Genomic DNA, 53,796 nt, shown 5'->3' with positions numbered 1-53,796 from the left:
AGATATCTGCAACCAGATCCCAGGCTGCGTCGGGGAGTTCATACCGCTTTGCCATCTTGGCCTCCTGGCTTTAATGGCGGTGTATTTTACAGAAAATCGTATTTCTTGGGTTTACGTACAGAGCCTAGGCAGGGAAGCCCCTCCGAAGCGGAATCACATCCCAGGCACCGGCGGCACCGGGCAAAGGTTTGAACAACGCATCCAGCAACATGTGTCCTTAAACTTTACACATGGAGGTTGCAATGGAAGGCGCCAACTCGAAAGTCGAGTGAAAATTTGAGGATATGTCGCCTTCAACGACAGGTCTTTATTGTAGAGTGATGTGATTCAAGTAACCGCACACAAGGAGGGGAAGTGAAACGCAAGCAAACCATCGAGCAGGTACGCTGGGACCTGGCACTTCGCTACAGGTTGATCGAGACTGTTGCATGGTGGGAAGGCCGTCTGACCACGGGGCATTTGATTCAGAGCTTTGGCATCAGCCGCCAGCAGGCGTCCAAGGACATCAATACCTACATCACTGAGCATGCGCCGAAAAACCTGGCCTATGACAAGCAGCTCAAAGGCTATGTCCCCAGCAAGCATTTCAAGCCAAAGTTCATCGACGACAGCGCCAGCGCTTACCTGCACCTGCTCTACCAAAACAACGAACGCGCCCCACACATCGACGGGCTCGCCTTGGCCTATGCCCACACCAAGGTACTGGAAGTACCGGACAGGCCGATTCACCCAGAGATTTTGCGCCCACTGCTCAAGGCCTGCCGCGACGGCCTGCGCCTGGAAACCGAGTACGTGTCACTCAATACGCCGAACGTGGAAATTCGCCTCATAGCGCCTCACACACTGGTCTATACCGGCATGCGCTGGCATGTGCGGGCATACTGCGAGAAGAACGGCCAATACCGGGACTTTGTGCTCAGCCGCCTGCGCGGCGAGCCGGACTTGCTCGACGCTTCGGAAAATACCCGTGAGCTAGATGAAGACTGGAGCAACGAAATTCCGATCGTCATCGCGCCCGATGGGCGATTGAACCCTGCGCAGAAAGCGATCATTGAAACCGACTTCGGCATGGTTGACGGCCAACTAGTGGTGCCCAGCCGCAAGGCCTTGGTCAAGTATGTATTGCAGCGTTATCAGATCGACCACAGAAACCTGGACCCTAATCCTGAGGCGCAGCAAATCGTGGTGACTAACCTCAGGGAATTGAGACCGTGGCTGTATGAGTGATTAGTTGGCAAGTCGGTTGATTACCTGACCGCATGTAATCAACCTATCCTCCCTGCCAATAGCGCTACAACGACTTAACGATCTTTGCGTCTGGGTAACATTTCCTTCAATCCGGCGCTCATTTTGTGCCTGATTCGCACCGCGGTTATGTAATTGTCGATCTCCCAGATCAAAAGCTGCTGCGCTATGTCTTGGTGATCCGCGAGGATGGCAAGGTTGCGCGGAGTGTTCCCTTCGTTGTTCTTCGCATCAATATCAACGTTGAACATGAAGTGTTTTTCAGAGAAGTGCTTAGCTGCCTTGAAGTGGCCGTTTGCGGCCAACCAGTGGATAGGTGTGTTTCCTCCCACATCACGGTCGTTGAGACTTCCGCCTTCCCGGTATCGCTTTTCCAGCGTCTTTAGCTTCCCCTGCTTACCGGGCAGATGGACGTACTTTTCATTTTCTATGAAAATGCCAACGCCTCTCGATTCGAGGATGGACTTGTCCCCCACCGCACCGATCACCTCAAGTCGCTCGATCAGGAAAGTTCGGTTCAATCGATAGGCGATGTCCAGTGGGGTGTGCCCTGCAAAATCCCTGTCATTTAACGCTAGCGGCTCGAGCGACGACAGATGGTCCGTGTTATCAAGAAGCACTGAGGCGTGCCAGTCGCCCATACCGTGATCAAGCATGTCACCAACGCAATAGCCTGTCGGGGCCAGAGTTTTCTCAAGCAGCGTGAGTAGTGCGGGTGTGTAAGACATGGCATCCTTCCCTGATTGGATATATGTCAAAAAAATGGACAGCTTAAGAGAGCCACTCGAACTCGTGACGCAATGCGTCACGAGCCGAGAACGGCCCGGAGAGTGCAAGCCATTACTCCAGACGAACGAACTCTGCTTCGATGGTTTCACCGGTCTTGCGCCAGGCATGAAAGCGCTGGCGTTGCTCTTGACGTTGAGCGATGTTGTCCTGCATCTCTTGCACTGTGCCAAGCAATTCCTGATACGCAGGGAAGAAGCGCAGGATGAAATGCTCACTGTCGAGAAGCTCAATCATCTCTTTACGTTGTTTGTCGAAGTTCTCCACCATTTGCTGCTGGGACTTGCGGAAGGCTTCTTCGCGCTGAACTTGTTGATAGGTGTCCCAAGCCTCCAGGGCGAAACCTAAGACCGCTAAAGCGCCATTGATATTTTTGGCCAGATTGACCGCGCCCCAAGGCTTGAATTTGAGCATCTTACCCAAGTCCATTCCCAAGGTTTTGGCGACGGCGACGATGCCGTCACGTGTTGCAAGAACCGAGGTATTGTTGATCAGGTTGCTCTTGACGACGTAGTTGACACCCTGTTTGCCAAGTTTGGTCACCGAGCTGTTGAAGTGCTCGATTTCCGAGGCAAAACTCAAGCGCATACTGCTGATCTCTTGGCTCACACCGTTGAGCTGTCGGTCGAACTCGTTCTGCAGCGTTGTCGCCATAACGAAGCCTTCATTGCCGATTTCACGCTCGAAGAATTCACCGCACGTTTCGAGCGTGAGGCCCTTGGCCTGAAGGATGAGATCCGTGAAGTAGTCGAGGACAAAGCTGCGCAGGCTGATGCGTACGTCACTGATGCGGCTATTGGCAGCTTGTAACTGCTCTTGCAGGGTCTTGCCCATGCGCTCCAGGCGACTGACCTCATCACCGATCTTTTCGTCGTTCTCCACGGCCACCGGTACTTCCTTGTGCAGCACGTCGAGGATAACGCTGTTACGCGCCTGGTCGACGATGGCCACCGCACCACCGCTGGTTCTGATTTTTTCTACGGTAGCGCCTTGCAGGTTGGCGATGTGGGACAGTGTCTTGAACTTGTCCAGATTTGCCAGCCAGTATTCGGTGCCCATATCGAAGGGGTTGGCGGCTACCGCCACGATCGACAGCGCAGCCAATTGCGCTTCGGTGGCGTCGATGGAGTCGCGTAGACGGCTTTTGACATTGTCACGCTTGATCTTCAGGTTTTCCTGGTAATCCTGCTCATCCTCAACGTCGGCAACTTCGTCGAAACGGCTGAGGACGAATACCGTACGCGGCAGCAAGTCGAGCGTACGGAACAACCAGTTCAGCTCGTCCGCGTGGCTTTCCTTGATCGGGTTGGTGGAGTTCATCACATACAGGATCAGATGTGCCTCGCTGACGTACTTGCGAGTGATGTCCTTATACTTTTCGATAGTCTGGGTATCGGCGTTGTACTGCTCTTTGAAGCCAAAAAGCCCGGGGGTGTCGATCAACACAAAATCGTCACCCACCTCATACACTTTTACTTCGTTGGAAGACTCCTGCTGGCTGATGTTCATGCTGGATTTATCCAGCCGCTCCATCCAGGCCGCCGCTATGGAAGTCTTGCCTTCGGAAAATCCGCCCACCAAGGCGATTTTCAGTTTATCCCCCGCGACTTGATTACGGGATGTGGCGAGCTTGGCCAGCAGCGTTGGATCAATCGTTACACCCAGGTGTTCTCCCTGGCGAAGAAAAGTCTCCAGCCGATCGAGAATATCCAGCGCGCTGGTCTGCTGAGACTGAAATACATCAAGTGTTGTTTCCATCAACGATTACCTTCTGCCTGAATTTCATTGGAAAGCTGAGTCAGCTGAGAAAGGGAGCTTCCCAGGATCTGATTGATGGCCGCGATTTGCGCCACCGGCTCGTTCAAGTCAGCCTGGACTTCAGCAACTTTTTTCTTCAGTTCTGGCAAAGCACTGGCCAAGCTCTTGTGAAATGCCTCTTGCAACTGCTCGGCGATTTTTTCGAGGTTTTCATCGACCGACTTGCGCTGTTGCCCTTGCTTGTACTTGGTGTTGAAAGCGCCGTAGAGGGCCTTCCCAAGACTCACCAACAGCGTGATGCCACCCAGCGCCATGATCGCCCAGCCTGCAGGGTTCCAGAACATCAGTGCACCACCAGCCAAGGTGCCAAGCAGGCTAGTCAGATTGATGCCGTTGTCGATCTTGATATCGACCTTGAAAGGCACACTCAGGCCGCCGATACGCAGCTTGCTGTACGTGGAGAGCAAATCCTTTGCATGCGCTTCGAACCGAGCCACCACAGCGGCAATCTGCTTGGCGAAGCTGTCGACTTCAGCCTGCATGATTGAGGGCAATTCGCGCTCAAGCACCTCTTGCTGCCCAGTGATACTGCGCTCCAAAGCGCTGCGGAAGTCGTCATTGCCAATATCATTCTCGATGCGTGCGTAGACTTCTTTCCTGACCGCCGTCTTGAACTTGCGGATGGCCTCTTCGCCCTTGGCGGTCAAACGCGTTTCCAAGGCCTGCAGTGCAATGCCAAGTTGTGCTTGGGAGCTGTTGGTTTCCAGACGCAGTTCCTCTTCCAGCGGTCGGAACTCGAGGCGGCGTAGCGTTGATAGCTGGTGGATGATCTTGCTGACCTCACGCCTGACCTTATGCAGATTGGAGCGTTTGATCTTCGCCCGATGATCCTTGACCAGATTGCCACTCAAGTGCTCGCAGAACGACGTCAGACCTGATTTATCAAGCATCTGCCCGGCCGGCAGTTTGCTCAGGAACTTGGCCTGATTGTTGGCCGCTGACGATCTTGGTACCAGGCAATCGGCCACCGCCAGGAACGCAGGCCAGGCACTCAGTGATATCGCGTGCTGATAATGCTCCCCCAACTGCTCGCGCATCTTGATGTCCAGGTCCTGAAGGCTGACCTGTTCGTCCTCGCTGACAAGTTGCGGCTTTTCCAGGAGCATTGGGTTGGTGACGCGTTTGTTGAACAGTGACCAGACTTCCGTCTGGGCCCCCAGGTGGGCCTTGATCTTTTCCAGTGTCCCTTGACGCGCCTCGTCGCCTTTTTGCGGAGCCGTGGGCTTGCTGGTCACATAGAACACCGCGTGAGCCTTTTTGACCGCGCTGTCGATCTCATCTTTGACCTGCTTCTCATCGCCTTCGATTCCGGGCACGTCCAGCAACGCGAAACGTTGACCTTCGGCGCAAAAGTCATAACGGTGAGTCTGGCGAGTGAAGTCCGGGCGACCATCACCGATGATGGAGCCATCGGCATCACGGTTCAGTTCGGCCAGCCCTTCCAATGCAGCGTGCTGGCGAGTTTGTTGCTCCGTTTTTTGCGCCTGAAGTTGTACTTTCTGCTGTTCTACGACTGCCATTGCTGCTCGCCGTTGTGCCGTCAATGGCTCGATGCAAGCCTGACGCTCAACGAGCAGCTTTTCTTCCGGCAGTTTGCGCAGCGCATTGAGCAGACGCTGGAACAGACTGGCGTTGTTTTTCTTGTCGGCGATGGTTCGAGTCAATACGTCCAGCTCCGCCGCCATGGCCGCATCCTGCTGATCGAAATCCCGCGCCACCGCCTCTAGGTTGCTCTGCAAAGCTGTCAATTGTTCATCCAGAGCCACGATGCTCTCTTCGAGCTGCTGCAGTGCCTCCTCGCTCAACCCCAGACTCGCTTGCAACTGCCGGAAACGCTGGCGTTGTTCGACCTTGGAGGTTTCATCCAGCAAGATCCGCAGTGTCTCGATCAGTGTCGATTTACCGGCACCGGTCTCACCATAAAAGGCCAGGGTGAACGTGTCCCACTCTGCGTGACTTTGCAGATCGGCCATTGCGTTGTTCAACTCTTGCTGCACGCCCTGGAGAATGCCGCGGGCGCTGTCCTGCTGCTTGGCCAGTTTCTGGTCCTGGGACCTGGTTTCCAACGCCTGCAGGATGACCGCGACCTCTCGGCCAACTTTCAGATAGATTTCCTTGGGGGATTGCGACTCGATAATCATGGGGCGGACTCTTTCATCCAGGTTGAAATAAGTGACCGAGGGGGTCTGCCAGACAGAGGGCTGCGTGTTACATCAGCCCTTCATCGTCGAGTTCCACCCGTGCATAAAACACAATCGCAACCGCAGGTATCAGGGCCGAGTATCCCGGCTTGAGCGCAGTCTTGAAGTTGGTCAACAATCGACTCACGGGCTTCTTTGCAAGCGTACCCAGCAAGCCGGCGACGGCATTGGCATAACCAGCCAAAGCTATTGTCGTGGTTGAGGCCATCGCCGTGCCTGCGGATGGGTCGGTCATGTCAACGTCAACCGTCGAGGGCTTGAAGTACGAGGCTACGGTGAGGCGCTCGGCCAGAGCGTCAATGTGCTTGAAATAGACTTCACGGGACATGACCTTCGCAGCGGTCAGTGGAGCGTTGGCCAACGGATGCCCGTCAGGAAAAGCGTGCTGGAAGAATGTCTTGATCAACAGCTTTTCGGTCTCCAAAACGCTGGCGCAGCGATGAACTTTTGAACCCAACTCATAATGCTCGGCAAGCATTTGCAGTGCGTCCACATAGGTCAGGCCGCGGCGCCTGGCTGCGTTGACCAGACAATGTCCGCCGACCAGCTGAAACTCTCGTGTGAATGAGAAGGCACGATCCTCTTCAGCATCTTTGATGTCTGTCCAACTGCTGGTCTTCAGATGTTTGATGGCTTCTTCGGTCAACTCGACCGGGGATCGTTCGAGGACTCGATAGACAATGGAATCATTGCGCACGAAGTCATCAACAGCCGTGACCGTTCCAAGTCCTTCTGCGAGTTGCTGCCCCTGGTAACCCTTGAATTTTGTCTGGACCATGACCGCAGGCAGTTTCTTCCAGTAATCGCCGTGCCCAAATTCCGGCATCGAGATATTGTCGAAGTTTTCCACCTCGTTACGGCCCAGACTCGCCTCTCCAAAATTCATGAAAAGCGTCCAATCGTCCCTGGAATAGGCATTGATCAGGCGTCCATTAATACGCGACTCCATCTGGGCGGCATCGGATGGAGTTACTTCGACGGCGGCAGCCATTAGCAGAACATCATCGATGGCCAGTCCGTGGCCAAGCGGATCAGTGCGGCTCTTGAGCGCACTGACAACCAACCTGCCGCCTAACGAGTGACCAATCAAATTGACGGTCGTGACATGGGGGTGCTTTTTGAACAGATACTCCTGCAACTGTTCCATCAGCACCTTGCCCATCTCTTCGGCTCTTGAGCGAATCCGAGCGAAATGAACAGCGCGATCACCCACAAACACCGCCGCTCCCACGGCGACATGCACGCGCGCGCCAGCAGCGAACAGGCTGCGTGAGCTGCTGCCGACACGGGCAAAGTGACCCGAGGGCCAGAAAGCAAAGATATTCACGCAGTTCTGCAGCGATGCCGGGATGCTGCTTACCAATAACCGGCGATCTTGAAGATCATGCCCCGCCGAATATCCATGAATAAAGATATTCGCCACGGCCCCGCAAGCCTTCGGCAAAGTCCTGAACTTGAAATGTGGGTTCATGGGTCAACGTCCGACACTGGAGCGCAACATCTGGGTGCTTGCCCCTTTCGCCCCTTTTTCAGCGGGACTGATGGCGCCACCGAGGACAATCAAAAACGCAACATCACCGACCATTAACCCCATACTTCACCTGGCAGCAATTCGGAAAAAGGCCATTGCATAGGCACAGTTCATCCGAGTCATCTCATGAAATGCGCAGACCGCGCATGTAAGGCCGATTGCAAGAGTTCGTCAGTTATCAAGTGGCCAATTCAAAATCATACGAACTTGAATCTGGTGTGCGAGGGGGCGCCGCAAGCGCTTCCCTGTGCCTGGATCACGTCAAATCTGCTACTGCGACGGCGCATCGATTATGCCCAGCACGATGCCGAATTGCCATCACCCATCCAGAACCGAAGGTCTAATACCCAAGCCAACGCCCGGGCTTCGTTACACGACGCATTCTGACCACCGATCGCCCCATCCTGTCCTCTCCCAAGCGTCAGGACATCTCGCATGCCAACCAGCCCCACTCCATTCGCCCACGATAGCCTGCGTGCTGCCGACACCTGTGCGCTCTCGCTGAAGTGGAGTTTCCAACTGATGCTGGAGCTTGGCGGCCACCGCACTTTCATGGGGCGCCACAGTTTCAATGATGACGAATTAGCCCGCGAGTTAGGGCTGGCAGAGTGGGTCGATGACCAGGAATACAACGCGGCGCAGGCACTCAAGGCATTGCGCCAGAATGCGCGTGCATTCAAGGTTGATTATCCGCACCCGTCTTACCCCGACCGATTGGCAAGCAACATTCAATCGCTGGCAGCCTTGCTGCAGTTGAGCGACGCAGAGCTGCGCGTGCTGGGCTTTTGCGTGCTGATGCATAACGATCCGGTGCTCAGCGATGCCACCGACCAGTTGGGTGTACTGGGCTACAACCGGGCGCTCAAGTCGTTGTCAGTATTGTTGGGGCTACCGCTGACGGAGGTCCGAACGTGCCTGAGTCGTGACAGCCAACTGGTACGCACGGGGTTGCTGGACCTGGGCACCAGCCACAGCGCATCCTCGATGACCCTGAGTTCACTGCTGTATGTAAGCAACCAGGACCTGCCCGGCCTGTTGCGCTTCAGCCAAGGCTCGCCGCTTGAGTTGTTTGTCTATGCATTCCGCTTGAGCCCACCGGGAAAGCTGAGTCGTGAGCATTTCGTTCATGTGAAGCAACCGCTGGATATTGCCGAACGCTACCTGGCCAAGGCATTGGAACAGGGCCGGGCCGGGGTGAACATTTTGCTCTACGGGCCACCGGGCACCGGCAAGACTCAGTTAAGCCGCTTACTCGCCAAGCGTCTGAACAGTGCGCTGTACGAGGTGGCATGCACCGATCGCCATGGCGACCCGCTTTACGCTCACCAGCGATTATGTTCACTGCGTGCGGCTAACAGCGTGTTGCATGTACAGCGAGCCTTGCTGGTAATGGACGAGATCGAAGATATCTTTCAAACGTCCATCTTCGATGTCGGTAGCCGCTCCCAGAAAGCCTGGATCAATCGCATGCTCGAGGAAAACGCGCTGCCTTGCTTCTGGCTGAGTAACAGCATCGAGGCGATCGACGCTGCACATATACGCCGCTTCGATCTGGTGATCGAGATGCCCAATCCGCCGTTGGCGCAGCGCGAAAAACTATTGCGCGATTGTGGCGCGGGCAAGCTGGGCAATGAGTTGGTCGAGCATCTTTGCGCTCACGGGCAAGTCACTCCTGCAGTGCTCGAGCGTGCTGTGCGAGTAGGCCGTAATGTCTCTGCGCGCGCGGGCAAGACCTTGGACAGCACCATCCGTTGCATCGTCGACAACACACTCAAGGCCCAAGGCTTCGCCAAACTGCCACTCAACGACGCCAACGGTTTGCCAGGGTTTTATTCACCGGACTGGATCAACGCCGATCTGCCACTCGCCGGTCTGGTCGAGGGTCTGCGCGCCCATCCCCAGGCTCGGCTTTGTTTCTATGGCCCACCCGGCACCGGAAAAACCGCGTTCGGGCGCTGGCTTGCCCAAGAGCTGAACAAGCCTCTGATGGTCAAACGAGTATCGGACCTGGTCTCACCTTATGTAGGCATGACCGAACAGAACCTGGCCAGCGTCTTTGAGCAGGCCCGGCAGGAAGACGCGGTGTTGCTGTTCGATGAAGTAGACAGTTTTCTGCAGGACCGCCGCAAGGCGCGGCAGAGTTGGGAGGTGACCACCGTGAACGAAATGCTCACGCAGATGGAGAGCCACAACGGGCTATTCATTGCCTCCACCAACTTGATCGGCGACCTGGATGAAGCTTCGCTGCGGCGCTTCGATTTGAAAGTGCATTTTGGCTATCTGACGCAGCCCCAGAAGCTCGCGTTGTTTGCTGCGCACTTGAACGCCTTGGGCCTCGATGATTCGAAACACGTCGCCGGGCAGCGGCTGCGCGGTGAAGAGCGTCTGACTCCGGGAGATTTTGCGGCAGTGGCGCGACGCGCTCGTTTCAAGCCGTTCGCGAGTGCCGACGAGTTGGCCACGGCGTTGCTGGCGGAATGTCGGTTGAAATCTGCGGGGCTGCAAAAGCCGATCGGGTTCATCCATTGAACGTACCGAGAACCCATTGCCCCCCATCGATGAGCGCACCATGAAAAACCAAGAGTTGATCATCACCCATCTGAATGAATCGATCCGGGCGCTGCAACGCATCGTGATCTGCCTGGAGACAGGCCACACGTTCGGTACTCGTAAGCCGATGCGATATCGCCATGCGCATTTTCGCAGCCACCTGGAGCAAGTCCAGCATCACATCAACTACGCATGGACCCTGCGCAATATGCCCGATACGCAAGCGATCAGCGCTACCGATGAGGAATTTCAACACGCGTCCACACTTCGGATCTCGAGTAGCGACTAGCTGATAAAAACTCATTACCCAAAAGCTTGTTCTACCAGCCTGGGCAGAACCTCTGCTGCCCTGCCGACGAGACTGAACTCCCGGTTTTCCACCACCAGCTCTGGCTGCACATTGATGTGAACCACCTGCGCGCCGTGCTTCAGTGCGATACGTGGTAACTCGGCTGCTGGCTGCACCAGCCCCGAAGTGCCCACCGACAGCAGCACATCACATTTTTTTACTGCCGCCAGCGCTTTGCGCCAAACGTCATCGGGCAGCGATTCACCAAACCAGACGACGCCCGGCCGCACCTTGCCATTGCAATGCAGGCAGCGTGGCGGCTCGATGCTGCGCCCCTGCTCCGACTCATCAGGTTGATCGTCTTTGATCGCATAGGCTCGTGCGCAGGCAAAGCAGCGCGGCGAGCCCAGGCTGCCGTGCAAATGCAATACCTCAGGGCATCCGGCGCGTTCGAGCAAGTCGTCAACGTTCTGGGTGACTACCGTAAGCGTAGGGACTCGCGTAGCCAGTTTAGCTATCGCCAGGTGGGCGGCATTCGGTTGTGCCGCCAATGCCTTGGCACGCCGCCATTCATACCATCCCCACACCAGGGCGGGGTCATTGCGAAAAGCTTGCGCAGTCGCCAAGGCAGCAGGATCAAAGCGCTCCCATAGCCCGGACAAGGCATCGCGGAACGTGGGGATACCACTCTCTGCGGATAAACCGGCCCCAGAGAAAACAACGACACGAGATGCATCGCGCAACTGTTGAGCCTGGAACTCCATACTGACCTCCCGCGCTCTGCGCCGACCGGATACCCGCGCATGCGTGAAGGTAACTCGGGCCGCTATGCCATCAGCCAACGTGGCTACAGTATTTGCATGCTGGACAAGACAGTCATGCGCAGTTACTACCGCGACCCCTATCTCTCGGCGGTGGCGACCACGAGCGGCTTGAAGGTTCCAGACAACAACCTCTGGTTTTATGGATACGAAACCCTGCGTCGCGGGCTGGAACGAACGGGTGGTACTGTCACCATCGAAAGTGTCGACGAAGGCTGGAGACTCGAAAACTTACCTGACGACCCTGAACTCGTACGGAATATGGAGGACTTACGTGCAAGCTTCGACATCGGCAGTGACCAGATATATCGAGTGCCACAGGAAAACGGCATAGATGCCACTGACCGGATCATGCTGGGTGCCAAGTTGCTCCATGCACTGGATGAGCTCGGTCTCTAGCGGCAGGATCGGCTCAGGGGTTCGCCGGTTTCTGATTAGCAAGATTGTTGGATGTTATCCAGATGTCCGCTTGCCAAAAGCAGACAGACCAAGCGGACTTTCCGCACCAGAGATTCATTGGTCAAGTCGGTGCTATAACGCAGCAATGTTGCCAGGGGTTCCAGACCTATTACTAATGAGGATAGATTGATGACTTGGCCCACGAAGCAACGTACCCTCCGCTGTAGAGCAGCCCTGACTCAATCAAGGGTTGAAATGTAGGTAACGTCATTGCAGAGCTCGCCGTTGCAGCCCTCAGCCAATGGCATTCCAAACAGTATTCCAGTATAAAAATTAATGCTATATTTTCCTTTTAAATCAATAATATAAAATACCAATTCAGATTACCCCGGCCCACCTAATAGCTGTCCAGACCTGTCCCAGACAGTCTGAGCAACACCTCAAGAAGCCCGCCCCGTGCGGGCGTTCTTGTTTCTGGCTATCCGCCACTGCCTGCCCATTCTTGTACCACGCCCGAAACCACCAGAAACACTCCGCACGGTTGCGCTTTTCAAAGGGTGGCGTTACCTTTTTACTGTCGCTGCAAATTCAGCGACCGGGTTTAGCGGCCCGGTGAACAATAGGCGCACAGGCGCCACCATAACGATTGCAGGCGCTTTTTTTGTGTCCGCATATCTGTATTATGGCGGCTGTGCGTGGGAGGCCTTCGGGCCTGCCGGGTTCCTATTGTCCCGGTCCGCTAACCTGCGCACAGCTGCCACCCTCTTTCGTTTAGCGGCGATTCGTGGCAGCTCCTCAACAATAGGAGTTACGCCAAATGAATCACACCCGCAATCCGTCCAAAATTCGCGCCGCGGCTTATCGAGCCATGGCCCTCGTCGCATTACACGCCGACTCCAGCCTTGTCACCCGCCACAACTCCCTCGTGACCAAAAGAGGCGACCTATGACCTCTCCAGCCATGATCCAGACCGTCGGCGGCGCCACCTTCGCCAAATGCAACGTAGGCGACCAGCGTCTATTTACCGTCAATGCCGGTATTTCAGGCGAAGAAGCACTGCAGCACGCCTCTCTCATTATGAACTGCATCAACACGCTCACGTTTCTCGGTGCAATGGATGATGGCAACGAAGCAATGAGGTGGGCTTCACACTATCTCAGCGAAATGGCCAAAGCACTTGTCGATGATGTCACCCTGGGGCTTCAACAGGTTCAGGACGGTGGTCTATGACCTCAAAAAGCCTCTGTTCACGGTGATCAAACGGCCAATACACCTTTCGAACTTCGAGTTAAGGGCTATCGCGTGCACTTAAAAATAGGCGGACACCATCGACCTTAATTTGTGAGTTCGGAAGGTGTGCTGGTCGTTCCCTTCGATGCGCTCTGGGACACGCCAGCTTTAACCCTGGCCTCGGCCGCAGCCAATAGCTTCACTTCGGTAGTGGGTACCACCTTGCCAGCTTTCATTTGACGTACCGAAGCCAACAAGTCTTTTTGAAAATTCTCCATTTCATGATCCATTACTGACCTTCTCTTTCAATTGATTCAGGAAAACGGTCGGCAGGTTGTCGAATTAGCCCCGTCCACCCTGCCTGAACGTTCAGTGCTCTTTGTAGTGCTCTGATAAACCCACCCCACCTACCCCACCCCCCACACAAATAGTCCAACTGAACGATGAGCCCCTCCCCCAGTCAGGCCGAGCATCAGCTCAGCGCCAAACCAACCGGCAGACTGAAAAGGGGACAAGATGGACATCAAACAATTGCTGCTTGAGCGCGAGCTCAATGCAGTCCTTTCTCGCTATGCACGGGCTTGTGATCAGCGCGACTGGGCTGCCATGGATGATGTGTTCCTCCAGGAAGCGACTGCCGACTATGGCGGTTTGCATCAGCTTCAAGGTCGCGGGCCGATTGTGGCCATGATTCGTGTGCACCTTGAGGGCTGCGGGCCTTCCCAGCACTTGCTCGGCAATCTGTTGGTCGAGTCCAGCGATTCAACGATCGTGAGCCGCATCTATGTCCGCGCAGCCCATCGCGGCGCCGGCAATATGCAAGGCTTGACCTATGAATCGCTGGCCGAATATCAGGATCGCTGGGTTTCAACACCAGACGGCTGGCGTATTGCCCATCGGCGCATGGATATCAGTCATGAGCTGGGGTGCCGCGATATCCTGCGCCCGGCCACCGAAAGCGCGCAGGGTTAAGCACCCTGATATTTCAGGCAATCGGAATCAATGGGTCCGCTGCCGCCCAGGCCACATCGCGGTCGGCAGCCGGCGGGTAGATCCACACCGTATTGATCTGTGTCTTCAGCGCTTTGCCTTCCTGGCGGGTCAACTTGACCTGACGATCCCAGCCTTCGGTGTAGACCGCTCCCCAGCCACCCAGGTCCAGGCAGGTAACGTACTTGGGCTGGCTGTAGGCAACCGGGGCTACGCCCAGTATCTGCGCAGCTACGTTATTGCCCGCGTGGCGCCCCAGGACGATGGCGTGCTGGCAGGTCATCAGGGCATGGTTGCCCAGGTCATCCGTGGCGGCATAAGCCACGTCGCCGGTGGCGAAGATGTCTTGCTGGCCTATGACTTGAAGGTGCGCGTCCACATGCAGACGCCCAAGCCCATCACGCTCCCCCGGGATTTGCGCCGTCAGCGAGCTGGCCCGTACACCGGTGGTCCAGATCACTGTTTTCGATTCGATTCGTTGACCATCACCCAGGGTTACGCCTTGCTCGTCGACGGCTACCACAGACGATTTCAAGCGCCAGGTCACCCCCAGCTCATCGCTGGCTTCGGCGATCGACTGGCTGATTTCGGCGCCCAGTGAAGCCCCGACTTTTTCACCCCGATCAACGATGATCACTTCCATATCTGCATGCTCGCCCAGTATGGCGCGCAGACGGGCCGGCATTTCGGTTGCCGTTTCAATGCCGGTGAAGCCTCCGCCCGCCACAACCACCGTGTTGCGACCACGGCTTGGTGGTAGTTCTGCCAGGGATTTGAGGTGGTTTTCCAGGCGTATGGCTTGCTCGATCTGGTCCACGTCGAAGGCATATTGCGCCACACCTTGGGTGTCAGGCAGCGCAAGGCCGCTGCCAGTAGCCAGGACCAGTTTGTCGTAGGGACGAATTTGTCTGGCGCCTGCAGCATCGGTGTAAACCACATGTTTTTGCTGCACGTCGATGGTCTCTGCAGCGCCCTTGATAAAGGTGACACCTACCGCGTCGAGCAGTTCGCCAATCGGCGCGACCAGCCGGTGCGCTTCAGGCTCGTAAAAACGCGGGCGTATGCGCAGCTCGGCCTGAGGGGCCAGCACGGTCACTTCGACTTGGTTGTGGCCGTGAATATCCAACAGCCGCGTTGCACTCAAAGCGGTCCACATGCCACCGAAGCCTGCGCCAATAATCAGAATCTGCTGTTTCATTTTTTATCCCCTGATGAGAAGCCCGAGCAAAGCAACCCCGAATGACGATCACCACCGAACCTCAATAACGGCGACTATATTAGTCGTAGTTACAGAGAGCAATCTTTATTTGTGGTCCATGCCACTGCTGTCACGCCCAAGGAGCGTTGCTCGCCTGACTGATCACTGCTAAAATATGCGACTAATTCAGTCGGAGATTTTGATGTCTCTTTACAGCGCGGGCGTTGAGTACGGCATTCACTGCCTGCTCTTTTTGGTAGGCGATGGCGGCGAAAGCCGTGAGGCGAGCGTGCGTGATCTTGCAGAGTTGCAAGGCGTGCCTCAGGACTATCTGGCGAAGATCTTCACCAAGCTGGCCAAGGCCAAACTGGTCGTGGCCACCGAAGGCGTGCGCGGCGGATTCAAACTGGCCAGGCCTGCTGACGAAATCAGCATTCTCGATATCGTCAACGCTATCGACGGCCAAAAGCTTATTTTCGATTGCCGGGAAATTCGTGGCCGCTGCGCACTCTTCGAAGGCTCGCCGCCTGCCTGGGCGCTGGACGGCCACTGTTCGGTTCACGCGGCGATGATGACGGCACAAAAGCGCATGGAAGAGGCCCTGGCCCAACAAACCATTCTTGATCTTGCCCGAAAGGTCGGCCGTAAATCCCCCGCCGAGTTCCCGGCACAGGTCGGCAAATGGATCAACGATCGTCGAGAGAAGAAAAGCGCCGCGCAGACTTCTGACGACCAGGCCATCCCGGTAACTGAAATCTCGGACTAAGCACCGGCCCTTTTACAAGCCCCACTGCCAGCGCCGCCAATATCAGCACAATCGCAAGCCCTTCATTGAACTCAACCTTGTGCCCCAGCATCAGCATCGAACCTGCGATCCCGAAAACCGGAATCAGCAGGGACAGCGGCGCCACCCTGGATACCGGGTACTCGCGCAGCAACAGATTCCAGCCCCAGTAACAGAAATGCGTCGCCGCGTAGACCTGAAACAACAGGGAAAACAACGCCACCCACTCAAAGTGGGTGACTAAAGAGGTAAAAGGCGCAGATCCGTGGGCAAGCCAGGTAAGTGCCAACAGCGGCAATGGCGCAAACACACTGGCCCACACCACAAAGGCGAACATCTCCCGCACTTTCGACTGTTTGATAATGACGTTGCCGATACTCCAGCTCAGGGCACTGATCAGTAACAGGCCATAACCCAGGGTCGTGCCCCGGCCGGGGCTGGCCACAATGATGCTGATCAACCCCAACAGTGCCAGCCCCATCCCCAGTATCTGGCCGAAGCCAAGACGCTCGCGAAACAGCAATACCCCCCAGCCCAGGGTGAAAAAAGCACTGAACTGGATCAGCAACGCAGCGGTTCCTGGGGGCACGCCCCATTCAATACCCAGATTGATCAGGGCCCACATGGCCACTCCAAAAATCAAGCCATAAGCAGCCAGCCACTTGATGGCAATCGGCGGCCGTTTGACGAAAAATACCCACGGCAACGCCGCAAGGGTAAAACGCAACGCCGTTAGCAACAGCGGATCAATAGCTGCCAGGCCCAGTTTGGTGATGGGGAAGTTCAGCCCCCAAACGGCCGTCACCAGCACGGCCAGGATCAGATGTTTCTTTTGCATAGGGGGGGGCTTCCAGTGGCAAGGCGGGCGGCGTCATGCACCAACCAAAATGCCACTATGCACACTTGCCGTATCGGCCCGCTTGCACTATCAGGTCAAAGATCATTAAATTCGGGCCATGGGCGAATTTGAATCCGACACCTGCGAAAATATCCCCCGCGACGCTGTGGTCACGGCCATTGACTATGCCGACGGGCAGCGCTTTGCCCTGCACAGGCATAACCGCGGGCAGTTTGCCTATGCCGCCTGCGGTGTCATCACGGTGTTTACCGACCAGGGCAACTGGGTGGTACCGCCGCAACGGGCCATCTGGGTACCGGCAGGGGTGCCCCACGAAATGAGCATGAACGGCCCGGTGACCCTGCTGAACACCTATATCCGCGAGCCCGCGTCTGTGCGCCTTGGCCTGCCGGCGCATTGTCAGGTTTTCGGCATATCGCCGCTGCTGCACCAGTTATTGATCCAGGCCACGGATATTCCTGCGCTCTATGACGAAACCCGCAGAGAGGGGCTGCTGATGAATTTGCTGCTCCACGAAATAGCCGAGATGCCACCCCTTTCGCTCAATGCGCCGCTACCGGGTGAGCCCAGGCTGGCGCGGGCCTGCCGCACACTGCTGGAGCAGCCGTCGCTGGATATCGGGATTGATGATATGGCCCGGCAGGTTGGCATGAGCCGCCGTACCTTTACCCGCCTGTTTCGCCAGCAAACCGGCATCAGTTTTGTCGAATGGCGCCAGCAAGCCTGCCTGTTGGCAGCGGTGGTGCGCCTTGGCCATGGCGAGGCCGTTACGCAAGTGGCGACCGATCTGGGCTATAGCAGCCCGAGCGCTTTCACCAGCGTTTTTCGCCGGGTGCTGGGCGAGGTGCCAAGCCGGTACTGTCTGAAGGAACCGAGTTGAACCAACTGGCCAGCCCCGCTGCCGACAAACACAGCACCCGCTCAAAAGGGTATGTGCCTCAGTGCGGATTTCGTATCCCCACAACGCGGTAGGCAGCGCTCCCCGTGCGCTCGAACATCAGGCGCCAGGCGCCTCGCCTGCGGCTGTTGTTATAGCCAATAAGGTCAGCGGACATTAATCGATCGCTATGGGGGTGCCAGTTAATCGACCGCAAACGCCCCTCGCGCAAATGGCTTAAGGTCAGGGCAATACTGATACCCGCAGAGCCCGCTGGCAAAGGTGTCACCGCTGAATCATCGATCGTCAGGGCGGCAGGCGAACGGGGGGGCGGGAGCGCAGCGGCGACCGGCCTCGCGCTTTGCAGGGGCTGTTTTTTTGCGGCCGCGCTTTTACCGGGCAATCGGGTCATGGCCGTTGCCTCGGGTGTCCCCGTGGCGCTCGACGGGCCTGCGGCCTGTGGTTCCCGGTGGGCACGAAGCAACAGACTGCGAACGCCAAGATGCCTCAGCTCACGGGTGGGTGGCCGCCCTGATGCCACTACAGCGCGCAAACGCTCCCGATACTCGACGCCCACGACATATCCGTATAGGTCACCACGCACGGTGGGGTAAACCGCCAACGCCACACCTGTGCTCTGCAGAACCTGACTGTGCTGGCTGTAAAAAAAGTTGACCAGCTTGACTGTTTCTTCAGGGCTCAGCGCCATGTCCCGGGCAAACTCCAGGGCTTTTTCCGTGACGCTTTGCGCCAGCTCATATTCCTGCGCATCCCTGAGGCCTGGTGCTGGCTGTTGCGCCTCGGCCAAATCCAGATACCGGTTCAAGGCAAAGAGTGCCGAGCCTGCCACTGCCCCCAGTCCTGCAACGGCTTGAGCAGCATTAAACAGCCAGCCCAAGGCATAGCCAAGGGCGGTAAAAATGACGATCAGGCTCAGACCGGCAACGACCCGATAGCGTTGGGGTAGATCTTCTTCCCGCCCATCAGGATCTATCCGATTTATCGGGTTATTACCGACCATGGCATAAACATTCAAGCCGTCGATGGTCCCTGCCGGGTCTGCACTGACCCAACGCTGGAGCCAGGCCGCGTAATAACGCAAACCGTAGTAGTAAAGCCCGGACGCATCGCGTTCCTTGCCCGAGTAACGCAGGGTCTTGAATGTGGCTTCAAGCGCGCTTTTCGCCGCCCACCATGCCGTCGCCCCGAACGGGTAAAAACCCTCCTGGCTAAGCAGTGCCGCGCGCTCATCAAGCTCCAGTACGCCGCTGCCCAGGTGATCGCAAAGGCTGAAGCGCACATGCTCATTCTCGACCCCATCGGGCAACCCCTGCTCCCAGGCAAGTAAACGCACCCCGGTGCGGCCTGCTTGCAGCGTCAAGGCACTTGAGCGCTCTCCCGTGGCCCGGTTGAGGCGCAGCTCCAGCCCCGGCAAATAACGCACTTCATCCACATGGGTGAGGTTTGCGGCCCGGGTCGTTCTACGCTTGAAAACCCGCTGCCCCTGACCGTCGTAGACGTAGGCTTCTTCATCATTCTCACCGTTGGTGCGCTGCACGCTGGTGACACGGCACAGTTGATTGCGCACATTCCACTCCAGGGCCTGACCACGCACCAACACCCGTTGATTGCCACAGGCATCAAACGCCTCGCCTGAAGCCAGCAGAGAACCGGGCTCAATCATCTGGCTGCGGTTACTGGTTTGTGACACGGACATACGCCGGGTGTAGCCCTGGCCGGCAGAAGGTACATGCTGCATCTGTACCAGGTTGGCGCCGGCATCGTACTGATAGTGCCGCGTGTAGTTGCGCCACTGCTGCGTGTCCGTCGTGTCGAAGAGCACCGCCGCAGGGGTACTGGCGCCACCGGGGTGGCGCGCATTTTCTCGTCCGCTGGCTTTGACCAGTTGGTAGAGGGTGTCGTAGGTAAAAGTGCTCGAAGCCTGGATCATCGCGTTGCTGGCCCAGGTGGTCGGTTGAGCGCCATCCACCACATGGGTCACATTGCCCACCCGGTCGTAGGTGTAGGTCAGATCCTGCAAGATGCCACCCTGTGCCCCCCCGCGACTGGCCTGCAACCGTCGCAAACTGCCATCATCGTCAGCGTAAGTAGCCCGGGTGACAACACCGTTGCCTGCCCGCTCGCTGGTCACTTGTCCGGCGGCGTTGTAGACCAGCTCATCCACCAACAGTTTTGACTTGCCACCTGCCGTAAGCAGGCCAACACGTACCTGTTCCCCTGCAACGTTATATTCCAGGCGCTGCCGGTTGCCCCTGGCATCACGCAGCCCGAGCAGTTCACCCAGCGCATTGCGATGCCAGGCCGTCAGGTAATGCCGAGCCTCCAATTGTCGATCGCGCCACGCTTGCGGCTCAGGCCAGTCGAGCGCTTCAGGGGCCTGGCAGAAACGCCGCGACTGGCTGTTTGCCTCGCCGGTCAAATCGTAATGTTCGTTGATGACGCTGCCAGCCGGGTCATCATGGCGGACCAGACGGCCGCATCGGTTCCGCGCCCTGTGCGCTGAATCGGCCGCCCCGTAGGTAAAACGCTCAAGACATCGGGCGTGGGGCTCATCACTGCGCTGTTCATGAACGGCCACAAGCCTGGACTGGGCATCGTAGTCAAAACACTGCTGATGCCCGCGCCCGTTCCAGGTTTTGCGCATCTGCTGCGCGACGCCAAACAGAGTGATGTGCCATCCGCTATCGACACTGTCAGTGCGCAACGCCAGCCCTGAAAGGCTGGAAATCTGGCGTTGATTGGCCGCGACTGTGGCCCCATGACGACGCAACGCCCCCAATCGCGGGTCCCACTGCCCGAGTACAAAACCGGTGGCGCCAAAGACAGTTTCGTGAATCCGCGCCCGGGGGCTCTGCTGTGCACTCAGACGGTGGTATTGCACCCTGCGTACACTCAAGCCCCTGGGGTCAACCGCCGTCAGTGACGGTGTGTGGTGATGCACATGGGTCATGGCGCCTGGCCTGTTTAACGAAATGGAGCAAAAAGGCTATGGCTCAAGTCGAGGGCAAAGGTGGTAAATAATTAGTTTTATTTAAAATCCGCAGCCCCAAGGGTCTGGGCTGAGGGTGGCTTTATCGCGCTCACAAAAAAACGCCCGAAGGCGTTTTTATATCTGACAGCCGGGGTTTCACACCCGCGACTTGCGTCCGAAAAACGGATGGCTCGGGTCGTTGTAGCCCGGTGTCGTCGAGTGCCCGGTGACCACCAGATCATTGATAAAGGCTTCGTCCTGCGCGGTGAACCTGTAGTTCAACGCTGGCACATAGTCTTCCCATTGCTGCTCAGTTCGCGGCCCGGCAATGGCCGAGGTGATCAGCTGGTTATTCAGCACCCAGGCCAAAGCGAACTGGCCTGCGGTAATGCCTTGCCCTTCGGCATAGTCACGAATGCGCTGGGCCAGGTTGAGGGACTCGGGGCGCCATTCGGTTTGCTGCAGGCGCGGGTCGTTGCGCCCGGCGCGGGTGTCCTGGCCAGGGGCCTGATCGGGGTCGTATTTTCCGGTGAGCACGCCGCGCGCCAGCGGACTGTAAGAGATCACGCCAATGCCGTAATGCTCCGCCGCCGGCAGGTGCTCGACTTCAATCTGACGGTTGGCCAGGTTGTACAGCGGCTGACTCACGCTCGGACGCTGGATGCCCAGCAGGTCGGCGCTGCGGCTGAATTCGGCAAGTTTCCAGCCGCGGTGGTTGGACAAACCGTAGCCACGGATCTTGCCCGCCCGGATCACGTCATCCAGCGCGCGCAGGGTTTCGTCCACCGGGGTGTCGTGGTCTTCGCGGTGCAGGTAGAACAGGTCGATATAGTCGGTGTTGAGGCGCTTGAGGCTGGCGTCCACCGAGGCAATCACGTTCTGGCGCGAGGCTCCGCTGTTGTTCGGCCCGCTGCCGCCCGGGTTGGGATTGACGAACTTGGTGGCCAGTACCCAGTGCTGACGACGATCACCGATCAAACGGCCCACCACGGCTTCCGAGGCACCGTCGTTGTAGCCGTTGGCGGTGTCGATGGAGTTGATGCCCTGCTCGAAAGCGCGGTCGGTGATGCGCCGGGCGACGTCGTCCGGGGTCTGCCCGCCGAACATCATGGTGCCCAGGGTAATGGGCGAAACCTTCACGCCGTTGCGGCCCAGGTTGCGGTATTGAATGTCGCTCATGCTGACTCCCTGCGTGGTGATCGTGAAATCAAGTGGCGCAAACAGTAGTCAGCCGTGTTCTGGCGGTCAACGCCCAACGGGGCATAACCATAGAGCGGTTTTGTCAGGGTAGCTCTTATTCAAAACGGGTCTTTAAACGTCGGAATTAATTATTTATGGATCTAAAAAACCCTCGGTAATCTCATGACTTTTCGGACCGCATGAAAAGGAATCATCATGAGCCGTCGCCCCCATGGCCCTGACAATTCACCTGCATTCACCTCACTTGCAGGTTCACGCCCATGAATATCCCTACCGGTTTTCTCGACAGCAGCGGCAGCGTTCCCTTCAGCTTGCCCGAGCGTGATCCACAGGGCGACGATCCTGTCGCCAAACGTATCAGCCACAACCTGCAGCGCTTGCGCGACAAGCGCCAGTTGTCCCTGGAAGCACTGGCCCATGCCAGTGGTGTGCGCCGCGCGATGATTGCGCAGATCGAAGCGGGCCGCAGCTTTCCCTCGGTCAAGGTGCTGAGCAAAGTCGCCGCCGCACTGAAAGTGTCCATCGCCGAGTTCCTCGACCCCGACGGCGCCGGCATGGTTATACGCCGCGCCCTGCCCCCTGAGCACACCGCCCCCCTGGTGACGTTCAACGAGCTGCGCCTGGGGCCCCAGGCCGAGGAAAGAGTGCCCGGCACCCCCCATGGCGTGCAAAACCACCTGCTGGTGGCCGAGGGCATTCTGGAGCTGAAAATCAATGACGAACTGGTTGTGCTGCACGCTGGCGACTCGATCCTGTATCGCGCCGAACGACCCCACCGGTACCGCAACCCGCACAACAGCGAAGCCGTCGCCTACCTGCTGACCAGCCCTGCGCAAGTGCAGGAATAGCCCGCGTTTTCCTATCCCCTGCCTGGAGCCTTCGCCTTGTCACGTCAGCCCTCCCCTCTGGATTTTCCTCAAAGCCCGCTGTCCCGTGCCTTTGAACAACCGTTGTTTCTGGGCCTGTTCCTGCCGGTGCAGTCCGGTGGCTGGAGCCCTTCGGCGCTGCCACGCAGTACCACCTGGACCTTCGACTACAACCGCCAGTTGACCCTGCGCGCCGAAGAGTTGGGATTTGACCTGGTGTTTGCCCTCGCTGAATGGTTGGGCAAGGGCGGCTACGGGGGCGATATCCGCTACCACGACGAATCACTGGATGCCTTTATCACTCAGGCAGCGCTGGCGTCGGTAACCTCGCGCATCCTGCTGATCTCTACCCTGCATGTGCTCTATGGCCCCTGGCATCCACTGCACCTGGCCAAGTTCGGCGCCACCCTTGACCATATCAGCAAGGGCCGCTGGGGCCTGAACCTGGTGACCGGGCATCGTCATCGCGAACACCGGCGCTTCGGTCAAGCCCCCATCGAGCACGACCAGCGCTACCGCCAGGCCGACGAATTTATCCGCGTGGTGCAGGAACTGTGGCATAGCCCGGACAACGTCGATTTCAGCGGCGATCATTACAAGCTCGAAGAGGCCTATGTCAGCGTCAAACCGTCCTTTGGCCGTCCCGTGCTGGTCAACGCCACCGGCTCACCCGCCGGTATCGACTTCGCGGCACGGCATTCCGACATTGTGTTCACCACCAGCCCCGGCAGTGCCGAGATCGAAAACGCGCTGGAGAAACTGCCCGAGCATTTGCAGCGCATCAAACACGCCGCCCGTGGCTATGGCCGTCAGGTGCGCACCCTGATCAACCCGCTGGTGATTTGCCGCGACAGCGATGCCGAGGCCTGGGAAGTCCACGCCGCGATCACGGCCGCAGGTGACCCCGGTGCACTGGAGGGCCATGCCCGTGAAGCCAGTGATGCCCATGCCTGGCGCGGCCATCAACCGGCCGAGCGTTATGTGGGCGGCAATATCCAGCTGGTCGGCAGCCCCGAGACCGTGGTGCGCGACATCATCCGCCTCAAAGAGGCCGGTATCGACGGCTTGCAACTGAGCTTCTTCGACTTTGCCCCCGACCTTGAACAGTTTGGCGAGCGCGTGTTGCCCCTTTTGCGCCAGGCCGGCCTGCGCCGCTAACCCACCCCAGGAAGACCGCCATGCCCTTTACCCGTCGTCAATTTGTTGTTGGCCTGTCTGCCCTGTCCGCGCTCGGCGCCAGCGTGCCGTTCCTGCCCACTGCCCTGGCCGATGCCACGGGGCAGGCCGTCAGCGGACGCCGGGTGTTCAACTTGCTGATCAATCCCGAGCCGCCTTCGCTGAGCTCTTTCAACACCACCGCCGGTACCAGCGTCACCGCCAGCAGCAAGGTACTGGAGGGGCTGCTGACTTACGATGAAGCCCTCAATGCCCGCCCTGCACTGGCCACCGCCTGGGAGGCCGCCCCTGATGGCTTGAGCTACCGCTTCACCCTGCGCGAAGGGGTCAAATGGCATGACGGCGAGCCGTTCACCTCGGCCGACGTGGCGTTCTCCCTGGACCTGATCAAGCGTTTTCACCCCCGGGGTTCCAGTACCTTTGCCAACCTGGAGCGGGTCGACACCCCCGACGACCACACTGCCATCGTTCATTTGAGCAAGCCGGCGCCGTACTTGATTCGCGGTTTTGCCGGCGGTGAAACGCCGATCCTGCCCAAGCACCTGTATGCCTCGGGCGACCCGCTGAGCAATCTGCACAACAACGCCCCGGTGGGCACCGGCCCCTTCCGTTTCAAGCGCTGGGAGCGCGGCAGTTTTATCGAGTACGAACGCAACCCGAACTACTGGGACCCGGCGGCAACGGTGGTCGATACGCTGATTCTCAAAGTCATCCCCGACGGTGCCGCGCGCCTGGCCGCGTTTGAAAACGGCACGCTGGATGCAGGCGGGCAAAGCCCGGTGCCGCTAAGCGAGCTGGAGCGCCTGACCAAATCCGGCCGTTTAAAAGCCACTACCCGCGGCTATCGCTACACCATTACCCCGACCATGCTCGAGTTCAACCTCGATAACCCGCTGTTGTCTCGCCTCGAGGTGCGCCAGGCAATTGCCCATGCCCTGGACCGCGAAGTGATCCGCAAGGTGGTGTACTACGGCTACGCCGAAGCCAGCTATTCACCGATCCCGAAAAGCTTCGCCAACTACGTCTACGAGGGCCCCAACCCGTATCCCTTCGACACCGAGGCAGCCAATGCATTGCTGGACAAGGCCGGGCTGGTAAAAAAAGGTCCCTGGCGTTTCAGCCTGACCCTCGACCCGCTGCCCTACGGCGACAGCTACAGCCGCACTGCCACCTATGTGCGCAGTGCCCTGGCACGCATTGGCATCGAAGTGAAACTGCGCGCCCAGGATTTTCCCACCTATATCAAACGTATCTACACCGACCGCGACTTTGACTTTGCCGTGGTCGGCATGGGCACCCTGTATGACCCCACGGTGGGTGTGCAACGCCTGTTCTGGTCGAAGAATTTTCGCCAGGGCGTGCCGTTTTCCAATGGCACCCACTACAACAATCCCGAAGTCGACCGCCTGCTGGAAAGCGCCGCGGTAGAGACCGACGAACAAAAACGCGGCGAGCTGTTCAAGGCGTTCCAGAAGATCGTGATTGAAGAAGTGCCTTCGATCACCCTGGTCATGCAGCAACAGGTCTCGGTGTACAACGCCCGGGTCAGCGGTTTCGAAGATGACGCCAACGGCCTGGACAGCAGCCTGGCCAATATCAGCCTGGCTGACACCGGAGGCGCCCATGCTTGAACGGCGCAGAATGTGGCGCCTGTCACGGCGCACCTTGTGGCAGGCCATCCCCACCGTAGTCGGCATCCTGTTGCTGAATTTTTTGCTGCTGCGGCTGATCCCCGGTGACGCCGTGGATGTGCTGGCCGGTGAGTCCGGCGGCGCCAGTGCCGAAACCCTGCTGCAGTGGCGCAGCCATTTTGGCCTGGACTTGAGCCTGCTGGAGCAATTGCAACGCTACCTCGGCCAACTGGCCCATCTGGACCTCGGCCTGTCGCCACGCTTCAACCTGCCAGTCAGCCACCTGGTACTCGATCGCCTGCCCAATACCCTGGTGCTGATGGTCGGCGCATTGGGGCTGGCGCTGGCCATCGGCATCGCCGCCGGTACGGCAATGGCCACCTGGGTCGGTCGCTGGCCTGACCGCGTGTTGTCACTGGCGGTGTTGCTGCTGTATTCCACGCCGGGGTTCTGGATCGGCTTGATGGCGGTGCTGCTGTTTTCGGTCAAGCTCGGCTGGTTGCCCAGCAACGGTTTTCAGACCCTGGGCCTCGATCTGCACGGCACGGCCTGGCTGCTCGACCGCCTGCAGCACGCCGTGCTGCCAGTGCTGGCGCTGGCCACGTTCTATATCGCCCTGTATGCCCGCCTGACCCGTGCCGCGATGCTCGAAGTGCAACGTCAGGACTACGTGCGCACCGCACGGGCCAAGGGCCTGGCGCCATGGCGAGTGGTGTCACGGCATGTGCTGCGCAATGCCCTGCTGCCGGTTTCGACCCTGGCCGGGCTGCATTTCGCCGCCCTGCTCGGCGGCGCCGCCGTCACCGAAACCCTGTTCGGCTGGCCCGGCCTGGGCCGTCTCACCCTCGAGGCGGTGATGTCCCGTGACTACAACCTGCTGCTGGGCATCCTGCTGCTGTCATCGATGCTGGTGGTGGTGATCAATATCGCCGTCGACCTGCTGCAAGCCTGGCTCGACCCGCGTATCCAGGCCGACTGAAAAGGAGCTGCCCCATGACCACTGCCGTACTGCCAAACGCTCCGACCGGCTACAGCGAAAGCGTCTGGACGGCCCTGTTGCGCAATCCCTCGGCGCTGATTGGCGCGACCATGCTGGCACTGGTGCTGACCCTGGCACTGCTGGCGGGCACGCTCTACCCCGGTGACCCGCTGGATATGGTCGCCATGCCGATGCTGTGGCCCGGCGACGATCCGGGCTACTTTCTGGGCAGCGACTCACTGGGCCGCGACGTAGCTGCCGGGATCGCCCACGGGGCCCGCGGGTCTTTACTGATTGCCGCCAGCGCCACCCTGATCAGCGTGCTGATCGGCGGGCTGGTCGGGGCTCTGGCCGGCTACCACGGCGGCAAGCTGGGGGATGTGCTGATGCGCCTCTGCGAAGTGTTCCAGACCGTGCCGTCTTTTTTGCTGGTGATCGTGATCGTGGCCATCGGCAACCCGACGCTGGGGGTTATCGCGCTGGCGATCGGTATCTCCTCATGGCCCACGGTGGCACGCCTGGTACGCGCCGAGTTCCGTACCCTGCGTGAAGCCGACTTTGTGACTGCCGCGCGCAGCCTGGGCTTCGGCAACAGCTCGATCATCCTGCGTGAAATCCTGCCCAACGCCCTCGCGCCGCTGGTGGTCACCACCTCGATCCTGATTGCCCAGGCGATTCTGGTGGAAGCCGGGCTCGCCTTCCTCGGTATGAGCGACCCCAATCAGGCCAGTTGGGGCGCCATGCTCGGCAGTGGCCGCGAGCAGATCGCCAGCGGCTGGTACCTCACCGCCCTGCCGGGGCTGGCAATCATCTTCGTGGTGCTGGCCCTCAACCTTCTGGGCGACGGTCTCAATGACGCCCTCAACCCTCGCCTGCGACGGTATATCCCATGAGCCTGCTGGACGTACGCGGTTTGCGCGTGAGCTACGACAACGCCGATGCCGTCAAAGACCTGAGTTTCACCCTGCAAGCCGGCGAGACACTGGCGCTGGTGGGTGAGTCCGGATGCGGTAAATCCACCACGGCCCTGGCCCTGATGGGCCTGTTGCCGGACAACGCCCGGCTGGGCGGTCAGGTCTTGTTCGAAGGCCGCGACCTGCTGGTCATGCCCCCGCGCCAACGGCGCCAATTGCAGGGCAGCGCACAGGGCATGATCTTTCAGGACCCGCTGTCGAGCCTCAACCCGGTACTCACCCTGGGTGAGCAAGTCAGCGAAATCCTGCTGACCCACACTGACCTGACCCGGCGCCAGGCCTGGCAGCGGGCCGAAGAACTGTTCGCCCTGGTGCAATTGCCGCGCCCGGCAGCGCATTTGCGTGAGTACCCACAGCACTTGTCGGGCGGCCAGCGCCAGCGGGTGGTGATCGCCATGGCGATTGCCTGCCAGCCCCGACTGTTGATCGCCGACGAGCCGACCACGGCGCTGGATGTCAGCGTGCAGGCGCAGATCCTTGAGTTGCTGGCTCGTTTGCGGGGCGAGCTGGGCATGGGTCTACTGCTGATTACTCATGATCTGGGCGTGGTCGGCCAGCACGCCGACCGGGTCATCGTGATGCACGATGGCCACGCCCTGGAAAGCCGGTCGACCCGCGACCTGATCGAGCACCCGCAACACCCCTACAGTCGCGGCCTGCTGCAGGCGTCGCTGGGGGCTGAACATAAGCAGCATTACTTGAGTAACCGTCTGGCTGAAATCAATGTCGAGCGCCAGCCGGAGCAGGCCACCCGCTATGGCGTCAAGTCCACCCTCTACGCGCCGGGCCGCCAGCCTCGGGCACCCACGGGCAACCCGGCGCTGCTCAAGGTCAGCGACCTGACCACCGGCTATGGCAACAGCACCGTACTTGACCGCATCAGCCTTGAAGTGGGCGAGCGCGAGAGCGTGGGCCTGGTGGGCGAGTCGGGTTGCGGCAAGTCGACCCTCAGTCGCACCCTGCTGCGTTTACTGCCCGCACGCAGTGGCACAATCGAATTCGACGGACGCGATATCGCCAGCCTCAAGGACGAGTCGCTGCTGGGCTGGCGCCGTCAGGTGCAAATGATTTTTCAGGATCCCTACGCGGCGCTTAACCCGCGCCACAGCGTGGAGAGCATTCTCGATCGTGTGCAGCGCCTGCACGGGCAGACCGACCCGGGCCAACGCCAGCAGGCCCGCTTCGCAATGCTCGATGCCGTGGGGTTGGCGCGCAGCAGCCTGGCGCGCTTGCCCCATCAGTTTTCCGGTGGCCAGCGCCAACGCATCGGCATTGCCCGGGCGTTGATCCTCAAGCCGCGGCTGGTGATCTGCGACGAACCGGTGTCGGCGCTGGATGTTTCGACCCAGGCGCAGATCCTCAACCTGCTGGTGGAGCTGCGCGAAGAGCTGGGCCTGTCCTATCTGTTTATCTCCCACGACCTGTCGGTAGTGCGCTATTTCGCCGACCGGATTCTGGTGATGGAGCAAGGGCAAATCGTCGAACAGGCCACCCCGCAAACCCTCTGGCATTCACCCCGGCACCCCTACACCCGTCGCCTGCTGGCGGCGATCCCCGGCGCCGCTGCGCCGGAACCGGCCCCTCAACCTGTATCCGGCCTGCGCTTTGCCGTCGGCTGGTAATCCGTTCAACGCCAAGGAGCACGACATGTCGCAAATTGACTCTGCCTGGGGCGCCGTCCCGTCGGCGCGATACGAAGCATTGGCGGCCCGTTATCGGCCGGTCTTTGCGCAGATTCGTCAAGGAGCCGTAGATCGCGAACTGGAACGGCGCTTGCCGCTCCAGGAGTTGCAATGGCTCAAGGAGGCAGGCTTCACCACCCTGCGTGTGCCCAAGGAATATGGCGGTGCCGGCGCCAGCCTGCCGGAACTGTTCAACCTGCTGATCGAACTGGCCGAGGCCGATTCAAACCTGGTGCAATCATTGCGCGGGCACTTCGGTTTTTGTGAAAACCTGCTCAATAGTCGCGACCCTGAGTATCAGGGCGTGTGGCTGGAGCGCCTGGGTCGTGGCGAAACCGTCAGCCCGGCGTCCGGCGAAGTGGGCAATGCCAAACAGCTTGAATTCGGCACCCGCCTGAGCCTTCACGGCGGCCACTGGCAATTGAGTGGCAGCAAGTTCTACACCACCGGTGCGCTGTATGCCGACTGGGTCGATGTCAGCGCCAACAACCCGGATGAACAGCGCGTATCGGTGACGGTGCGCACCAATGATCCGGGGGTGGAAATCATCGACGACTGGAACGGTTTCGGCCAGACGTTGACCGCCAGCGGCACCGCGCATTTTCGCGAAGTGCCGGTGGATCCGCTCAATGTGATTCTGGCTGAAAACCGCTTTCGCTATTCACCGGCTTTTTTCCAGTCTGTGCACACGGCAACCCTGACCGGGATTGGCCGCGCGCTGGCCGACGAAACTGCCGGGCATGTGGCCAGGCGCACCCGCAGCTTCAGCAGCGGCAATGCACCGCGCGTGGCCCACGACCCGCAAGTGCTGCAAGTGGTGGGCAACCTGCGCAGCGCGGCCTATGCCGCCGGCGCTATTGCAGCGCAGAACTTCCAGGCGCTGGAGCGAGTCCATCAGGCCCATTTGAGCAATGATGAACACGCCCTGAGCCACGCCGTGAATATTGCCGAACTGGAAGTGGCGCAGTCGCAAACCATAGTCTCGGAATTGATCATCAAGGCCAGTGGCGATCTGTTTGATGCACTGAGTGCATCGGCCACCCTCAAGCCCTTGGGACTGGACCGTTTCTGGCGCAATGCGCGCACGCTGTCGTCGCATAACCCGCGTATCTACAAGAGTCGCATCGTGGGGGATTTTGCGGTGAACGGCACACCGCCACCGGCGCAATGGCGCATTGGTGTGGCGGAGTAAACCCTGTGGGAGCGGGCTTGCTCGCGATGGCATCGACGCGGTTTGCCTGACAGACCTCACCGTTTGCATCGCGAGCAAGCCCGCTCCCACCGTGGCGTGGTATCGCTCAGTGACACACCAGCCCGTCGCCTATTTTCAGGCTGTCTACCAGCAACGCATTGCTGCGCAGCTCCCATGCACGGTTCTGGCCGCCACGGGCCTGCCAGTCGCGCAGTGCCGCATTGATCAACGCGCGGCTCTGCTTGTCGACTACGGGCAGGTAAACCCGCAGGTCGCTGCTTGCCTTCAAGGTCTGCGGTAACAGCGCATAGAAGCGCCAGTCCGGTGCCTGTGCCAGCGCCTGCAAGCTGTTGCGCTCTTCCGCCAGCAGGTTGCACTCGCCCGCCATAAACGCCACCGCGGCACGGATCGACGACACATAAGTGCGCAGCTCGGCGCCCTGTTGCTGCAGGGTTTGCGCCCACGGGCTACCCATCGCCAGGCATACGCTTTGCCCGCGCACAGGACGGGCGGGAGCATTGCGCAAGCCAATCAACGCTCCCGCACGGTAATGCACCGGCAAATCCCGCAAGCTCGCCACCCGGTCAGCTTCGACCGGCAGTTTCAGACTGCCGGCAATGACCAGGTCGACGTGGCCGTCACTCAACGGGCCACTCTGCGGCAATGCCTGCAACTGCACCTTCAGTCCAAGGTAAGCCCCCAGGGCCTCGGCCAACTGACTGTCCAGTTCATCCGGCTCAGCCACCAGCGCCTCTTGCCCCAGGCTCGGCCGTGGGTAACTGCGTACGCCCACACGCAAGACCTGGCGCTGTTCGGCTGCCTGCAACAGCGGCCCACGAGGCATCTCACCCGGTGCCAATGGCCATTGCCAGGCGACCAGCGACACAGCGCCAAGCACCATTGCTGCCAGCCACCTAACCACCGTGGCGCAAGCCCCGACGCCAGTAGGTAAAGCGCCGTTCCAGCAAGGCCAGCAAAAAGTTGAGCAGCAAACCCACCACCGCCAGCAGCAAAATGCCTGCGTACATGCTGGGAATCTGGAACACCTCCTGGGAGTTCAGCGTGAGGAAGCCCAACCCGGAATGAGCACCAATCATCTCGGCGGCCACCAGTGCCGTGATGCAATACGCCCCCGCCAGACGAATCCCGGTAAAGATCGACGGCGACGCCGCCGGCAGCACTATTTTGGTAAACAGAAACCAGCGGTTCGCGCCCATCGACAGCGCCGAGTTGATCAGCAACCCGTCGACCTGCTTAACGCCGCTGATGGTACTCAACAGGATCGGCCAGAACGACGCCCAGAAAATGATCGCGATTTTCGACAGTTCACCGATACCCAGAAACAGAATAAACACCGGAAACAATGCCAGCGCCGAGGTCTGGCGGAAGAACTGCAACAACGGATCAAGCACATGCTCGACCCGTGCAAACCAGCCCATTATCAACCCCAGGCTGACACCGCAGGCAATCGCCAGCAGCAGTCCGGCAAAGGAACGAAACAGGCTGGCCTGCAAGTGCTTGATCAGATCGCCACTGCTGGCCAGGTCCAGCACCGCACCCAGCACCGCCGATGGCGGGCTCAGGTAGCCGGGGTTGACCACGCCCAATTGCGGCAAGGCCTCCCAGAGGGCGAGGAACAGGACAATACCCACCGAGCTTTCGATCACCCGCCGTGAAGTCAATTTAAAGCCCATGTTTACACTCCAATCCGATAACCACCCAGGGTCGCGATGCTCTGCCAGTTCTGAGGCACTGGCGCCGCAACGGGCTCACGGGCCACGTCTGTGACCTCGTCGCGCAGGGCTTCCCAGGCACGCTGGCGGTAGTGCACAAAGGCCTGGGTATTACGCAATTCCGGCTGGCGCGGGCGCGGCAGGTCGATGTCGAAGATCTCCTTGATCCGCCCCGGGCGCTGGGTCATCACCGCCACCCGGTCCGACAGGAAAATCGCCTCGTCCAGGCTGTGGGTAATAAACACGATGGTTTTTTTGTGCGTATCCCAAATGCGCAGCAACTCACTCTGCAGGGTCTCGCGGGTTTGCGCGTCGAGGGCGGCGAAAGGTTCGTCCATCAGCAGCACATCCGGGTTGTAGGCCAGCGAGCGGGCAATCGCTACGCGCTGGCGCATGCCGCCGGACAACTCGTGAGGGTAGCGCGAGGCGAAGCCATTGAGGCCCACCAGCTCCAGGTATTCGCGGGCAGTTTCCAGCCGCCGGGCCTTGGCCACCCCGCGGATCTCCAGGCCCACGGCAATGTTGTCGAGCACCGTGCGCCAGGGCAGCAATGCATAGCCCTGGAACACAACACCCTGGTTACGGTTGATGCCCTGCAGGGGCCGGCCATCGACCAGAAGGTCGCCGCCGGTCTTGTGCGCAAGCCCTGCAAGGATATTCATAAAGGTCGACTTGCCGCAGCCCGAAGGCCCGAGGATGGACAGGAACTCGCCCTCGCGTACCTGCAGGTCAAACCCCTCCAGCACGGGCACCCGCTCCTCTCGCCCCGCTTCATTCAAGGCCCGGTACTCCATGCTCAGGTCACGGGCGACGATCTTGTGTTCCGGCATCAGGCATGCCCCCGGGCGAACGGGTTGAAGTCGTTGGTGTAGACATCCTTGACCCCTATCGAACCTTTTTTGATCTTGCCTTCGTTTTCAAGAATGTCGATGTAGTACTGAATCGGCGGCTCGGTCACTACCAGGTCATCGACATAGGCAAAGCGCTCCACCAACTCGAGCTTCATGCCGATGCGCTCGGAGGTGATTTTGCGCGCGTCGTCGGGGTTGGCATTGACCCAGTTGGCCGCGCGGGCGATCGCGTTTACAACGTCGCGGGTAGCCTCCGGGTTCTCGCGGCTGAACTTGCCATACACACTGTAGGGCGCCATGCCGCCCAATCCGCCATCCAGATCGTAGTCGCTCCACAGCTTGCGCAATGCCGGGTTGTGCTCGGCACCGCCGGACGATGGCGGATGAATGATTGCAATGTCGATATTGCCGGTGGCCAGGGTCTGCTCGGCCTGGTTGTCCGGCACCACCACCCAGTTGATCTTGTCGACATTGACGCCCTGCTCGCGCAGGTATTTTTTGGTGACAAATTCGGCGCAGGCGCCAAAGCTGTTGAAGCCTACGGTCTTGCCTTCCAGGTCTTTGGGCTTGACGATGCCGGAGTCGTCGCGCACGAAGTATTTCATGTGCGGAGCTTCTTGCAGGGTCTTGCCGCCGGCGGCCACCACCTTGAGGTCAAGACCACTGGCGATGGCTGAAATCACCAGCGGTACCATGCGCGCGCCGAAGTCTATTTCGCCGGTGCCGGTCAATGGAATGATCTGGGGCGCGGCAATACGGCCGATGTACTTGGGCCGTGCCCGCGAGCCTTCGAAATAGCCGAGGGAGTCGGCGACATAGACCAGATCGAATGAGGGGTTGTCGGGGTACTTGAAGTCCACCACCTGATCGGCGCGGCTCTTGATCACGGCGGCGCTTTTAGCGCCGCTGTCCTTTTTTTCGCAGCCGGGCAGCAGAATACCCGCAGCGCCGACCGCACCCAATACCGCGCAACTACGCAGGAATGCTCTTCTGTTGTTGATCGGGTTCATGCCCGCTCCTTGTGGGTTTTGAATTGTGGGAGCGAGCCTGCTCGCGAAGGCATCAAGGCCTGCTTCGCGAGCAGGCTCGCTCCCACTAGGGTGGGGGGAGTCAGGCGGTTTTCAGGGTGTAGCGCGACTCCGGGCGAGTCAGGCCGTAGTGTTCGCGCAAGGTGCTGCCCGCATACTCACTGCGGAACAAGCCGCGCTGGCGCAAGATCGGCAGCACTTCGTCGAGGAACACGTCAAAACCATCGGGGAATGCCGGCGGCATCACGTTGAAACCATCCGCCGCACCGCTGCGGAACCACTGCTCAATCAAGTCGGCAATCTGTACCGGGGTACCCACCGGCACCCAATGCCCGCGCGCCCCCGCCAGGCGGTTGATCAGCTGGCGCAAGGTGACGTTTTCGCGGTCGACAATATCGATGATCAGCTTGAAGCGGCTGGACTGGCTTTCGACGCCTTCGAAGTTGATCAGATGGCGCGGAAACGGGGCGTCCAGATCCTGACCCGACAAGTCCACACCCAACATGCGCCGCAATTGGCCCAGGGACACGTGGGGCAATACCAGTTCATTGAGTTCATCAAACTTGCGCTGCGCTTCGGCTTCGGTGCTGGCGATATACGGGCTGATGCCCGGAAGAATTTTCAGCTGGCGCGGGTCGCGGCCCACGGCTTTCGCCCGGACGCGGATGTCATTGGCAAATTCCGTGGCGCTTTGCAGCGTCTGGTGCGCGGTAAAGATGGCTTCAGCATGCCTGGCGGCAAAATCACGACCATCCTCGGATGAGCCGGCCTGCACCTGCACCGGTCGCCCCTGGGGCGAACGCGGCGAGTTCAGCGGGCCCTTGACCTTGTAGTAAGCGCCGACGTGGTTGATCGAGTGCACCTTGCCGCTGTCGGCAAATACCCCGGCGGTTTTATCCAGCACCAGCGCATCGTCTTCCCAGCTGTCCCACAGGTCACCGACCACCTGTACGAACTCTTCGGCCTGGGCGTAGCGATCATGGGCCGAAGGGTGTTCATCAAGCCCAAAGTTGGCCGCTGCGGCAGCCATTGACGTGGTGACAATGTTCCAGCCCGCACGGCCCTTGCTCAGGTGATCCAGCGCGCTGAACGAACGCGCCAGGTTGTAAGGTTCGCTGTAGGTGGTGCTGGCCGTGGCAATCAGGCCGATGCGCTGGGTAACCGCCGCAATGGCTGCCAGCCAGGTCACCGGCTCGAAGCGGATGCGCAGGCCTTCGCGGCCGCTTTCGGCCAGTGACGGCGAGTCGGCAAAGAAAATCGCATCGAGCTTTTCGCGCTCGGCGCGTAACGCCAGCTGCTGGTAGTAGCCAATGTCCATGGACGACTCCGGCACTGACTGCGGGTGGCGCCAGGCGGCTTCGTGATGGCCGTTGGGGTAGATAAACAGGTTGAGGCTGAGCTGACGTTCGGACATGTTCTGTTCTCTGAATTCAGGTGGCAGGGGTTCAATGCAATTCGGCGAAGTCACTCAGCACGTCGTCGCGCAGGGCGATAAAGCGGCTGTCACTGCGGTTGCGCGGGCGCGGCAGGTCGATATCGAGGATGCGCCGGATACGCCCGGGGTTGGGCTGCATGACCACCACGCGATCACCGAGAAACACAGCCTCATCCACATCGTGGGTCACCAGGATCATGGTGATTTTTTCCTTGGCCCAGATGTTTTGCAGCTCGCCCTGCAAGCGCGCCCGGGTCAGCGCATCGAGGGCGCCAAGGGGTTCGTCGAGCAACAGCACGCTGGGGCGGTTGACCAGCCCCCGGGCAATCGCCACACGCTGGGCCATGCCGCCGGAAATCTGGTGCGGGTAGGCGTCGATAAAGTCCTGCAGGCCCACCAGTTCGATATGTTCGCGCACGGTGTCGCGCTTTTCCTTTGTGCTCAGCGGCGAGTTTTTCAGCGCCACGGCAACGTTCTGTTCAACGTTGAGCCAGGGGAACAAACGGTGATCCTGAAACACGATGCCGCGCTCCAGCCCCGTGCCGTCGATGGGCTGGCCATTGAGCAGGATGCGCCCCTCATACTCTTCGTCCAGGCCCAGAATCAGGCGCAGCAGGGTGGACTTGCCGCAACCGCTGGCACCGACGATGCTGATAAATTCGCCGGGAGCGATATCCAGCTGGATATTGTCCAGCACTTGCAACTGGCTGCTGCTACCGGGGCGCGAAGCAAAGCGCTTGCTGATGTTTTCCAGGGTCAGGCTGTTATTGAGCATGCTGCAATCCTTTTGAAAGTGCCGATTAACGCGGTTCAATGCCGTACAGGCGTTGCATGCGTCGCTCAAAAATTCGGGCCAGGGCATTGAGGCTCCAGCCCACCAGGCCGATGACCACCATGCCGAACAGCACCAGGTCCATCATGAAATGCTCGCTGCCATCGATCAGCGTGTTGCCGATGCCCTCCCCCGACACCAGCAGATATTCGGCGCCGATGGTCGCCAGCCACGAGTACACCAGCGCCAGATACAGCCCGGTGAAAATCGAGGGCAAGGCGGCGGGCAGCATGACTCCGACGATGGTCTGCCAACGGCTGAAGCGGTAGACCCGCGCCACTTCCAGCAGGTTGGGCGGCACATTGCGCAGGCCGTCGCAGGTATTGACCACCACCGGCACCAGGGCCGCCAGTGACAAAAACACCACCTTGGCCACATCGCCCAGGCCGAACCACACCGAGATCAGGGGGATCCAGGCGAACAGCGAAATCTGTTTGAAGGTGTTGAAGCTCGGGCCGACCAAACGCTCGAAATAGTGCGACAGGCCCAGCAGGCAACCCAGCACCAGGCCCAGGGTGGTGCCGATAAAAAAGCCGCTCAGGTTGCGCGTCAGGCTGGCGCTGATGGCCCGCCAGAACTTGCCCGAAGCGATCTGGTCCCAGGCCGTGGCCGCCACTTTCTCCGGTGAAACCAGCAGCCCGGACTGGCTCCAGCCCATATGCGAAGCCAGCCACCACAGGGCGACGGCACTGATCGGCAACACCCAGCCGCGATAGCGACGGCTGCTGCCATGACTGATAGCCAATGCGCTGCTCATGACAGGCGCCCCGCTACCGGTGCGCGGCCACGATTAAGGCGGCGCTCGGCATAATCAAAACCACGGTCGATCACCAGGCCGATCGCCCCGACCACCACCACGGCGGCCATCACCAGATCCAGCTGGAACAGTTGGCGACCATAGACAATCAGGTAACCCAGCCCTTCGCTAGACGCCACCAGCTCAACCACTACCAGCGACAGCCAGGCCTTGGTGAAGCCCAGGCGCAGGCCGGTAAACAGGGTCGGGATAGCCGCCGGCAACACGATAAACACCACACTCTGCCAGCGGCTGAAACCATAGGCCCGCCCTGCTTCCAGCAAGCCCTTGGGCGCCTGGTGGAAAGCCTGCAAGGTGCATAGGGTGATCGGCACCATCGCCGCCTTGGCAATCAGCACGTACTTGAGCGGCTCGCCGATGCCGAACAGCAACAAGGCAAACGGCAACCAGCCCAACACCGGGATTTGCACAATGGCATTGAAGGTGGGCAGCAGATAATCCTCGACGGTTTTCGACAACCCCATCGCCAGCCCCAGCGCCACACCGATAGCGCCCCCCAGGGCAAACCCGACGACTACCCGCTGCAGGCTGGCGGCAGCATTTATCCACAGGTCGCCAGAAGCAAAGAGATCCGACAGGGTTTCGTAAACATAGGCTGGTGGCGGCAAGACCTGCTCTGACAGCCAGCCCTGCTCAACCCCCAGATACCACAGGCCCAGCAGGGTCAGCGGCAAGAGCCAGGGCAAGCTCCGGTCACCCAGGGTCGTGGCCCAGGCCGAGGTGCGCGGCACTTCGACCTTGCGTACCGGGCGTGCCGGGGCCGGTGGCAAACGCTTGACGTTGCCCTTGGGTAGCGCCGGTGCGTACTGCTGCGGTATGACGGTCTGTGCCCTGGCCATATGCCTGGCTCCTTTGTTGCTACTACAAAAAACGGAGTCCCTGTGGGCTCCCACAGGGGTATCCCCATAAGGGTATGCAGTTACTTGCCCGCTACCGCATTGCCGGCGGGCTGTTTGCCATCCACGCCATAGGCCGTCCAGAAGCTCTCCAGGCCCTTGGCTTTCAACGCGGTCTGCAAATAGTTCGGCTCAAACCAGCCTTCGATACTCACCGGGCGGCGGATCAGCTTTTCGTCCTTGGCCTGCTCTGCCACTGCCTGGTAGCGACTCACCAGAAAGGTGTCGATCAGCGGCGAATTCCGGTCTCGCAAACTCACCCCGGTAAAGTCGGCGCGCAGTGAGTCCACCGGGTCATTGCTCTTGGCCCACTCGCTGAACACCTCATCACGATGGCTGTCTTCGGACGCCCATTTCGCCGCATCCACCAGGGTATCGACGACTTTTTGCACATTGCCCGGGTGCTCTTTTTCATAGGCACCGCGCACCACCAAGGCGGTCTGACGGGTGTAGCGCACATCCTGGGCAGGGTTGTCGTAAACGATGTCGATCAGGCCCTTGTCACGCAGCTTGAACAGCTCACGACCACCGAAGGCCGCATCCACGCCATTGGAAACCAGGGCTGCCTGGGTACTGCCGGCATCGAGGTTGATCACCTTGATATCGCGCTCGCTCATGCCGTGCGCTGCCAGCAGGTTGATCGACACCAGATGACCGTTGGTGCCGCGAAACACCGCGACCTTCTTGCCTTTGAGGTCTTCGATGGTCTTGATGTCAGAGCCCTTTGGCACCGCCAGATACAGGTTGGCCCGCACCCCCAGTGCTGCCAGCAGTTTGGTGTCCAGCCCGTTGGAGCGCCCGACCACCGCCGGCAGATCACCCTGATAGGCGAAGTCCAGCTGCTGGTTGGACAACGCTTCGTTGACCGCAGGGCCAGCGCCTTTGAAGAAGAACCACTGCACCTCGGTGCCGGTGCCGGCGAAGGCTTTTTCCAGCAGTTGCTGGTTACGCACGATGCCCAGCGGCGAGCCACTGAACGTGACCGGATCACCGCCACCGGCGCTCGCCACACCGACGCGCAACACATCGGCCTCGGCCAGCGGAACAGCCATGACCGCCGCCAGCACGGCGGCAATGCGGGTCTTGCGCAACAGGGCATTTACTTTGAATGTGGCCATGGGCAGGTCTTCCTTGAAGCAATAAGGCGCGGCCCGTCAGGCGGCGAGGTGTTTTTTGTCGGCTTCGGTTTTCGGCGAGCGGGTGTCCGGGGTCGGCTTGAGCGCCTGGCTCAGGCGGCCGTCGACACCCACCGGCACATCGCCGTCGATGGTGGTGCGACGTACGATGCGCGGGGCATCGCCGTAGTCGTTGATCGCAATATGCTGGGTGGCGCGGTTATCCCAGATCACCACATCACCTTCCTGCCAGCGCCAGCGCACGGTGTTGTCGACATGGGTAATGCGGTCATGGAACAGGCGAATCAGTTGCTTGGAATCGTTGCTGCTCACACCCTGAATATCTTTGACAAAGTGGCCCAGCAACAAACTTCTTTCGCCCGATTCCGGGTGAACGCGAACCAGCGGATGTTCAGTTTCATAAACTTCGGCAGTGAACTGTTCGCGATAGCGCTTGAGACCGGACTCATCGGTACCGCGAGGCGTCGCATAGTCATAAACATTGGTGTGCAGAGCGCGCAAATTGTCCGCAAGTTGCTTTAACGGCTCGGGTAAATCGTTATAAGCCGATGCGGTATTGGCCCACACTGTGTCGCCGCCATAGGGTGGAATGACCACACCGCGCAAGATGGAGATTTTCGGGTAATTGGCCACAAAGGTCACATCGGTATGCCAGGAGTTGGCGCGGGTTTCCTTGGCGTCCAGGTGCAGGATGGCGGAACTTTGCTCGGCAGAGCGCACGGTCGGGTGGGGCACCTGATCACCGAAGCGGCGGGAAAATGCTTCGTGCTCGGCGTCGCTTAAATGCTGGTCGCGAAAGAACAGGACTTTATATTTCAACAAGGCCTGATGAATAAACTCGAATGTTTCGCCACTGATATCACCGCCCAGTTTTACGCCTTCAAGTTGTGCACCAATTCGACCCGCTACGGGTTTTACTTGAATAGTCATCGCCCCACTCCTGCTTCACGAGTTGTTGTGAACAGATCATAAAGGCATAAAAACTCGGACAGCCAATCACTTTTTAGTCTAACGATAGATGAGCAGTTTTATAGAACATGTCCGGTGTTAGCGGCGTTAAATGGTTATAAACTTTTCAGTTGTAAGTTAATAACCCTTTCAATTATTCACCTGTTTGCCTGGCTCGCGCATAACCGCTTTACGACGTGGCAACCGGCCATTGAGCAGCGGTGGAGCGAGACTCTTCCCCGATTTGGACAGGCGCAAGCGAGCGGAATTACGCTCGGATGTTTCACGGGAATGAAAGCGAATCGTCGTACGAATCACCTGATTATCTCTAGCTAGGCTCACAGAACTGACCACCCTTCTTTGGTTTGGTGGCTTAAATTCAGGAGCGCATATGAACAACGCAGAACACTTAACCGCCCAATGGCACTTGCAAAAGAAACGGGCAGAGGTCAGCGTAATTACAAACGTCATTACACGAGTCAAAGCCATGGCCTCCATCAACATTCGCATTGACGATGAACTCAAAGCCCGCGCTTACCAGGAACTTGAGCGCCTGGGTGTCACCCCCTCTGAACTGGTCCGCCAGGCATTTCAGTACGTAGCCGAACGCGGCCAACTGCCCTTTCGCCCCATGCTGGTAACCGAAGAAGACGAAGCCCTCATCAACACTGTGCGCGAACGCCTGGCGGCACCACAAAGGGTCAAGGTAACACTGGATGACCTTTGATCTTGAGTTTGAGTTTGACCAGCGCGCACTCAAGGAATGGCACAAGCTCGCAGACCGGTCAGGCAGCAATTCAAGAGCAAACTGTCAGAGGTGTTGCTCAACCCCCGCGTTGAAGCCAACCGGCTGCGCAAGCTGCCCGATTGCTACAAAATCAAGTTACGCAGCGCGGGTTACCGACTGATCTATCAGGTCATTGATCAAGAGGTTGTGGTGTTCGTCGTCGCCGTTGACAAGCGCGAACACGAGACCGCGTATCGCAAGGCGCAAGACCGCTTGAAGTAAGCCACCCCATTAAAGGCAAGCGCAAATCCAAAGCCCTGTAAAATCCAGGTTTTCAACTGGGTCAACACCTCTGGCATATGCCTTGCACCCTCGCAGTATGCTTTTGCCAAGGTGCTGCCTCCCATGAACGAATCACTCGCCGGGCCTCTGGCCTGGGTCAACGGCAGCGATGCCCCGGAAAAAACCGAAATCAATCTCGGTTTTATGGCCCTCAGCGATTGTGCCTCGGTGGTGGTGGCCGCCACTCAAGGGTTCGCCCAGCCCTTCGGGCTGACGCTGAACCTCAAGCGCCAGTCGTCCTGGGCCAGCCTGCGGGACAATCTGGTGAACGGCCAGCTCGACGCCGCCCACAGCCTCTACGGGCTGATCTACGCCGTGCACCTGGGCATTGGCGGCGTGGCGGCCACCGACATGAGCGTACTCATGGGGCTTAACCAAAACGGCCAGAGCCTCAACCTCTCCCACGGTTTACAGGCCCTGGGCGTGACCCGTCCTGAGGCGCTGCAACAACACGTGCACCAAAGTCGATCGAAACTGACCTTCGCCCAGACTTTTCCCACGGGCACTCATGCCATGTGGCTGTATTACTGGCTGGCGAGTCAGGGCATTCATCCGCTGCAAGACGTCAACAGCGTAGTGGTACCACCGCAACAGATGGTTGCGCACTTGCTGGCAGGTCGCATTGACGGCTTTTGCGTCGGCGAGCCGTGGGCTGCCAGCGCGGTTGCACAGAATATGGGGTTTACCCTCGCCACCACCCAGGCGCTGTGGCCCGATCACCCGGAAAAAGTCCTGGGCTGTACCCGGGCGTTTGTCGAGCAGTACCCCAATACCGCCCGGGCGCTGGTGATGGCGATCCTGGAAGCCAGCCGCTTTATCGAGCAGAACGACGAAAACCGGCGCAGTACCGCGCAGTTGCTGAGCGCCCCCGAGTACCTGAATGCACCCGTAGAGTGCATCGCGCCGCGTCTGCTCGGCGACTACAACGACGGCCTGGGCAAGCACTGGCAAGACCCGCACGCCCTGCGTTTTTATGGTGACGGCGAGGTCAACCTGCCGTACCTGTCCGATGGCATGTGGTTTATGACCCAGTTCCGCCGCTGGGGCTTGCTGCGCGAAGACCCGGACTACCTCGGTGTTGCCCGTCAGGTTCAGCAATTGGCCCTGTACCGCGACGCGGCCAACGCCGTTAAGGTGCCGGCAGGTGCCGCAAACATGCGCAGCAGCCAGTTGCTCGATGGCAAGGTGTGGGACGGCTCGGATCCCGCAGGCTATGCCCGAAGTTTTGCGCTGCATGCCATGAGCACCCGCGCTCCTCTTGCTGCCCGTCGTTGACTGGAGCCACCCCCATGCTGCGTATCTTGCTGATCAACGACACGGCGAAAAAAGTCGGCCGCCTGAAAGCCGCGCTGAGTGAAGCCGGATTTGAGGTAATCGATGAATCGGGCCTGACCATCGACCTGCCTGCTCGCGTCGAAACGGTGCGCCCGGACGTGATCCTGATCGATACCGAGTCGCCAAGCCGCGATGTGATGGAGCAAGTGGTGTTGGTGTCTAGGGACCAACCACGACCGATTGTCATGTTTACCGACGAGCACGACCCAGGCGTGATGCGTCAGGCGATCAAGTCAGGGGTTAGCGCCTACATTGTCGAAGGCATTCACGCACAGCGCTTGCAGCCAATTCTCGATGTGGCCATGGCTCGCTTCGAAAGCGACCAGGCCCTGCGCGCCCAACTGCATGCCCGCGACCAGCAACTGGCCGAGCGCAAGCGCATCGAACTGGCCAAGGGTCTGCTGATGAAGATGAAAAGCTGCAACGAAGAAGAGGCTTACACCCTGATGCGCCGCCAGGCCATGAGTCGCCAACAAAAACTGATACAGGTGGCGGAACAGATCATAGCCATGAGTGAGCTTCTGGGTTGACCCATGATCCTCCTCAATTGGCACAGTTTTCGCTAAGCAATCCTTACCGGTAACCAACGGCGGTTGCCCCATCTACGACAGAGACGTCGCTCCCCTGATTCGCCCATGGCGGATCCGGCAGCGGCGTTTTTTCGTTTTGGCCCCAGCGACCGGGGCCGGTGGTGCGGCCGTTACGGCGCCCCATCGCAACTCTTCTTCTAAAAACGATCAACCGTTGAGGTGCGCGATGAATTCAAGCTTCTGGAAGTCCGGCCATACTCCAACCCTGTTCGCGGCGTTTCTGTATTTCGACCTGAGTTTTATGGTCTGGTATCTGCTCGGCCCACTGGCCGTGCAAATCGCCACCGACCTGCACCTGACCACGCAACAGCGTGGGCTGGTGGTGGCCACGCCGATCCTCGCGGGGGCCGTGCTGCGCTTTGTGATGGGCCTGCTGGCTGATCGCCTGTCTCCCAAAACCGCCGGGCTGATCGGTCAGGTCATTGTTATTGGTGCGCTGTTTGTGGCCTGGAAGCACGGTATTCACAGCTACGAGCAGGCTCTTTTGCTGGGGCTGTTTCTGGGCATGGCTGGCGCCTCGTTTGCCGTTGCGTTGCCGCTGGCCTCGCAGTGGTATCCACCGCAACACCAGGGCAAGGCAATGGGCATCGCCGGTGCAGGCAACTCTGGCACGGTGTTCGCTGCGCTACTGGCCCCGGTGCTGGCAGCGGCGTATGGCTGGAGCAATGTGTTCGGCTTTGCCCTGATCCCGCTGGTGCTGTGCATTTTCGTATTTGCCTGGCTGGCCAAAAACGCCCCGGAACGGCCCGTGGCCAAGTCCATGAGCGATTACTTCAAGGCCCTGGGCGACCGCGACAGTTGGTGGTTCATGTTTTTCTACAGCGTGACGTTCGGCGGCTTTATCGGCCTGGCCAGCGCCCTGCCCGGCTACTTCAATGATCAATACGGACTAAGCCCGGTGACGGCGGGTTACTACACAGCCGCCTGTGTGTTTGGCGGTAGTTTGATGCGGCCGCTGGGCGGTGCGCTGGCGGATCGCTTCGGCGGTATTCGTACCCTGTTGGGGATGTACACCCTGGCGACCATCAGCATCGCCGCCGTAGGTTTCAACCTGCCAAGCTCCTATGCAGCACTGGCGCTTTTCGTCTGCACAATGCTGGGATTGGGTGCAGGTAACGGGGCAGTTTTCCAATTGGTGCCTCAGCGCTTTCGTCGTGAAATTGGCGTTATGACGGGCTTGATCGGCATGGCAGGCGGCATCGGTGGTTTCGCCCTCGCAGCAGGCATGGGCGCGATTAAACAAAGCACCGGCAGCTATCAATTGGCCTTGTGGTTATTTGCCAGCCTTGGCGTACTGGCCTGGTTTGGCCTGCACGGGGTCAAGCGCCGCTGGAGAACAACGTGGGGCTCGGCTGCCGTGACCGCTGCCCGAGTGTGAGGCTGCGATGAGTCTGCAACTGAGTTTCGCCCACGCCAGCGCCATCGGCCCTCGCGCAGAGAATCAGGACGCACTGCGCGAAGTCACGCCTGTGCCCATACTGGCGGCAAGCAAGGGGCATTTATTTGCCATTGCCGATGGCGTCAGCCAATGCGCCGATGGCGGCCTGGCCGCCCGTTCGACGTTGCAGGCACTGGCGCTGGACTACTACGCCACACCAGAAACCTGGAGCGTCGCCCAGGCACTGGAGCGTTTGCTGCAAGCGCAAAATAGCTGGCTGCGGGTCAATGGCGGCGGGCAACCGCTGCTGACCACGGTAAGTGCTGTGGTCATGCGTGGCAGGCGTTTTACGTTGGCCCATGTGGGTGATTGCCGGGTCTACCGCTGGCACGCCACAACCTTGCAGCGCATCAGTGAAGATCACGTCTGGGACCAGCCGGGTATGCAGCATGTGCTCAAGCGGGCGCTGGGGCTGGATCAGTATCTGGTGGTGGATTTTCTGGACGGCGAACTGCAACAGGGCGAGACCTTTGTGCTGCTTAGTGACGGTATATGGTCGACCCTGGGCGATACCGCCATAGCCGCCCTGTTGCGTGATCTTCCCGACCTGCAAAGCGCCGCCAGCACGCTGGTGAATGCCGCGCATCGGGCAGGCAGTCAGGACAATGCCAGCGCTCTGCTGGTGAGGGTCGACGCTCTGGGGGAAAGCGCCATCGGCGACGCCCTGGCGCAACTGCAGCAATGGCCACTACCGCCCGCGCTCAAACCGGGGCAACACTTTGAAAACTGGCAGGTCGAAAGCCATGTTGGCCAGAGCCAGCAATCACTGCTCTACCGGGTGCGGGATGCGCAGCAACAGCCCTGGCTACTGAAAACCCTGCCGGCCCATCTGCACGACGATCACCTGGCAGGGCAAGCGCTGCTATCGGAAGAATGGTTCCTCAAGCGCGTGGCGGGTCGTCATTTCCCCGAGGTGCACCCCGCCAGCCAGCGTCAGCATTTGTACTACGTGATGCGTGAATATCCAGGCACCACCCTGGAAAATCTCTATACCACGCGCGGGCCTCTGCCCCTGGCACAATGGCTGGATCTGGCCGAGCGCCTGTTGCGAGCTGTGGGCCTGTTACACCGACGGCAGATTTTTCATCGCGATATCAAACCGCACAATCTGTTGCTGGGTGACGACGGTGAATTGCGCTTGCTGGACTTTGGGCTGGCCTACTACCCCGGTCTGTCGGAGGATCTGCCATCAACGTTGCCCGGCACACCCAGTTATCTCTCCCCGGAAGCCTTTCGCGGCGAAAAACCCAGCCCCGGACAGGATCTCTACGCCGTGGGCGTGACGCTGTATTACCTGCTGACCGGGCATTACCCCTACGGAGAAATCGAAGCATTTCAGCGTCCGCGCTTTGGTATGCCTGTCAGCGCCAGTCGTTATCGACCCGATCTGCCGGAGTGGATTGTCCATAACCTTGGGCGCGGGGTTGCCGCCAATCCGGCGCAACGCTTTGAAACGGCCGAAGAATGGCTGCTACAACTGGAGCAGGGTGAGCGCCAGAGCTTGAGCGTGCGCCCCCGGCCCTTGCTGGAGCGCGAGCCGTTAAAGGTATGGCGGACGGTGGCATCAGTGTCGTTGTTGATAAATCTGGTGCTGATATTTTTGCTGTCTCACCCATAAAGGTGTTCGCTACAGGGCAAGCGGCGCCCCAATAACGGGCGAGGCGCATTGCATCGGTGCACAAAAACACCCCGCGAATATCCAGACATCGTGTAAACACAGGCTCTTGTCAACTTGGCACAACCACTGCATTAGCAAATCCATCAAACATAAAACCCGGTCTTCAACGACGAATACCAGGTTTCCCGAGAGAACGGGACAAGGACAAAGGCGTCCTCGCTAGGCAACTAGCGGGACGCCTTTTTTTGTTTTTGCACAATGTGTCGAGCAAGGCCGCAATGCCCCCCAGAAGGCCGGCCTTGCTCGCGGAGAACCTGATGAAAAAACTCAAACTGGTGATGATCGGCAACGGCATGGCCGGGGTTCGCACCCTGGAAGAGTTGCTCAAACTGAGCAACGAGCTGTACGAGATTACGGTCTTCGGCGCCGAACCTCACGCCAACTACAACCGTATCCTGCTCTCGCCCGTTCTGGCCGGGGAACAGACCTTCGAGGAGATAGTGCTCAACGATCTGGACTGGTACCTGGACAACAACATCAAGCTGCTGCTCAACCGCAAGGTGGTGCAGATCGACCGGGCCAGGCGCCGGGTTATCGCCGAAGACGGTACCGAAGCCGAGTACGACCGTCTGCTGATTGCCACCGGCTCTACGCCCTTTATCCTGCCGATCCCCGGCAACACCCTGGACGGTGTGATCGGCTACCGCGATATTGCCGATACCCAGGCGATGATCGATACCGCCAAAACCCATAAACACGCGGTGGTCATCGGCGGCGGACTACTGGGGCTGGAGGCAGCCAATGGCCTGATGCTGCGCGGCATGCATGTGACCGTGGTGCATATCGGCGAATGGCTGCTGGATCGCCAACTCGACCCGATCAGCGGCCAACTGCTGCAAAACGCCCTTGAAGCACGCGGCCTGCATTTTCGCCTGCGCGAACAGACCAATGCCCTGCACGATGCTGGCAATGGCCGGGTGGGCTCGGTGGAGTTCAAGAACGGCGAGATCATCCCTGCAGATCTGGTAGTGATGGCTGCCGGTATTCGGCCCAATACCGAGCTTGCCGAGCAGGCGGGCATCCCCTGCAATCGCGGCATTCTCGTCAACGACACCCTGCAAACCTACGACCCGCGCATTTACGCCATCGGCGAATGCGCCAGCCATCGCGGCATCGCTTACGGCCTGGTGGCGCCACTGTTCGAGCAGGCCAAGGTCTGCGCCAACCACCTCGCGCAACTGGGTTTTGCCCGCTATCAGGGCTCGGTCACGTCGACCAAACTGAAGGTCACCGGCATCGATCTGTTCTCGGCAGGCGACTTTATGGGCGGTGAAGGCACTGAAATCATCACCCTCAGCGACCCGATCGGCGGGGTCTACAAAAAGCTGGTGATCAAGGACGACATTCTGGTGGGAGCCTGCCTATACGGCGACACCGCAGACGGCGGCTGGTACTTCCGACAAATCCGTGAGAATCACGCCATCGGTGAGATCCGCGATCATTTGATGTTTGGTGAAAATGCCATAGGCGATGTCGGCCATCAGGGCCAGGACAAGGCCATGAGCATGGCCGACACCGCCGAAATCTGCGGTTGCAATGGCGTGTGCAAGGGCACCATCGTCAAGGCTATTCAAGAGCACGGGCTGTTCAGCGTTGATGAGGTCAAAAAGCACACCAAGGCGGCCAGCTCCTGCGGTTCATGCGCGGGGTTGGTGGAGCAGATTTTGATCAACACCGTGGGGGGCGCGGCGGACGTCAAACCCAAAAGCGAAAAAGCCATCTGCGGCTGCAGCGACCTGAACCACGGACAAATCCGCCGGGCCATTCGCGAGCAACATTTGCTGACCATCGCCGACACCCAGCGCTACCTGAACTGGCGCTCGCCCAACGGCTGCGCCACCTGCCGCCCGGCGCTCAACTACTACCTGATTTCCACCTGGCCGGGAGAGGCCCGCGATGATCCGCAATCACGGCTAATAAACGAAAGGGCCCACGCAAACATTCAAAAAGACGGCACCTATTCCGTCGTCCCGCGGATGTGGGGCGGCGTCACCAACCCCTCCGAGCTGAGGCGTATTGCCGATGTGGCCGACAAGTACAACGTGCCGATGGTCAAGGTTACCGGCGGGCAGCGCATCGATCTGCTGGGGATAAAAAAACACGACCTGCCGGGCGTGTGGAAGGATCTGGACATGCCCTCGGGGCATGCCTACGGCAAATCCATCCGCACGGTAAAGACCTGTGTGGGCAGCGAGTTCTGCCGCTTCGGCACGCAAAACTCGACGCAACTGGGCATCGAACTGGAACACGATCTGTTCAATATGTGGTCGCCGCACAAGGTGAAGTTGGCAGTGTCCGGTTGCCCGCGCAACTGTTCGGAAGCAGGCATCAAGGACGTAGGAATTATCGGCGTGGACTCAGGCTGGGAGATGTATATCGGCGGTAATGGCGGGATCAAAACCGAGGTTGCCGAGTTCTTCGTCAAGCTCAAAACGGCTGAAGAAGTCCGCGAGTACAACGGTGCCTTTTTACAGTTGTATCGCGAAGAGGCCTTCTACCTCGAGCGCACCGTGCATTACCTGCAACGGGTCGGTATGGAGCACATCAAAAAGGCTGTGCTTGAAGACCCCGAACGGCGCAAGGCGCTCAATGATCGCCTGCAGTTTTCCCTGTCGTTTGAGCAAGACCCGTGGAAAGAGCGCCTGGTGCAGCCGTTGCTGAAAAAGGAGTTCGAGGTCATCCCCGTGAACAATCTGGAGGTGCCGGCATGAACTGGCTCGATATCTGTTCACTTGAAGAAATCAACACCCTGGGCTCACGGATCATCAGCGGACCGAAGGGTGATATCGCGATTTTTCGCACAAGCGACGACGAAGTGTTCGCCCTCGACGACCGCTGCCCGCACAAGGGCGGCCCGTTGTCCCAGGGTTTGATCTACGGCAAGCGCGTCGCCTGCCCGCTGCACAACTGGCAGATCGATCTGCAAAGCGGCGAAGCCCAGGCTCCGGACATCGGTTGCGCCCACCACCATCAGGCGCGGGTGGAAAATGGCCGTGTGCAGTTGGCCCTGCGGGACGCAGGCTGATGAGCCGCCAGATCACCGCCTCCACCTGCTGCTACTGCGGGGTCGGCTGCGGCGTGCTGATCGAACATGATGGCGAGCGTATTCTCGGCGTCAGCGGCGATCCGGCGCATCCGGCCAACTATGGCAAGCTGTGCAGCAAAGGCTCGACCCTGCACCTGACCGGCGACCTCAATGCCCGTGCGCTGTACCCGCAACTGCGCCTGGGCAAGGCACTGGCCCGTGGTCGCAGCGACTGGGACAGCGCCCTTGATCACGCGGCCAATGTGTTCGCCGCCACCATCGCCGAGCACGGCCCCGACAGCGTGGCGTTTTATATCTCGGGGCAGTTGCTGACCGAGGATTACTACGCCTTCAACAAACTGGCCCGGGCGCTGGTGGGCACCAACAATATCGACAGCAATTCGCGGCTGTGCATGTCCTCGGCCGTGGTCGGCTACAAACGAAGCCTGGGCGCCGATGCGCCGCCTTGCAGCTATGAAGACCTGGAGCTGAGCGATTGCGTGATGATCGTCGGCAGCAATATGGCCTACGCACATCCGGTACTGTTTCGCCGCCTGGAGGAGGCAAAAGCCCGACGTCCGCAGATGAAAGTCATCGTTATCGACCCGCGGCGTACCGATACCTGCGATCTGGCCGACCTGCATCTGGCAATTTTACCGGGCACCGACGTCGCGTTGTTTCACGGGATTTTGCATTTATTGCTGTGGGAAGACTGGGTCGATCGCGACTTTATCCAGGCCCACACTCAGGGCCTGCCCGAGCTGAAAAGCCTGGTGCGCGATTACACCCCACAGATGGTCTCGCAATTGTGCGGCATCAGCGTCGAGCAACTGCAGCAATGCGCCGAATGGGTGGGCACCTCGCCAAGTTTTTTATCGCTGTGGTGCATGGGCCTGAACCAGTCCACCGCCGGCAGCGCGAAAAACAGCGCCCTGATCAATCTGCATCTGGCCACCGGGCAAATCGGCCGCCCGGGTGCAGGGCCGTTCTCGCTTACCGGTCAGCCCAATGCCATGGGCGGGCGCGAAACCGGTAGCCTGTCCAACTTGTTACCCGGCCATCGTGATGCGGCCAATGCCGAACACCGGGCCGAAGTCGCCGCTTACTGGGGTGTTGAGCAACTGCCACAGAACACCGGCCTGAGCGCCATCGAACTCTTTGAGCAAATGGCCAGCGGCAAGGTCAAGGCCGTGTGGATCGCCTGCACCAACCCCGCGCAATCCATGCCGGACCAGACTGCCGTGCGGGCGGCGTTGCAGGCCTGCCCGTTTGTGGTGCTGCAAGAGGCGTTTCACACCACCGAAACCGCGGCCTTCGCCGACCTGCTGTTGCCCGCCGCCAGTTGGGGGGAAAAGGACGGCACAGTGACAAACTCTGAGCGGCGTATTTCCCATGTACGCAAAGCCATTCCGGCACCGGGGGAAGCCCGTCCGGACTGGGCAATTACGGTGGATTTCGCACAGCGCCTGGAAAAACATCTGCGTCCCGAGCACAGCAGCCTGTTTGCATTTGAAACTGAAGCCCAGGTGTTCGACGAATACAAGCACCTGACCTCTGGCCGTGATCTGGACCTGTCGGGTATCAGCCATGCAGTGCTCGATGCCATCGGCCCGCAACAGTGGCCTTTCCCGATAGGGGCCCGTGAAGGCACTGCGCGGCTGTATCTGGACGGGGTATTCCCTACCGCCACCGGTCGTGCGCAGTTCGTGGCCGAGCCCTACCGCGCCGCCAAGGAGCAGCGCGACGCACGCTTCCCCCTCACGCTGATCACTGGTCGCCTGCGCGACCAATGGCACGGCATGAGCCGCACCGGCACGGCCGCGCAATTGTTCGGTCACGTCAGCGAAGCGGTGTTGAGCCTGCACCCGGACGAGTTGCGCCGTCATCGCCTGCAGCCCGGAGATCTGGTCAGCCTCAAGAGTCGGCGCGGCGCCGTGATTGTTCCAGTCAGCAGCGACGACAGCGTGCGCCCGGGGCAGGCGTTTTTGCCGATGCACTGGGGTGACCGCTTCCTCAAGGGCGGGGTCAACACCTTGACCGTGCCAGCGTTTGACCCGCTGTCCAAACAACCGGAACTCAAACACAGCGCCGTGCGCCTGGAACCGGCGCAATTACCTTGGCACCTTTTCGCCCTGATCGAGGGTGATGTTCAACAGAACTTCGAGACACTGCGCCAGCTCTGCGAAACCTTTTCGTACGTCAGTTTCAGCCTGACTGGCCGCGAGCGCCCTGCGTTACTGATCCGTGCCGCCAGCGCCAGCGCACCCGATCCGCAACTGCTACGCGAGATTGATCAATGCCTGGGGCTCAACGAGGGGCCGGTACTGGCTTACGACGACCCGCGCCGCGCCATTGGCAAGCGGGTGCGCATCGAGCACGGAAGCATCACTGCGATTCGTCTGGCGGGCGAAACCCTGGCACGGCACTGGCTGCAAAACCTGTGGCAGGAAGGCCGCGCCGACGAGCAATTGCGCCGCTGGCTGCTGGCGCCACTGAGCGCGCCACCGGGCAACGCCAACGCCCCGACCGCTGGCAACTCGATTGTGTGCAATTGCAAGAACGTCAGTCAGAGCGTGATTGAGGCTGGCATCGCCCAAGGGCTGGACTTGCAGGGACTGAAAAGATCGTTGGGCTGCGGGACGCAATGCGGCTCCTGTGTCCCGCAAATCAAGCGCTTGCTGACTGCCCAGGCGCAGCCGGTCGCCATTAACCCGTGAGGAAATCACAATGAGTGCAAAAGTCTGGCTGGTGGGCGCAGGGCCGGGTGATCCGGAACTGCTGACGCTCAAGGCCGTGCGCGCCCTGCGCGAAGCAGATGTCGTATTGATTGACGATCTGGTCAATGACGCGGTGCTGGAGCATTGCCCCGCTGCGCGGGTGATTTCGGTGGGCAAACGCGGAGGGTGCCGTTCGACTCCACAGGCGTTTATTCATCGCCTGATGCTGCGTTATGCCCGCCACGGCAAATGCGTGGTTCGACTCAAGGGCGGCGACCCATGCATTTTCGGCCGTGGCGGCGAAGAGGCACAGTGGTTGCGTGAACACGGGGTTGAGGTGGAACTGGTCAATGGCATCACGGCCGGCCTGGCTGGCGCGACGCAATGCGCTATCCCCCTGACCCTGCGCGGCGTGGCCCGTGGCGTGACGCTGGTGACGGCACACACCCAGGATGACAGCCAGGTGAACTGGCAGGCGCTGGCGCAAAGCGGCACGACCCTGGTGGTGTATATGGGGGTAGCAAAGTTGAGCGAGATCCGCGAACAATTGCTGGCGGGCGGCATGACGGCGGACATGCCGGTGGCCATGATCGAAAATGCCTCCCTGCCCCACCAGCGCGAATGCCGCAGCGACCTGACGGCGATGGAGAAAGATGCCCAGGCGTTTGAACTCAAGAGCCCGGCGATTCTGGTGATTGGTCGCGTGGCAGCATCCAGCGCGGCACAACCATCACGGGAGGAGAATGTGTGGGAGCCGGGCTTGCCCGCGATGCAGGCAACCCGCTAGTTCTGAAGGGAATTTTAACTGTGGGAGCGAGCCTGCTCGCGAACGACTTTCGCGAGCAGGCTCGCTCCCACAGGGAGAGTTGACCGGCAACAGAGTATCTACAGAAATGGCGCAGAAGGGGTGATCTCAAACGACCCCCTTCGCCTCAACGTTTACCCCGCTGCGGGCCACAAGCCACGCGCAAAGCGACTTGTGACTGAGCCAAATCGACCCCCGCCGTCATCCCGGTGTCATGGGGCTTTGTTTCCTTGACGGGCATTCAGCCCTCAAGGAGCCCCCATGATTCGCCCCACATTACTGGCCCTCGCGCTTTTTTCCGTGATCAACAGCGCTTGCGCCGCCCCCGACACGCCGCTGCCCCACTCCCCCGGCGCGCCTTATGCCGCCAGTGGCCTGGCCGACCGTATCGTGCTGACCCCCGGGGCCGATCCTGCCAGGGAAATGGCCGTTACATTCCGCACCGATACCCGCCAGCAGACCAGCCAGCTGCAACTGGCTCCTGCCCTCGATGGCCCGCAACTGGCCAAGGCGGCGCATGAGGTCCAGGGCACAAGCATCAGCCTGGACAACGAGAACGGCGCGGCGTTGTTCCACCAGGTACGCCTGCACGACCTGCAGCCGGGCACGGCCTATGTGTACCGGGTCAAGGGCAGCGACGGCTGGAGTGAGTGGTTGCAGTTCCACACTGCGACCAAGACTTTCAAGCCGTTCAACTTTATTTATATGGGCGATGTGCAGAACGACATTCTGTCACTGGCCTCGCGCAGCATTCGCCAGGCCTTGCAGAGCGTGGCCAACCCCGCGTTGATCGTGCATGCCGGGGACCTGGTGTCGCAACGCGAAGACCTGGTACACGACGATCAATGGGGCGAATGGAACCAGGCAGGTGGTTTCAATTACGGGATGATTCCCCAGCTAGTGGCCGCCGGCAACCACGAATACCTCGACGGCCTCAACCCCGACGGCAGCGAAACCCGCACTCTCGGGCCGCACTGGAGCCGCCAGTTCGCCCTGCCGCAAAACGGTGTTGATGGGCTCAAAGACACCACCTACTTTGTCGACTATCAGGGTGTGCGGTTTATCGTCCTTGATGGCACCTCGGCGCTCGATATGGGCACCCTTGATCAACAGACCCGCTGGCTTGAGCAGAGCCTGAAAACCAGCCCCGCACGCTGGAATATCGTGGTCACTCACCAGCCGGTCTACACCTG

At 59.7% G+C, this 53,796-nt stretch carries 44 protein-coding genes and 2 pseudogenes (1 of these 46 cut by a window edge); 26 read left to right on the top strand and 20 right to left on the bottom strand.

The annotated features are described in order from the left end of the window. The first annotated feature begins 354 nt into the window (after positions 1–354). On the top strand, positions 355–1,227 hold the full coding sequence (locus HBN79_RS19415; protein ID WP_087693416.1) for a WYL domain-containing protein: 873 nt from the start codon (positions 355–357) through the stop codon (positions 1,225–1,227). Positions 1,228–1,301: 74 nt separating this feature from the next. Here HBN79_RS19415 and HBN79_RS19410 read toward each other — a convergent pair whose 3' ends face one another. The 4 genes from HBN79_RS19410 to HBN79_RS19395 all read right to left on the bottom strand — a co-directional run bounded on the left by HBN79_RS19410 (position 1,302) and on the right by HBN79_RS19395 (position 7,521). Next, complete coding sequence (locus HBN79_RS19410) at positions 1,302–1,973, bottom strand: ankyrin repeat domain-containing protein (protein WP_150658712.1); 672 nt, start codon at positions 1,971–1,973, stop codon at positions 1,302–1,304. Positions 1,974–2,085: 112 nt separating this feature from the next. Then, the gene (locus HBN79_RS19405; protein WP_150640974.1) at positions 2,086–3,789 is read right to left on the bottom strand and encodes a LeoA/HP0731 family dynamin-like GTPase; all 1,704 of its coding nucleotides are present in this window, start codon (positions 3,787–3,789) and stop codon (positions 2,086–2,088) included. Then, entirely contained in the window at positions 3,789–5,990 is a 2,202-nt protein-coding gene (locus HBN79_RS19400; protein WP_150658711.1) for a hypothetical protein, read from the bottom strand. Before HBN79_RS19400 ends, HBN79_RS19405 begins: the two co-directional genes overlap by 1 nt. Before the next feature lie 67 nt (positions 5,991–6,057). Next, the gene (locus HBN79_RS19395; RefSeq protein ID WP_169917055.1) at positions 6,058–7,521 is read right to left on the bottom strand and encodes a DUF726 domain-containing protein; all 1,464 of its coding nucleotides are present in this window, start codon (positions 7,519–7,521) and stop codon (positions 6,058–6,060) included. A gap of 495 nt (positions 7,522–8,016) precedes the next feature. Here HBN79_RS19395 and HBN79_RS19390 point away from each other — a divergent pair, with 495 nt between their 5' ends. Then, positions 8,017–10,110 (top strand): ATP-binding protein, encoded by a 2,094-nt coding sequence (locus HBN79_RS19390; protein WP_169917054.1) that lies wholly within the window; start codon positions 8,017–8,019, stop codon positions 10,108–10,110. 40 nt (positions 10,111–10,150) lie between these two features. Further along, positions 10,151–10,420: a hypothetical protein gene (locus HBN79_RS19385; RefSeq protein WP_150658708.1), complete on the top strand. Its 270-nt coding sequence runs from the start codon at positions 10,151–10,153 to the stop codon at positions 10,418–10,420. Between the two features lie 14 nt (positions 10,421–10,434). Here the strand turns inward: HBN79_RS19385 and HBN79_RS19380 are convergent, their stop codons facing one another. Then, positions 10,435–11,184 carry an NAD-dependent deacylase gene (locus tag HBN79_RS19380; protein ID WP_150658707.1) on the bottom strand — a complete coding sequence of 250 codons (750 nt, stop codon included), beginning with the start codon at positions 11,182–11,184 and terminating at the stop codon, positions 10,435–10,437. A 39-nt stretch (positions 11,185–11,223) separates the two neighbouring features. On the opposite strand from HBN79_RS19380, the gene HBN79_RS19375 reads away from it, so the two are divergent. Both HBN79_RS19375 and HBN79_RS19370 read left to right on the top strand, forming a co-directional pair. Next, positions 11,224–11,640, top strand: coding sequence for a hypothetical protein (locus HBN79_RS19375; RefSeq protein ID WP_169917053.1), 417 nt, complete (start codon positions 11,224–11,226; stop codon positions 11,638–11,640). 945 nt (positions 11,641–12,585) lie between these two features. Beyond that, the gene (locus tag HBN79_RS19370) at positions 12,586–12,870 is read left to right on the top strand and encodes a DUF3077 domain-containing protein (protein WP_169917052.1); all 285 of its coding nucleotides are present in this window, start codon (positions 12,586–12,588) and stop codon (positions 12,868–12,870) included. 146 nt (positions 12,871–13,016) lie between these two features. On the opposite strand, the pseudogene HBN79_RS19365 reads toward HBN79_RS19370, so the two are convergent. Continuing rightward, a pseudogene (locus HBN79_RS19365) lies at positions 13,017–13,160 on the bottom strand (transcriptional regulator); the annotation flags it as partial. A gap of 226 nt (positions 13,161–13,386) precedes the next feature. Between HBN79_RS19365 and HBN79_RS19360 the strand changes: the two are divergent. Then, positions 13,387–13,842 (top strand): nuclear transport factor 2 family protein, encoded by a 456-nt coding sequence (locus HBN79_RS19360; RefSeq protein WP_169917051.1) that lies wholly within the window; start codon positions 13,387–13,389, stop codon positions 13,840–13,842. Between the two features lie 13 nt (positions 13,843–13,855). On the opposite strand, the gene HBN79_RS19355 is transcribed toward HBN79_RS19360, so the two are convergent. Then, on the bottom strand, positions 13,856–15,058 hold the full coding sequence (locus HBN79_RS19355; protein WP_169917050.1) for an NAD(P)/FAD-dependent oxidoreductase: 1,203 nt from the start codon (positions 15,056–15,058) through the stop codon (positions 13,856–13,858). A 202-nt stretch (positions 15,059–15,260) separates the two neighbouring features. Here HBN79_RS19355 and HBN79_RS19350 point away from each other — a divergent pair, with 202 nt between their 5' ends. Beyond that, complete coding sequence (locus HBN79_RS19350) at positions 15,261–15,824, top strand: Rrf2 family transcriptional regulator (RefSeq protein WP_095002523.1); 564 nt, start codon at positions 15,261–15,263, stop codon at positions 15,822–15,824. Here the strand turns inward: HBN79_RS19350 and HBN79_RS19345 are convergent. Then, entirely contained in the window at positions 15,745–16,680 is a 936-nt protein-coding gene (locus tag HBN79_RS19345) for an EamA family transporter (protein ID WP_095031925.1), read from the bottom strand. The genes HBN79_RS19350 and HBN79_RS19345 overlap by 80 nt on opposite strands. A gap of 118 nt (positions 16,681–16,798) precedes the next feature. On the opposite strand from HBN79_RS19345, the gene HBN79_RS19340 reads away from it, so the two are divergent. Beyond that, positions 16,799–17,581: a helix-turn-helix transcriptional regulator gene (locus HBN79_RS19340; RefSeq protein WP_095025623.1), complete on the top strand. Its 783-nt coding sequence runs from the start codon at positions 16,799–16,801 to the stop codon at positions 17,579–17,581. A gap of 58 nt (positions 17,582–17,639) precedes the next feature. Here HBN79_RS19340 and HBN79_RS19335 read toward each other — a convergent pair whose 3' ends face one another. Continuing rightward, the gene (locus tag HBN79_RS19335) at positions 17,640–20,549 is read right to left on the bottom strand and encodes an RHS repeat protein (protein WP_169917049.1); all 2,910 of its coding nucleotides are present in this window, start codon (positions 20,547–20,549) and stop codon (positions 17,640–17,642) included. Positions 20,550–20,726: 177 nt separating this feature from the next. After that, entirely contained in the window at positions 20,727–21,749 is a 1,023-nt protein-coding gene (locus tag HBN79_RS19330; protein WP_153328213.1) for an aldo/keto reductase, read from the bottom strand. Between the two features lie 281 nt (positions 21,750–22,030). Here HBN79_RS19330 and HBN79_RS19325 point away from each other — a divergent pair, with 281 nt between their 5' ends. The 7 genes from HBN79_RS19325 to HBN79_RS19295 are packed head-to-tail and all read left to right on the top strand — an operon-like array spanning position 22,031 to position 30,270. After that, positions 22,031–22,618 carry an XRE family transcriptional regulator gene (locus tag HBN79_RS19325; protein ID WP_095027129.1) on the top strand — a complete coding sequence of 196 codons (588 nt, stop codon included), beginning with the start codon at positions 22,031–22,033 and terminating at the stop codon, positions 22,616–22,618. A 36-nt stretch (positions 22,619–22,654) separates the two neighbouring features. Further along, a complete protein-coding gene (locus HBN79_RS19320; protein ID WP_095002518.1) occupies positions 22,655–23,794 on the top strand; it encodes an LLM class flavin-dependent oxidoreductase in 1,140 nt (379 codons plus the stop codon). Between the two features lie 20 nt (positions 23,795–23,814). Beyond that, positions 23,815–25,443: an ABC transporter substrate-binding protein gene (locus tag HBN79_RS19315; protein WP_095002517.1), complete on the top strand. Its 1,629-nt coding sequence runs from the start codon at positions 23,815–23,817 to the stop codon at positions 25,441–25,443. Beyond that, on the top strand, positions 25,436–26,422 hold the full coding sequence (locus HBN79_RS19310) for an ABC transporter permease (RefSeq protein WP_095002516.1): 987 nt from the start codon (positions 25,436–25,438) through the stop codon (positions 26,420–26,422). The genes HBN79_RS19315 and HBN79_RS19310 overlap by 8 nt, the downstream gene beginning before the upstream one ends. 14 nt (positions 26,423–26,436) lie before the next feature. Further along, entirely contained in the window at positions 26,437–27,315 is an 879-nt protein-coding gene (locus HBN79_RS19305; protein WP_095018743.1) for an ABC transporter permease, read from the top strand. Beyond that, positions 27,312–29,018 carry an ABC transporter ATP-binding protein gene (locus HBN79_RS19300; RefSeq protein WP_095025627.1) on the top strand — a complete coding sequence of 569 codons (1,707 nt, stop codon included), beginning with the start codon at positions 27,312–27,314 and terminating at the stop codon, positions 29,016–29,018. The genes HBN79_RS19305 and HBN79_RS19300 overlap by 4 nt, the downstream gene beginning before the upstream one ends. A 25-nt stretch (positions 29,019–29,043) precedes the next feature. Then, positions 29,044–30,270: an acyl-CoA dehydrogenase family protein gene (locus HBN79_RS19295; RefSeq protein WP_169917048.1), complete on the top strand. Its 1,227-nt coding sequence runs from the start codon at positions 29,044–29,046 to the stop codon at positions 30,268–30,270. 106 nt (positions 30,271–30,376) lie between these two features. Here the strand turns inward: HBN79_RS19295 and HBN79_RS19290 are convergent, their stop codons facing one another. The 10 genes from HBN79_RS19290 to HBN79_RS19245 form a co-directional block, all read right to left on the bottom strand. After that, on the bottom strand, positions 30,377–31,171 hold the full coding sequence (locus HBN79_RS19290; RefSeq protein ID WP_169917047.1) for a transporter substrate-binding domain-containing protein: 795 nt from the start codon (positions 31,169–31,171) through the stop codon (positions 30,377–30,379). Positions 31,172–31,184: 13 nt separating this feature from the next. Beyond that, entirely contained in the window at positions 31,185–31,964 is a 780-nt protein-coding gene (locus HBN79_RS19285; protein ID WP_095018739.1) for an ABC transporter permease, read from the bottom strand. Positions 31,965–31,966: 2 nt separating this feature from the next. Next, positions 31,967–32,833: an ABC transporter ATP-binding protein gene (locus tag HBN79_RS19280; RefSeq protein WP_095002510.1), complete on the bottom strand. Its 867-nt coding sequence runs from the start codon at positions 32,831–32,833 to the stop codon at positions 31,967–31,969. Then, complete coding sequence (locus HBN79_RS19275) at positions 32,833–33,864, bottom strand: ABC transporter substrate-binding protein (protein ID WP_095002509.1); 1,032 nt, start codon at positions 33,862–33,864, stop codon at positions 32,833–32,835. Before HBN79_RS19275 ends, HBN79_RS19280 begins: the two co-directional genes overlap by 1 nt. Positions 33,865–33,964: 100 nt before the next feature. Continuing rightward, positions 33,965–35,296: an LLM class flavin-dependent oxidoreductase gene (locus HBN79_RS19270; protein WP_095020659.1), complete on the bottom strand. Its 1,332-nt coding sequence runs from the start codon at positions 35,294–35,296 to the stop codon at positions 33,965–33,967. A 31-nt stretch (positions 35,297–35,327) separates the two neighbouring features. Next, positions 35,328–36,092 (bottom strand): ABC transporter ATP-binding protein, encoded by a 765-nt coding sequence (locus HBN79_RS19265; RefSeq protein WP_095002507.1) that lies wholly within the window; start codon positions 36,090–36,092, stop codon positions 35,328–35,330. Between the two features lie 25 nt (positions 36,093–36,117). Continuing rightward, positions 36,118–36,906, bottom strand: a complete 789-nt coding sequence (locus HBN79_RS19260; protein ID WP_095002506.1) for an ABC transporter permease — start codon at positions 36,904–36,906, stop codon at positions 36,118–36,120. Next, positions 36,903–37,805, bottom strand: a complete 903-nt coding sequence (locus HBN79_RS19255) for an ABC transporter permease (RefSeq protein ID WP_095002505.1) — start codon at positions 37,803–37,805, stop codon at positions 36,903–36,905. Before HBN79_RS19255 ends, HBN79_RS19260 begins: the two co-directional genes overlap by 4 nt. An 80-nt stretch (positions 37,806–37,885) precedes the next feature. Beyond that, entirely contained in the window at positions 37,886–38,980 is a 1,095-nt protein-coding gene (locus HBN79_RS19250) for an ABC transporter substrate-binding protein (protein WP_095002504.1), read from the bottom strand. A gap of 36 nt (positions 38,981–39,016) precedes the next feature. Then, a complete protein-coding gene (locus tag HBN79_RS19245) occupies positions 39,017–39,928 on the bottom strand; it encodes a TauD/TfdA family dioxygenase (protein ID WP_095002503.1) in 912 nt (303 codons plus the stop codon). Positions 39,929–40,433: 505 nt separating this feature from the next. On the opposite strand from HBN79_RS19245, the gene HBN79_RS19240 reads away from it, so the two are divergent. From HBN79_RS19240 to HBN79_RS19190, 11 genes and pseudogenes are all read left to right on the top strand, one after another. Next, a complete protein-coding gene (locus tag HBN79_RS19240) occupies positions 40,434–40,673 on the top strand; it encodes a type II toxin-antitoxin system RelB/DinJ family antitoxin (protein WP_095002587.1) in 240 nt (79 codons plus the stop codon). After that, positions 40,663–40,955: pseudogene (locus HBN79_RS19235) on the top strand (type II toxin-antitoxin system RelE/ParE family toxin). The gene HBN79_RS19240 and the pseudogene HBN79_RS19235 overlap by 11 nt, the downstream one beginning before the upstream one ends. Before the next feature lie 123 nt (positions 40,956–41,078). After that, on the top strand, positions 41,079–42,290 hold the full coding sequence (locus HBN79_RS19230; RefSeq protein ID WP_169917046.1) for a CmpA/NrtA family ABC transporter substrate-binding protein: 1,212 nt from the start codon (positions 41,079–41,081) through the stop codon (positions 42,288–42,290). A 14-nt stretch (positions 42,291–42,304) separates the two neighbouring features. Further along, positions 42,305–42,880, top strand: a complete 576-nt coding sequence (locus HBN79_RS19225; protein WP_019827366.1) for an ANTAR domain-containing protein — start codon at positions 42,305–42,307, stop codon at positions 42,878–42,880. Positions 42,881–43,106: 226 nt separating this feature from the next. Continuing rightward, complete coding sequence (locus tag HBN79_RS19220) at positions 43,107–44,318, top strand: nitrate/nitrite transporter (protein ID WP_095002501.1); 1,212 nt, start codon at positions 43,107–43,109, stop codon at positions 44,316–44,318. Between the two features lie 7 nt (positions 44,319–44,325). After that, positions 44,326–45,996, top strand: coding sequence for a bifunctional protein-serine/threonine kinase/phosphatase (locus HBN79_RS19215; protein WP_169917045.1), 1,671 nt, complete (start codon positions 44,326–44,328; stop codon positions 45,994–45,996). A 317-nt stretch (positions 45,997–46,313) separates the two neighbouring features. After that, positions 46,314–48,767: a nitrite reductase large subunit NirB gene (nirB, locus tag HBN79_RS19210; RefSeq protein WP_095002499.1), complete on the top strand. Its 2,454-nt coding sequence runs from the start codon at positions 46,314–46,316 to the stop codon at positions 48,765–48,767. Continuing rightward, a complete protein-coding gene (gene nirD / locus HBN79_RS19205) occupies positions 48,764–49,081 on the top strand; it encodes a nitrite reductase small subunit NirD (protein ID WP_095002498.1) in 318 nt (105 codons plus the stop codon). Before nirB ends, nirD begins: the two co-directional genes overlap by 4 nt. After that, the gene (locus HBN79_RS19200) at positions 49,081–51,798 is read left to right on the top strand and encodes a nitrate reductase (RefSeq protein WP_095025636.1); all 2,718 of its coding nucleotides are present in this window, start codon (positions 49,081–49,083) and stop codon (positions 51,796–51,798) included. The genes nirD and HBN79_RS19200 overlap by 1 nt, the downstream gene beginning before the upstream one ends. Positions 51,799–51,808: 10 nt before the next feature. Continuing rightward, positions 51,809–52,585 carry a uroporphyrinogen-III C-methyltransferase gene (gene cobA / locus HBN79_RS19195; protein WP_095002496.1) on the top strand — a complete coding sequence of 259 codons (777 nt, stop codon included), beginning with the start codon at positions 51,809–51,811 and terminating at the stop codon, positions 52,583–52,585. Between the two features lie 279 nt (positions 52,586–52,864). Beyond that, positions 52,865–53,796, top strand: partial view of a metallophosphoesterase family protein gene (locus HBN79_RS19190; protein WP_153379364.1) — the 5' portion only. Its footprint extends 469 nt past the window's final position; only the first 932 of its 1,401 coding nucleotides appear in the window; the start codon lies at positions 52,865–52,867; its stop codon lies beyond the right edge, outside the window.

The sequence above is a fragment of the Pseudomonas sp. WS 5051 genome, assembly GCF_012985715.1.
In the GTDB taxonomy this organism is placed as follows: Bacteria; Pseudomonadota; Gammaproteobacteria; order Pseudomonadales; family Pseudomonadaceae; genus Aquipseudomonas; species Aquipseudomonas bubulae.
This window is presented reverse-complemented; position numbering and strand designations above follow the sequence as displayed.

Excerpts from the sequence above, each read along its gene's own strand:
- HBN79_RS19410 (WP_150658712.1), bottom strand. The coding sequence starts at position 1,973 with ATGTCTTACACACCCGCACTACTCACGCTGCTTGAGAAAACTCTGGCC.
- HBN79_RS19405 (WP_150640974.1), bottom strand. The coding sequence starts at position 3,789 with ATGGAAACAACACTTGATGTATTTCAGTCTCAGCAGACCAGCGCGCTG.
- HBN79_RS19400 (WP_150658711.1), bottom strand. The coding sequence starts at position 5,990 with ATGATTATCGAGTCGCAATCCCCCAAGGAAATCTATCTGAAAGTTGGC.
- HBN79_RS19395 (WP_169917055.1), bottom strand. The coding sequence starts at position 7,521 with ATGAACCCACATTTCAAGTTCAGGACTTTGCCGAAGGCTTGCGGGGCC.
- HBN79_RS19390 (WP_169917054.1), top strand. The coding sequence starts at position 8,017 with ATGCCAACCAGCCCCACTCCATTCGCCCACGATAGCCTGCGTGCTGCC.
- HBN79_RS19385 (WP_150658708.1), top strand. The coding sequence starts at position 10,151 with ATGAAAAACCAAGAGTTGATCATCACCCATCTGAATGAATCGATCCGG.
- HBN79_RS19380 (WP_150658707.1), bottom strand. The coding sequence starts at position 11,184 with ATGGAGTTCCAGGCTCAACAGTTGCGCGATGCATCTCGTGTCGTTGTT.
- HBN79_RS19375 (WP_169917053.1), top strand. The coding sequence starts at position 11,224 with ATGCGTGAAGGTAACTCGGGCCGCTATGCCATCAGCCAACGTGGCTAC.
- HBN79_RS19370 (WP_169917052.1), top strand. The coding sequence starts at position 12,586 with ATGACCTCTCCAGCCATGATCCAGACCGTCGGCGGCGCCACCTTCGCC.
- HBN79_RS19360 (WP_169917051.1), top strand. The coding sequence starts at position 13,387 with ATGGACATCAAACAATTGCTGCTTGAGCGCGAGCTCAATGCAGTCCTT.
- HBN79_RS19355 (WP_169917050.1), bottom strand. The coding sequence starts at position 15,058 with ATGAAACAGCAGATTCTGATTATTGGCGCAGGCTTCGGTGGCATGTGG.
- HBN79_RS19350 (WP_095002523.1), top strand. The coding sequence starts at position 15,261 with ATGTCTCTTTACAGCGCGGGCGTTGAGTACGGCATTCACTGCCTGCTC.
- HBN79_RS19345 (WP_095031925.1), bottom strand. The coding sequence starts at position 16,680 with ATGCAAAAGAAACATCTGATCCTGGCCGTGCTGGTGACGGCCGTTTGG.
- HBN79_RS19340 (WP_095025623.1), top strand. The coding sequence starts at position 16,799 with ATGGGCGAATTTGAATCCGACACCTGCGAAAATATCCCCCGCGACGCT.
- HBN79_RS19335 (WP_169917049.1), bottom strand. The coding sequence starts at position 20,549 with ATGACCCATGTGCATCACCACACACCGTCACTGACGGCGGTTGACCCC.
- HBN79_RS19330 (WP_153328213.1), bottom strand. The coding sequence starts at position 21,749 with ATGAGCGACATTCAATACCGCAACCTGGGCCGCAACGGCGTGAAGGTT.
- HBN79_RS19325 (WP_095027129.1), top strand. The coding sequence starts at position 22,031 with ATGAATATCCCTACCGGTTTTCTCGACAGCAGCGGCAGCGTTCCCTTC.
- HBN79_RS19315 (WP_095002517.1), top strand. The coding sequence starts at position 23,815 with ATGCCCTTTACCCGTCGTCAATTTGTTGTTGGCCTGTCTGCCCTGTCC.
- HBN79_RS19310 (WP_095002516.1), top strand. The coding sequence starts at position 25,436 with ATGCTTGAACGGCGCAGAATGTGGCGCCTGTCACGGCGCACCTTGTGG.
- HBN79_RS19305 (WP_095018743.1), top strand. The coding sequence starts at position 26,437 with ATGACCACTGCCGTACTGCCAAACGCTCCGACCGGCTACAGCGAAAGC.
- HBN79_RS19300 (WP_095025627.1), top strand. The coding sequence starts at position 27,312 with ATGAGCCTGCTGGACGTACGCGGTTTGCGCGTGAGCTACGACAACGCC.
- HBN79_RS19295 (WP_169917048.1), top strand. The coding sequence starts at position 29,044 with ATGTCGCAAATTGACTCTGCCTGGGGCGCCGTCCCGTCGGCGCGATAC.
- HBN79_RS19290 (WP_169917047.1), bottom strand. The coding sequence starts at position 31,171 with ATGGTGCTTGGCGCTGTGTCGCTGGTCGCCTGGCAATGGCCATTGGCA.
- HBN79_RS19285 (WP_095018739.1), bottom strand. The coding sequence starts at position 31,964 with ATGGGCTTTAAATTGACTTCACGGCGGGTGATCGAAAGCTCGGTGGGT.
- HBN79_RS19280 (WP_095002510.1), bottom strand. The coding sequence starts at position 32,833 with ATGCCGGAACACAAGATCGTCGCCCGTGACCTGAGCATGGAGTACCGG.
- HBN79_RS19275 (WP_095002509.1), bottom strand. The coding sequence starts at position 33,864 with ATGAACCCGATCAACAACAGAAGAGCATTCCTGCGTAGTTGCGCGGTA.
- HBN79_RS19270 (WP_095020659.1), bottom strand. The coding sequence starts at position 35,296 with ATGTCCGAACGTCAGCTCAGCCTCAACCTGTTTATCTACCCCAACGGC.
- HBN79_RS19265 (WP_095002507.1), bottom strand. The coding sequence starts at position 36,092 with ATGCTCAATAACAGCCTGACCCTGGAAAACATCAGCAAGCGCTTTGCT.
- HBN79_RS19260 (WP_095002506.1), bottom strand. The coding sequence starts at position 36,906 with ATGAGCAGCGCATTGGCTATCAGTCATGGCAGCAGCCGTCGCTATCGC.
- HBN79_RS19255 (WP_095002505.1), bottom strand. The coding sequence starts at position 37,805 with ATGGCCAGGGCACAGACCGTCATACCGCAGCAGTACGCACCGGCGCTA.
- HBN79_RS19250 (WP_095002504.1), bottom strand. The coding sequence starts at position 38,980 with ATGGCCACATTCAAAGTAAATGCCCTGTTGCGCAAGACCCGCATTGCC.
- HBN79_RS19245 (WP_095002503.1), bottom strand. The coding sequence starts at position 39,928 with ATGACTATTCAAGTAAAACCCGTAGCGGGTCGAATTGGTGCACAACTT.
- HBN79_RS19240 (WP_095002587.1), top strand. The coding sequence starts at position 40,434 with ATGGCCTCCATCAACATTCGCATTGACGATGAACTCAAAGCCCGCGCT.
- HBN79_RS19230 (WP_169917046.1), top strand. The coding sequence starts at position 41,079 with ATGAACGAATCACTCGCCGGGCCTCTGGCCTGGGTCAACGGCAGCGAT.
- HBN79_RS19225 (WP_019827366.1), top strand. The coding sequence starts at position 42,305 with ATGCTGCGTATCTTGCTGATCAACGACACGGCGAAAAAAGTCGGCCGC.
- HBN79_RS19220 (WP_095002501.1), top strand. The coding sequence starts at position 43,107 with ATGAATTCAAGCTTCTGGAAGTCCGGCCATACTCCAACCCTGTTCGCG.
- HBN79_RS19215 (WP_169917045.1), top strand. The coding sequence starts at position 44,326 with ATGAGTCTGCAACTGAGTTTCGCCCACGCCAGCGCCATCGGCCCTCGC.
- nirB (WP_095002499.1), top strand. The coding sequence starts at position 46,314 with ATGAAAAAACTCAAACTGGTGATGATCGGCAACGGCATGGCCGGGGTT.
- nirD (WP_095002498.1), top strand. The coding sequence starts at position 48,764 with ATGAACTGGCTCGATATCTGTTCACTTGAAGAAATCAACACCCTGGGC.
- HBN79_RS19200 (WP_095025636.1), top strand. The coding sequence starts at position 49,081 with ATGAGCCGCCAGATCACCGCCTCCACCTGCTGCTACTGCGGGGTCGGC.
- cobA (WP_095002496.1), top strand. The coding sequence starts at position 51,809 with ATGAGTGCAAAAGTCTGGCTGGTGGGCGCAGGGCCGGGTGATCCGGAA.